The 55,141-nt window shown below is 71.2% G+C and carries 53 protein-coding genes; 30 read left to right on the top strand and 23 right to left on the bottom strand.

Annotated features, from left to right (window positions below; translation table 11 throughout):
- The first annotated feature begins 43 nt into the window (after positions 1–43).
- The 3 genes from pdxH to AB0D34_RS23405 all read left to right on the top strand — a co-directional run bounded on the left by pdxH (position 44) and on the right by AB0D34_RS23405 (position 3,048).
- Positions 44–715, top strand: coding sequence for a pyridoxamine 5'-phosphate oxidase (gene pdxH, locus AB0D34_RS23415; RefSeq protein WP_362664355.1), 672 nt, complete (start codon positions 44–46; stop codon positions 713–715).
- Between the two features lie 340 nt (positions 716–1,055).
- Positions 1,056–1,514, top strand: a complete 459-nt coding sequence (locus AB0D34_RS23410; RefSeq protein WP_362664353.1) for a GNAT family N-acetyltransferase — start codon at positions 1,056–1,058, stop codon at positions 1,512–1,514.
- A gap of 121 nt (positions 1,515–1,635) precedes the next feature.
- A complete protein-coding gene (locus tag AB0D34_RS23405) occupies positions 1,636–3,048 on the top strand; it encodes a PAS domain-containing protein (RefSeq protein WP_362664351.1) in 1,413 nt (470 codons plus the stop codon).
- Positions 3,049–3,059: 11 nt separating this feature from the next.
- On the opposite strand, the gene AB0D34_RS23400 is transcribed toward AB0D34_RS23405, so the two are convergent.
- Positions 3,060–3,836, bottom strand: coding sequence for an SIS domain-containing protein (locus AB0D34_RS23400; RefSeq protein ID WP_362664349.1), 777 nt, complete (start codon positions 3,834–3,836; stop codon positions 3,060–3,062).
- A gap of 206 nt (positions 3,837–4,042) precedes the next feature.
- Here AB0D34_RS23400 and AB0D34_RS23395 point away from each other — a divergent pair, with 206 nt between their 5' ends.
- Together AB0D34_RS23395 and AB0D34_RS23390 are read left to right on the top strand one after the other, a co-directional pair.
- Positions 4,043–4,735 carry a metal-dependent transcriptional regulator gene (locus tag AB0D34_RS23395; protein WP_057608532.1) on the top strand — a complete coding sequence of 231 codons (693 nt, stop codon included), beginning with the start codon at positions 4,043–4,045 and terminating at the stop codon, positions 4,733–4,735.
- A gap of 524 nt (positions 4,736–5,259) precedes the next feature.
- Positions 5,260–6,156, top strand: a complete 897-nt coding sequence (locus AB0D34_RS23390) for an alpha/beta hydrolase (RefSeq protein ID WP_362664347.1) — start codon at positions 5,260–5,262, stop codon at positions 6,154–6,156.
- A 51-nt stretch (positions 6,157–6,207) separates the two neighbouring features.
- Here AB0D34_RS23390 and AB0D34_RS23385 read toward each other — a convergent pair whose 3' ends face one another.
- From AB0D34_RS23385 to AB0D34_RS23370, 4 genes are all read right to left on the bottom strand, one after another.
- Positions 6,208–8,730: a hypothetical protein gene (locus AB0D34_RS23385; protein ID WP_362664346.1), complete on the bottom strand. Its 2,523-nt coding sequence runs from the start codon at positions 8,728–8,730 to the stop codon at positions 6,208–6,210.
- Positions 8,731–8,841: 111 nt separating this feature from the next.
- The gene (locus tag AB0D34_RS23380) at positions 8,842–10,431 is read right to left on the bottom strand and encodes a transporter (protein ID WP_362664344.1); all 1,590 of its coding nucleotides are present in this window, start codon (positions 10,429–10,431) and stop codon (positions 8,842–8,844) included.
- The gene (locus AB0D34_RS23375) at positions 10,428–11,198 is read right to left on the bottom strand and encodes an ABC transporter ATP-binding protein (RefSeq protein WP_362664342.1); all 771 of its coding nucleotides are present in this window, start codon (positions 11,196–11,198) and stop codon (positions 10,428–10,430) included. The genes AB0D34_RS23380 and AB0D34_RS23375 overlap by 4 nt, the downstream gene beginning before the upstream one ends.
- Positions 11,199–11,222: 24 nt before the next feature.
- Positions 11,223–11,885, bottom strand: coding sequence for a bifunctional DNA primase/polymerase (locus tag AB0D34_RS23370; RefSeq protein WP_362664340.1), 663 nt, complete (start codon positions 11,883–11,885; stop codon positions 11,223–11,225).
- 292 nt (positions 11,886–12,177) lie between these two features.
- On the opposite strand from AB0D34_RS23370, the gene AB0D34_RS23365 reads away from it, so the two are divergent.
- On the top strand, positions 12,178–13,563 hold the full coding sequence (locus AB0D34_RS23365; RefSeq protein ID WP_362664338.1) for a transcriptional regulator: 1,386 nt from the start codon (positions 12,178–12,180) through the stop codon (positions 13,561–13,563).
- A 170-nt stretch (positions 13,564–13,733) separates the two neighbouring features.
- On the top strand, positions 13,734–15,545 hold the full coding sequence (locus tag AB0D34_RS23360) for a hypothetical protein (RefSeq protein WP_362664336.1): 1,812 nt from the start codon (positions 13,734–13,736) through the stop codon (positions 15,543–15,545).
- A gap of 46 nt (positions 15,546–15,591) precedes the next feature.
- On the opposite strand, the gene AB0D34_RS23355 is transcribed toward AB0D34_RS23360, so the two are convergent.
- Positions 15,592–16,944, bottom strand: a complete 1,353-nt coding sequence (locus AB0D34_RS23355) for an ABC transporter substrate-binding protein (RefSeq protein ID WP_362664334.1) — start codon at positions 16,942–16,944, stop codon at positions 15,592–15,594.
- Positions 16,945–17,061: 117 nt separating this feature from the next.
- On the opposite strand from AB0D34_RS23355, the gene AB0D34_RS23350 reads away from it, so the two are divergent.
- Positions 17,062–17,562 carry a hypothetical protein gene (locus AB0D34_RS23350; protein WP_362664332.1) on the top strand — a complete coding sequence of 167 codons (501 nt, stop codon included), beginning with the start codon at positions 17,062–17,064 and terminating at the stop codon, positions 17,560–17,562.
- 46 nt (positions 17,563–17,608) lie between these two features.
- Entirely contained in the window at positions 17,609–18,478 is an 870-nt protein-coding gene (purU, locus tag AB0D34_RS23345) for a formyltetrahydrofolate deformylase (RefSeq protein WP_362664330.1), read from the top strand.
- Positions 18,479–18,643: 165 nt separating this feature from the next.
- Here purU and AB0D34_RS23340 read toward each other — a convergent pair whose 3' ends face one another.
- A complete protein-coding gene (locus tag AB0D34_RS23340) occupies positions 18,644–20,206 on the bottom strand; it encodes an MDMPI N domain containing protein (RefSeq protein WP_362664328.1) in 1,563 nt (520 codons plus the stop codon).
- Complete coding sequence (locus AB0D34_RS23335; RefSeq protein WP_362664326.1) at positions 20,203–20,784, bottom strand: sigma-70 family RNA polymerase sigma factor; 582 nt, start codon at positions 20,782–20,784, stop codon at positions 20,203–20,205. Before AB0D34_RS23335 ends, AB0D34_RS23340 begins: the two co-directional genes overlap by 4 nt.
- 324 nt (positions 20,785–21,108) lie before the next feature.
- On the opposite strand from AB0D34_RS23335, the gene AB0D34_RS23330 reads away from it, so the two are divergent.
- Entirely contained in the window at positions 21,109–21,489 is a 381-nt protein-coding gene (locus AB0D34_RS23330) for an STAS domain-containing protein (protein WP_362664324.1), read from the top strand.
- A 266-nt stretch (positions 21,490–21,755) separates the two neighbouring features.
- Positions 21,756–22,268 (top strand): EF-hand domain-containing protein, encoded by a 513-nt coding sequence (locus AB0D34_RS23325; protein WP_362664322.1) that lies wholly within the window; start codon positions 21,756–21,758, stop codon positions 22,266–22,268.
- Here AB0D34_RS23325 and AB0D34_RS23320 read toward each other — a convergent pair.
- The gene (locus tag AB0D34_RS23320) at positions 22,247–23,755 is read right to left on the bottom strand and encodes an AMP-binding protein (RefSeq protein ID WP_362664320.1); all 1,509 of its coding nucleotides are present in this window, start codon (positions 23,753–23,755) and stop codon (positions 22,247–22,249) included. The two genes, AB0D34_RS23325 and AB0D34_RS23320, sit on opposite strands and share 22 nt — an antisense overlap.
- Before the next feature lie 130 nt (positions 23,756–23,885).
- Here AB0D34_RS23320 and AB0D34_RS23315 point away from each other — a divergent pair, with 130 nt between their 5' ends.
- The 3 genes from AB0D34_RS23315 (at position 23,886) to AB0D34_RS23305 (ending at position 26,987) form a co-directional block, all read left to right on the top strand.
- Positions 23,886–25,019 (top strand): acyl-CoA dehydrogenase family protein, encoded by a 1,134-nt coding sequence (locus tag AB0D34_RS23315; protein ID WP_362664318.1) that lies wholly within the window; start codon positions 23,886–23,888, stop codon positions 25,017–25,019.
- A gap of 124 nt (positions 25,020–25,143) precedes the next feature.
- Positions 25,144–26,016, top strand: coding sequence for an acyl-CoA dehydrogenase family protein (locus AB0D34_RS23310; RefSeq protein WP_362664316.1), 873 nt, complete (start codon positions 25,144–25,146; stop codon positions 26,014–26,016).
- 509 nt (positions 26,017–26,525) lie between these two features.
- A complete protein-coding gene (locus AB0D34_RS23305) occupies positions 26,526–26,987 on the top strand; it encodes an ATP-binding protein (RefSeq protein ID WP_362664819.1) in 462 nt (153 codons plus the stop codon).
- 316 nt (positions 26,988–27,303) lie between these two features.
- Here the strand turns inward: AB0D34_RS23305 and AB0D34_RS23300 are convergent, their stop codons facing one another.
- On the bottom strand, positions 27,304–28,230 hold the full coding sequence (locus AB0D34_RS23300; RefSeq protein ID WP_362664314.1) for a cyclase family protein: 927 nt from the start codon (positions 28,228–28,230) through the stop codon (positions 27,304–27,306).
- Between the two features lie 85 nt (positions 28,231–28,315).
- Here AB0D34_RS23300 and AB0D34_RS23295 point away from each other — a divergent pair, with 85 nt between their 5' ends.
- From AB0D34_RS23295 to AB0D34_RS23285, 3 genes are all read left to right on the top strand, one after another.
- Complete coding sequence (locus AB0D34_RS23295; RefSeq protein WP_362664312.1) at positions 28,316–29,182, top strand: SDR family oxidoreductase; 867 nt, start codon at positions 28,316–28,318, stop codon at positions 29,180–29,182.
- A gap of 109 nt (positions 29,183–29,291) precedes the next feature.
- Positions 29,292–30,443: an acyl-CoA dehydrogenase family protein gene (locus AB0D34_RS23290; RefSeq protein WP_362664310.1), complete on the top strand. Its 1,152-nt coding sequence runs from the start codon at positions 29,292–29,294 to the stop codon at positions 30,441–30,443.
- Positions 30,443–31,492, top strand: coding sequence for a Zn-dependent alcohol dehydrogenase (locus AB0D34_RS23285; protein WP_362664308.1), 1,050 nt, complete (start codon positions 30,443–30,445; stop codon positions 31,490–31,492). Before AB0D34_RS23290 ends, AB0D34_RS23285 begins: the two co-directional genes overlap by 1 nt.
- Positions 31,493–31,672: 180 nt before the next feature.
- On the opposite strand, the gene AB0D34_RS23280 is transcribed toward AB0D34_RS23285, so the two are convergent.
- Positions 31,673–31,948, bottom strand: coding sequence for a hypothetical protein (locus AB0D34_RS23280; RefSeq protein WP_362664306.1), 276 nt, complete (start codon positions 31,946–31,948; stop codon positions 31,673–31,675).
- A 228-nt stretch (positions 31,949–32,176) separates the two neighbouring features.
- Between AB0D34_RS23280 and AB0D34_RS23275 the strand changes: the two genes are divergently transcribed.
- The 3 genes from AB0D34_RS23275 to AB0D34_RS23265 all read left to right on the top strand — a co-directional run bounded on the left by AB0D34_RS23275 (position 32,177) and on the right by AB0D34_RS23265 (position 34,838).
- The gene (locus AB0D34_RS23275; RefSeq protein ID WP_362664304.1) at positions 32,177–32,803 is read left to right on the top strand and encodes a superoxide dismutase family protein; all 627 of its coding nucleotides are present in this window, start codon (positions 32,177–32,179) and stop codon (positions 32,801–32,803) included.
- Between the two features lie 166 nt (positions 32,804–32,969).
- Positions 32,970–33,542, top strand: a complete 573-nt coding sequence (locus tag AB0D34_RS23270; protein ID WP_362664303.1) for a hypothetical protein — start codon at positions 32,970–32,972, stop codon at positions 33,540–33,542.
- 9 nt (positions 33,543–33,551) lie between these two features.
- Positions 33,552–34,838, top strand: coding sequence for an MFS transporter (locus tag AB0D34_RS23265; protein WP_362664301.1), 1,287 nt, complete (start codon positions 33,552–33,554; stop codon positions 34,836–34,838).
- Here AB0D34_RS23265 and AB0D34_RS23260 read toward each other — a convergent pair.
- Complete coding sequence (locus AB0D34_RS23260; RefSeq protein WP_362664299.1) at positions 34,731–35,774, bottom strand: helix-turn-helix domain-containing protein; 1,044 nt, start codon at positions 35,772–35,774, stop codon at positions 34,731–34,733. The genes AB0D34_RS23265 and AB0D34_RS23260 overlap by 108 nt on opposite strands.
- A 72-nt stretch (positions 35,775–35,846) precedes the next feature.
- Here AB0D34_RS23260 and AB0D34_RS23255 point away from each other — a divergent pair, with 72 nt between their 5' ends.
- Entirely contained in the window at positions 35,847–37,151 is a 1,305-nt protein-coding gene (locus tag AB0D34_RS23255) for an MFS transporter (protein WP_362664297.1), read from the top strand.
- A 238-nt stretch (positions 37,152–37,389) separates the two neighbouring features.
- On the opposite strand, the gene AB0D34_RS23250 is transcribed toward AB0D34_RS23255, so the two are convergent.
- The 6 genes from AB0D34_RS23250 to AB0D34_RS23225 form a co-directional block, all read right to left on the bottom strand.
- Positions 37,390–37,977: a flavin reductase family protein gene (locus AB0D34_RS23250; RefSeq protein WP_362664295.1), complete on the bottom strand. Its 588-nt coding sequence runs from the start codon at positions 37,975–37,977 to the stop codon at positions 37,390–37,392.
- A 57-nt stretch (positions 37,978–38,034) separates the two neighbouring features.
- Positions 38,035–38,826, bottom strand: coding sequence for an enoyl-CoA hydratase-related protein (locus AB0D34_RS23245; RefSeq protein ID WP_362664293.1), 792 nt, complete (start codon positions 38,824–38,826; stop codon positions 38,035–38,037).
- Positions 38,817–41,042: an acetate--CoA ligase family protein gene (locus AB0D34_RS23240; RefSeq protein WP_362664291.1), complete on the bottom strand. Its 2,226-nt coding sequence runs from the start codon at positions 41,040–41,042 to the stop codon at positions 38,817–38,819. Before AB0D34_RS23240 ends, AB0D34_RS23245 begins: the two co-directional genes overlap by 10 nt.
- Before the next feature lie 105 nt (positions 41,043–41,147).
- Positions 41,148–42,644: an FAD-dependent oxidoreductase gene (locus tag AB0D34_RS23235; protein WP_362664289.1), complete on the bottom strand. Its 1,497-nt coding sequence runs from the start codon at positions 42,642–42,644 to the stop codon at positions 41,148–41,150.
- Between the two features lie 148 nt (positions 42,645–42,792).
- Positions 42,793–43,995 (bottom strand): NAD(P)/FAD-dependent oxidoreductase, encoded by a 1,203-nt coding sequence (locus tag AB0D34_RS23230; protein ID WP_362664287.1) that lies wholly within the window; start codon positions 43,993–43,995, stop codon positions 42,793–42,795.
- Positions 43,996–44,185: 190 nt separating this feature from the next.
- Complete coding sequence (locus AB0D34_RS23225; protein ID WP_362664285.1) at positions 44,186–45,826, bottom strand: subtype B tannase; 1,641 nt, start codon at positions 45,824–45,826, stop codon at positions 44,186–44,188.
- A gap of 187 nt (positions 45,827–46,013) precedes the next feature.
- On the opposite strand from AB0D34_RS23225, the gene AB0D34_RS23220 reads away from it, so the two are divergent.
- From AB0D34_RS23220 to AB0D34_RS23210, 3 genes are all read left to right on the top strand, one after another.
- Positions 46,014–46,460, top strand: a complete 447-nt coding sequence (locus tag AB0D34_RS23220; RefSeq protein ID WP_362664283.1) for a DoxX family protein — start codon at positions 46,014–46,016, stop codon at positions 46,458–46,460.
- Positions 46,460–46,879 carry a Zn-ribbon domain-containing OB-fold protein gene (locus tag AB0D34_RS23215; RefSeq protein ID WP_362664281.1) on the top strand — a complete coding sequence of 140 codons (420 nt, stop codon included), beginning with the start codon at positions 46,460–46,462 and terminating at the stop codon, positions 46,877–46,879. The genes AB0D34_RS23220 and AB0D34_RS23215 overlap by 1 nt, the downstream gene beginning before the upstream one ends.
- Before the next feature lie 78 nt (positions 46,880–46,957).
- Complete coding sequence (locus tag AB0D34_RS23210; protein ID WP_362664279.1) at positions 46,958–47,572, top strand: GNAT family protein; 615 nt, start codon at positions 46,958–46,960, stop codon at positions 47,570–47,572.
- A 14-nt stretch (positions 47,573–47,586) separates the two neighbouring features.
- Here the strand turns inward: AB0D34_RS23210 and AB0D34_RS23205 are convergent, their stop codons facing one another.
- Both AB0D34_RS23205 and AB0D34_RS23200 read right to left on the bottom strand, forming a co-directional pair.
- Positions 47,587–47,979 (bottom strand): PIN domain-containing protein, encoded by a 393-nt coding sequence (locus AB0D34_RS23205; protein WP_362664278.1) that lies wholly within the window; start codon positions 47,977–47,979, stop codon positions 47,587–47,589.
- The gene (locus AB0D34_RS23200) at positions 47,976–48,248 is read right to left on the bottom strand and encodes a hypothetical protein (protein WP_362664276.1); all 273 of its coding nucleotides are present in this window, start codon (positions 48,246–48,248) and stop codon (positions 47,976–47,978) included. The genes AB0D34_RS23205 and AB0D34_RS23200 overlap by 4 nt, the downstream gene beginning before the upstream one ends.
- Positions 48,249–48,338: 90 nt before the next feature.
- Here AB0D34_RS23200 and AB0D34_RS23195 point away from each other — a divergent pair, with 90 nt between their 5' ends.
- Positions 48,339–49,247, top strand: coding sequence for a GNAT family N-acetyltransferase (locus AB0D34_RS23195; RefSeq protein ID WP_362664274.1), 909 nt, complete (start codon positions 48,339–48,341; stop codon positions 49,245–49,247).
- Here AB0D34_RS23195 and AB0D34_RS23190 read toward each other — a convergent pair.
- Entirely contained in the window at positions 49,226–49,891 is a 666-nt protein-coding gene (locus AB0D34_RS23190; RefSeq protein ID WP_362664272.1) for a pyridoxal 5'-phosphate synthase, read from the bottom strand. The genes AB0D34_RS23195 and AB0D34_RS23190 overlap by 22 nt on opposite strands.
- A gap of 110 nt (positions 49,892–50,001) precedes the next feature.
- Here AB0D34_RS23190 and AB0D34_RS23185 point away from each other — a divergent pair, with 110 nt between their 5' ends.
- Together AB0D34_RS23185 and AB0D34_RS23180 are read left to right on the top strand one after the other, a co-directional pair.
- Complete coding sequence (locus AB0D34_RS23185) at positions 50,002–50,244, top strand: type II toxin-antitoxin system Phd/YefM family antitoxin (protein ID WP_362664270.1); 243 nt, start codon at positions 50,002–50,004, stop codon at positions 50,242–50,244.
- Entirely contained in the window at positions 50,244–50,618 is a 375-nt protein-coding gene (locus AB0D34_RS23180; RefSeq protein WP_362664268.1) for a type II toxin-antitoxin system VapC family toxin, read from the top strand. Before AB0D34_RS23185 ends, AB0D34_RS23180 begins: the two co-directional genes overlap by 1 nt.
- Before the next feature lie 61 nt (positions 50,619–50,679).
- Here the strand turns inward: AB0D34_RS23180 and AB0D34_RS23175 are convergent, their stop codons facing one another.
- Positions 50,680–51,105 (bottom strand): pyridoxamine 5'-phosphate oxidase family protein, encoded by a 426-nt coding sequence (locus AB0D34_RS23175; protein WP_362664266.1) that lies wholly within the window; start codon positions 51,103–51,105, stop codon positions 50,680–50,682.
- 42 nt (positions 51,106–51,147) lie between these two features.
- Between AB0D34_RS23175 and AB0D34_RS23170 the strand changes: the two genes are divergently transcribed.
- Positions 51,148–52,470: a hypothetical protein gene (locus tag AB0D34_RS23170; protein ID WP_362664264.1), complete on the top strand. Its 1,323-nt coding sequence runs from the start codon at positions 51,148–51,150 to the stop codon at positions 52,468–52,470.
- Here the strand turns inward: AB0D34_RS23170 and AB0D34_RS23165 are convergent.
- The gene (locus AB0D34_RS23165; RefSeq protein WP_362664262.1) at positions 52,467–53,636 is read right to left on the bottom strand and encodes an acetyl-CoA acetyltransferase; all 1,170 of its coding nucleotides are present in this window, start codon (positions 53,634–53,636) and stop codon (positions 52,467–52,469) included. The genes AB0D34_RS23170 and AB0D34_RS23165 overlap by 4 nt on opposite strands.
- Before the next feature lie 77 nt (positions 53,637–53,713).
- Here AB0D34_RS23165 and AB0D34_RS23160 point away from each other — a divergent pair, with 77 nt between their 5' ends.
- Entirely contained in the window at positions 53,714–54,898 is a 1,185-nt protein-coding gene (locus AB0D34_RS23160) for an acyl-CoA dehydrogenase family protein (protein WP_362664260.1), read from the top strand.
- Positions 54,895–55,053 carry a hypothetical protein gene (locus tag AB0D34_RS23155; RefSeq protein WP_362664258.1) on the top strand — a complete coding sequence of 53 codons (159 nt, stop codon included), beginning with the start codon at positions 54,895–54,897 and terminating at the stop codon, positions 55,051–55,053. Before AB0D34_RS23160 ends, AB0D34_RS23155 begins: the two co-directional genes overlap by 4 nt.
- Positions 55,054–55,141: the final 88 nt, after the last annotated feature.

Raw genomic sequence — 55,141 nt, 5'->3', positions numbered from 1 at the left:
TGCCACCGTCCGTGGGGAAGGGTCCGTACGGCAAGATGACGGCGTGACCGACGCAGCAGACGCCGCCGCCCCGGACCCCGCCTCCATGCGCAAGCAGTACCGCGCGGAGGGCCTCGCCGAGACCGACCTGGCCGCCACGCCCGTCGAACAGTTCGCGCGCTGGTTCAAACAGGCCGCCACCGAGGCGCACCTCTTCGAGCCGAACGCCATGGTCGTCTCCACCGCGGACGCCGAGGGCCGCCCCAGCTCCCGCACGGTGCTCCTGAAGCAGTTCGACGAACAGGGCTTCGTCTTCTTCACGAACTACGACTCCCGCAAGGGCAGAGACCTCGCGCAGAACCCGTACATCTCGCTGCTCTTCCCCTGGCACCCCATGGCCCGCCAGGTCATCGTCACCGGCGTCGCCCGCCGCACCGGCCGCGACGAGACCGCCGCGTACTTCCGCACCCGGCCCCACGGCTCCCAGCTCGGCGCCTGGGCCAGCGCGCAGTCCTCGGTGATCGAGACCCGCGAGACCGTCGACACCGCCTACACCGACCTGGCCACCCGCTACCCCGAGGGCGAGCAGGTCCCGGTCCCCCCGAACTGGGGCGGCTTCCGGGTGGCCCCGCAGACCGTCGAGTTCTGGCAGGGCCGCGAGAACCGCCTCCACGACAGACTGCGCTATGTGGCGCAGCCGGACGGGAGCTGGCGGGTGGAGCGGCTGAGTCCCTGAAACGCAGGCGACCCGCGAGCTCTGGGTCCCTCCGCCTGACGGCGGGGGAGCCGGCCGGACGTTACCGGCGAGCTCGCGGGTCGGGTGACTGCGTTGGATTGGCCGGCTGCGTGCATCTCGTACACGCTGGTCCGGCACCGCACTCGGTGGGTGACGGGCCGCTAGCCCGCAGCCACCTCTTCCGTCCGGTATGAATACATCTGCCGAACCACCTCCTCTCCGAAGTACCCGCAGCCTAAAAAGACTGCCCCCTCCGGTTCAACCCCTTTTTCGGGGGAGGTGCATCGGCAGTCCCCGAAGTCGATGGACGCACCCGGAACGACCACCTAGCGTGCGGCCCATGACTGATCTGCGGATCGAACCCGTCGTAGGGGACGAGATGGCCGAGGAGTGGCGGTACGTGCACAACGTGATCGTTCCGCCCGCCGCCATGGGACTCGCGGACGTACGGGAGCGCGGTCGGCGGTACCGGCTGGAGAACGCGTATCTCGGGACCACGCTCGTGGGCTGCTCGACCGTCCGGCCGCCGGACGGGGAGGACGCCGTGGCGACCGTCATCGCGCGCGTGCTGCCCGATTACCGGGGACGGGGTTTCGGGACTGCTCTGTACGAGAAGGGTCTCGATCACGCGCGCGTGCTCGGCGCCCGGGTGATCGAGACATGTGTGCTGGCCGTCAATGGGGACGGGACGCGGTTCGCGCGGGCGCGCGGGTTCGTCGAGGTCGACCGCTATGTGCTGGACGGCGAGAGCGACGAGTGGATCGACCTGCGGCTGGAGCCGGACCGGGGAGCCGTTTAAGGGGATTCCGGGCGTTTCCGGCGTACAACGATTCTCTTAATCTTGCGGGAACGTGGTGTGTGCTGCGTCACGTTCGAGTTGAATGATTGTTAGTGAGCGAAGCAGCCGGCAGGGGGTCCAGGTGAGTGCTTCCCGGCGTAGTGGGACCACCGACGAGCTGGGTCCCGACGGGCCCGGGCCGGACGGCCCGGAGGGCTCGGGCGGTGGCTCGGACCTGCTCGCCGCGCTCCTCGACGGGATGGACGCGGCACTGTGCGCCTTCGATGCCGACGGGGTCGTCACGCACTGGAACCGTGAGGCCGAGCGCATCCTCGGCTGGACCGCGGCCGAGGCCGTGGGCCGGCACGGCTTCGCCGGGTGGGCCGTACGGCCGGCCGACGCCGAGGAGGTCGAGGGGCGGCTGATGTCCGCCATGCGGGCCCCCGGCCGGCAGGTGCACGAGTTCGCGCTGCTGACCAAGGACGGCGGCCGGGTCCTCGTGCGGACCCAGTCCGCGGCCGTACGAGGACCGGACGGCGAGCCCGCCGGGCTGTACTGCGCCTTCAGCGAGGTGCACACCCAGATCGACCTGGAGCGGTCGATCGCGCTGAGCGAGGCCCTGTTCGAGGACGCCTCGTGGGGTGTCGTGCTGGTCGACGCGGATCTGCGGCCCGCCGTGGTGAACGCGCACGCGGCCCGGTCGCTGGGCGTCGGGCGTACGTCCGTGCTGGGGCGGCCGCTCGGGGAGTTGCTCGCGCAGGGCGTGGAGGAGCTGGAGAGCGCGCTCACGCATGTGCTGGCCGAGGGAGCGCCGCCGGCCCCGGCCGAGATCTGGGTCGGGGTGCGGACGCCGGACGGTGAGAAGCGGCGCTGCTGGCGCTCCGGCTTCGTACGGCTGGCCTCGCCGCTCACGGAGGAGCCGGTGCCGTTGGGCGTCGGCTGGCTGTTCCACGACGTGACCGAGGCCAAGCAGAGCGAGCAGGAGGCCTCGCTGCTGCGCTTCCGCTCCAACCAGCTGCACCGGGCGGCCCGGGCAGCGGCGGAGTGCGAGGACCCGACCGAGGCGGCGGTCGTCCACCTGGACTTCGCACTCGCCGGATTCGCCGACCACGCGCTGATCGACCGGGTGGCCGGGGGTGCGGTGGCCGACGGGGAGGAGTCCGGTCCGGTCAGGCTGGTACGGGTCGCGGCGACACCCTCCGGGGCACCCGGGCCGAGCCTGCAGGCGTCGGGCGCGGCCGGACTGCCCGTGCGGTACGGGGAGGGCCATCCGGCACTGCAGTGCGTGGACCGGGTGGGCTCGGTGCGGGCGAGTGTGGGGACGGTGCCGGCGGACCGGGCCCGGGAGTGGGCCCTGGCCCGGCAGTGGCCCGGGGACGTGGTGCACGCCCTGTGCGCGGTGCTGCGGAGCCGGGGCCGGACGCTGGGTGTCGTGACGTTCCTGCGGGGCTCCGGGAGGGGGCAGTTCGAGCGGGGCGATGCGGTGTACGCGGAGGATGTGGCGGTTCGGATCGCGTCGGCGTTGGATCTGGGCGGAGTGGTGGGGCGGGTGTAGGGCTTGCAGGGCTACTGCCGGTAGAAGATCCGCTCCCCGTACTCCTCGAACACCCGCTCGTTCCACTCCAGCCCGCCGTCCACGTTCCCCGACCGCAGCAACGGCGGCTCGATCCCCCGCTCCGCCAGCGCGCCCGCCGCCGTGGCCATCACCGCCTGCAACAGGGCCGACGTCACCACCGTGGACGCGGGCGCGAACGGTGCCGGGACGGTGTCCAGGGAGAGCACCGCGTCTCCCACGGCGATCTTGGAGTCGAGGACGACGTCGCAGTGGTCCTTCAGGAAGGTGCCCGAGGAGTGGCGCGGTTTCGTCGACGTCGTGTACGCGACCGACGTGACGCCGATGACCTTCACGCCCATGGAGCGCGCGGTCAGGGCCATCTCCACGGGGAGCGTGTTGCGGCCCGAGAGGGAGATGATCACCAGCGCGTCGCCCGCGCGGAGTGGTGAGCAGCCGAGGACCGTGCTCGCGAGGCCGTCCACGCGTTCCAGGGCGGAGCCCAGCGTGGCGGGCATGACGTCGACGCCCACGACTCCGGGCACGGTCAGCAGGTTCATGAGGGCGAGTCCGCCGGCCCGGTAGACGAGGTCCTGCGCGGCGAGCGAGGAGTGTCCGGCGCCGAAGGCGAAGAGGCGGCCACCGGAGGCGACGGTGTCGGCGAGGAGCGCCCCGGCCGCCGTGATCGCCTCGCCCTCCTCGTCGCGGAGCCGTTGCAGCAGCCCGATCGCGGCGTCGAGGAACTGTCCGGACAACTTGTCGTTTCTGGTCGCGGAGCCCGTCTCGCCCATGCGTCGCCCAACCCTTCGTCGCCGTGTCGCGGATCACCGTGCGGTCTGGACCAGTGGGATGTCAATACGGCCGCGGGCCCGGTCGTAACCGCTTGGTTTCAACGGCGCGGCACGCTTGTCAGTGGTATCCGGCAGAATTGACGTCAGGGCCAGCGCACGCGCCGGGAAGCTGTCGTGCTTCCGGCAGATCTCATCAAGGGGCACGTATGTCCGGACTGATCGACACCACGGAGATGTATCTCCGCACCATCCTCGAGCTGGAGGAGGAAGGTGTGGTCCCCATGCGCGCCCGGATCGCCGAGCGGCTGGACCAGAGCGGGCCGACGGTCAGCCAGACCGTGGCGCGGATGGAGCGGGACGGGCTGGTGTCCGTCGCCAGCGACCGGCACCTGGAGCTGACGGACGAGGGCCGACGGCTGGCCACGCGCGTGATGCGCAAGCACCGGCTCGCGGAGTGTCTGCTGGTCGATGTGATCGGCCTGGAGTGGGAGCAGGTCCACGCGGAGGCGTGTCGCTGGGAGCATGTGATGAGCGAGGCGGTGGAGCGCCGGGTGCTGGAGCTGCTGCGGCACCCGACCGAGTCGCCGTACGGCAACCCGATCCCGGGGCTTGAGGAGCTGGGTGAGAAGGACGGCGCCGATCCCTTCCTGGACGAGGGCATGGTGTCGCTGGCCGAGCTGGACCCGGGTCTCGACGGCAAGACGGTCGTCGTACGCCGTATCGGCGAGCCGATCCAGACGGACGCGCAGCTGATGTACACGCTGCGTCGGGCGGGTGTGCAGCCCGGTTCGGTGGTGAGCGTGACGGAGTCGGCCGGCGGGGTGCTGGTGGGCAGCGGCGGTGAGGCGGCCGAGCTGGAGTCGGACGTCGCGTCGCACGTGTTCGTCGCCAAGCGCTGAGCGGTGCCGCGAAGGGCTGGCGCGAAGGGGTGGCGCCGGTTCTCAATTGCCGGAACCTGTGAGGCGGTTGGGGCGGTTCCGGTCTCGTCGAATCCGAGATTCACGGTGCGGAATCGCAGCGCTTCGACGCTTCCCGTGCAAGGCTGTCGCGTGGGGCATATGACCTGAGGGGGCGGGCGGATGTGCCGTAGACGTGTGGATGGCCCCGGCACCTTACAGTGCCGGGGCCTGTCCTCCCCGGTGCTGACCCGGAGCCCCGAGCTCCCAGGGTCATTCCCCTCGGACCGATTTCCCCGAGCGGTCCGCCTCCCGATGAAGATCTCCCCTCGGCTGCGGCGATCATTCCTTGCGCGTGGTCACTCGAACGAGGGGTGTTGTCGCGCAAGACCGCATTTTCGAATATGCATTCGATAACCTGAGGGTGACGTGGCGCGGGGGACATGCGCTGCAGAGATGGGCGACGAGAAAGCGGCAGGCAGGGCAAGCACAGCAGGCACATCAGTCAGAGGGCCAGGGGGGTGCCAATGGCGCAGCGCATCGACGTGACCGGAGCGGGCGGCGTACGTCTTGCGGCCTGGGAGTTCGGTGACCCTCCCAAGACCGACCCGGAGAAACGATCACCCGGGGTGCTGTTACTCCACGGCCTGATGGGCCGTGCCTCGCACTGGGCGTCCACCGCCCGCTGGCTCTCCGAGCGGTACCGGGCCGTCGCGCTCGACCAGCGTGGTCACGGCCAGAGCGACAAGCCCCCTCGGGCCTCCTTCACCCGTGACGCGTACGTCGAGGACGCCGAGACGGCCCTCGAACAGCTCGGCCTCGCCCCGACCGTTCTCATCGGCCATGCGATGGGCGCCCTGACCGCCTGGCAGCTCGCGGCCCGACGTCCCGACCTGGTCCGCGGACTGATCATCTGCGACATGCGGGCCTCCGCCCTCGGCGCCGCCTCGCAGCGGGAGTGGGGCGAGTGGTTCAGGGCCTGGCCCGTCCCCTTCGCCACCCTCTCCGACGTCCGCAAGTGGTTCGGCGAGGACGACCCCTGGGTGGAGCGGCCCAACCCCGCGCGCGGTGAGTTCTACGCCGAGGTGATGGCCGAGTCCCCCGACGGCTGGCGCCCCGTCTTCGAGCCCGAGCAGATGCTCCAGTCCCGCGAGACCTGGGTCCACGACGCCCACTGGGAGGAACTCGCCCAGGTCAGGTGCCCCACCCTGGTCGTCCGTGGCCTCGACGGTGAGCTGGGCCGAGCCGAGGCCCAGGAGATGGTCCGCGTCCTGCCCCGCGGCGAGTACGCCGAGGTCGCCGACGCCGGCCACCTGGTCCACTACGACCAGCCGGAGGCGTGGCGGGCCGTCACAGAGCCGTTCCTGGACGGCTTGGACGGCTTGGGCAGTCCGGACGGCCTGGGCGGCGGGGACACCGGCTGACCCCCGGCCTCCGGCGAACCACGCTCGCCGGAGGCCGGGGGCCGTAACGGATCAGCGCACGTCGACGTAGTCGCCGCCCGCCGTGGCGGTCGCGGTCGTGGCGCTGCCCGCGAAGGTGTAGCGCCAGAAGCCGTCGGTGGTCGCCTTGACCGTGGTCTTCAGGTTCCCGGTGCTGTTCGTCGTGACCGTCTTCACGGTCGTGTACGTGCTCGCGCCCTTCTTGCGGAACTGCAGCTGGACCTTCTGTCCCACATACCCGTGGAAGCCGCCGAGGGTCTCCCAGTCGGCCCGGGAGAGCTTCCCGGTGACGGTGAGGGTCTTGTTCCTGGCGACGGGCTCCGGCGAGGCGTTGACCGTGAGGGCCGCGTCCCGCAGCACCGGCACCGCCTTCACCGCGTGTCGGTCGGCGAACCCGACACCGTCGCCGGACTCGGCCCAGGCGGCCGTGTTCCAGGTGCCGGCGAAGGCGTTGCGCCCGAAGTTCCAGCGGGGCTGGATGTAGGCGAACTGGGCCGTGCAGGTCGACGTCGTCGCGCCGACCCTGGTGCAGGAGGCGGGCGAGGTGCCGTAGAGGACCGCGCTCGGGGCGTCGTAGGACCCCTTGTAGAGGTACATGTCGCCGCTCGCGATGCCCGACGGGTCGGTGGCGGTGAACTTCGCCGTGAACTGCTGGAGCGGCTGGTCGCTGAGACGGACCGGCTTGCCGCCGTTGACGACGACGTTGGAGATCCGGGTCGAGCCGGCCGTCTCGTCGCCCTGCCGGGCCGGGCCCCCGAAGGCCCGCACGAGCGTGCGGCTGAGGCTGCCGCCCTGGTCGTCCACGGCGGTGACACGCAGGGTGACGTAGGCGGCGCCGGCCGGGACGGCGTACTGCGCCGAACCGTCCTCCGCGAGCGGCAGGTCGGTCCAGGTGGTGCCGCCGTCGGTCGAGGCGGCGAGGCCGGTGACGCGGGTGTGCGCGGTGTCCGCGTCGGCGTTGCGGGTGGACGCGGTCGCGGCGACCCGCACTGTCCCGGCACCGGCCCGGCCCGAGGCGTCGAGGCCAAAGACCTTCACCTGGGCGTCGATCAGCGGGAGCTGTTGCCCGGCGGCACCCGCGGAGGTGCTGCCGGAACGGAACGTCCACGTGTTGTGCACGTCGGTGGCCAGCCGCGCGTACGGCACCCGGCGGTGCACGCTCTGCTGCAGGGTGTACGACTGCTCCCGCACCGGCAGCGCCGAGGACATCAGCGAGTGGTACGCGTCGATGCCGGAACCGTCGGCGTAGACCACGCCGTCCGCGCCCGTCAGCCGGTACGACGAGCGCGCGCGGTCGTCGGTCCCCTGGTGCCCGTCGGCGTCGCCGAACGCGCTTCCCTCGTCGAGATAGAACCTGTGGTTGTAGAGCTCCGAGCCGGTGCCCTCTCCGAGCACGGGCTGGAGCGGGGCCGCGCCCAGTGTCTCGCCCGCACCGGTGCCCGCGGGCAGGGTGCGGGCGGGCAGGTTCAGGTACTGGTCGAAGGTGCCGTAGTCCAGGATCCGGCCGTACTCGACGCCCGGGGTGACGTACTCGGTGACGGAACCGGCCACCGGTACCGCGTTGCCTATGTAGACGCCGGTCCAATCGCCGAGGTACGGCACCGACTGGAGGACGGCGGTGGTGCGGGTGCCCGGGGCGCCGATCCGGGTGACGGTCCTGGCCAGGGAGGCCCGGGTGACCTTCTTGACCGGCGAGGCCGGCACGGTGTTGGTGAAGCTGTGGGTGAGGTCGTAGCGGTAGGGGCTCGGGACGTTCGCCGAGGAGCCCTTCTTCGCCAGGACGTCGTGGATGCGCAGCGAGACGCCCGGCAGGGCGAACGGCGTGACGTACACCTTGGCGTCGTCGGCGCCCGCGAAGCCCGCCACGTCACCGCCCGGCACGCTCAGCCAGACCGCGGCGGACTGCCGGGTGGCGCTGGTGTCGTCGGTGCGGATGCCGGTCTCCTTGGCCGCCCGCTGGTCGAAGGTCACCGTCCTGGCGGCCGAGCCGACCGTGAAGGACTGCGTGAGCAGATAGCTCGGCTGGAGGAAGTCGGAGTGCAGCGCCACCGCGAAGTAGTCGCCGGGCGGCAGCTTGACGCTGGACGTCGGCCCGTACGCGTCGCTGTCGACCGGGTACGACGTCCAGGTCTTGCGGTCCCAGACGGTGAACAGCTTGCTCGCCACGTCCGCGTGCGTGATCGTCAGCTTGACGGAGTACGTCGAGGCGGCGGCCGTCGTCGCGGCCGCGGGGGCCGACTTCAGCGCGAGGCTCGCCGGCTCCCGCTCCGCCGCGCGCTCGGCGCTCGGCCGCACCGACACCGTGCCGCCGAGGGACGCGACGGTGTAGCGGGTCCGCTCCGCGCTGTCCGCCGCGGTGACCCGGAGGTTCCGGCCGCCGACGAGGTCCACGCGGTCGCCGTTGCCCAACTCGACGCCGGGCGCGCCCGGCCGAGAGGTGATCCTCCCTGTGCCCTCCGGTGTCGGAGCCGCCGTGGCCGGGGGCGCGAGAAGTACGGACGCGGCGATGACCGCCCCGCACAGCCCCGCCCCGACGGATCTTCGAACACCGTGCATGAATGAGCCCCCTTGCCCCTGATCCCCTTCGCGACCCACCTGGTTGACACCTCACAGGAGTCGCTCGGTTCACTCTAAGGGCCGACTCTGACACTCGAACACCTGCTTGTGTCAGCCCTTGCTGACCGCCACCAGGATCTCCGGCAGTTGGCGAGCCGTCCGCGGCGCCGCCAGCCGCAGCCCCCCGAACGTGATCACCGCCCCGTACACCGCGCCCACCGGCAGCAGCACCCAGCTCCACTCGTCGCCGTCCGCGCTGACGTTGGCCCAGATCGTCAGGGCGATCACGGGCGCGCACAGCAGGGCGGCCGAGACCATCCCGCCCACGACGGCGGCGGCGGCGAGCCCCGACTGCCCCGGGGCCACGTTCTTGTGGCCCTCCTGCGGAATGGAGTACGGGAAGCGGGCCGACGTCCACGCCCCGGTCGCCAGCATTGCCCCGAGCAGCGCGAAGGACATCCCGAGCACCTCGGGCAGTTTCGGCCAGTCGTCGGTCAGCGCGGTCGTCAGAACGGTGACGAGCGTGGCGTACGGCAGTGTGATGACCAGCAACGCCAGTGCACGCGCGCGGAGTTCGACGTAGGCGTCCCGCGTCGAGGAGATGGTCATCGCGACCATCCAGAACGCGGAGGTGTCCTGCCCGAACTGGTTGTACATCTGCACACCGAGCATCCCCGCGGCGAAGCACGAGAAGTAGATGGACCCCGTGCCCTGCACCGCGTTGAACACCGGCACGATCAGCCCGATGGCCAGCGAAGTCACCCACGCGGCCTTGGTCTTGGGGTCGCGCCACACATAGCGCAGGCTGCGTTCCATGACGGTGCCGGTACGCCCGGCCGGCAGCAACCGGGCCGGCCCGCTCGAACTCCGCTCCCGCGCGGCCCCTTCGGCGGAGGGGAGCGTGGAGCCGTCGGGCGAGGTCATCAGCCGGGTCAGATGACGCGACCAGAGGGCGAGCAGTCCCGCCAGCGCACCGGCGGACAGGGCGAGTTGGAGGACGGCGACACCGTACGACCCCTCGCTCGCCGAGTCGACCGCGCCGATCGCCGAGGCGGGCGGGACCCACTTCAGCACCTCGGCGGGCCCGTCCAGCTGCCCCAGGCCGCCCGAACCGAGGCGCTGCGCGCCGAAGTTGACGACCTGGGCGCCGACGGCGATCAGCAGTCCGCTGAGTACCGCGAGATCACGGCCCTTGCGGCTGGTCAGCAGCCGGACGTTGGCCACGGCGACGGCCCGCGCGAGCGCCACGCAGACCAGCAGCGCGAGCCCGACGCCGAGCACGGCGAAGACGTATGCCGTCCCGCCGTGCGCGACCGCGACGACGGACCCGACGAGCATGCAGAGCGTGAACACCGGCCCGATGCCGAGCAGCGAGGCCACCAGCAGTGCCCGCACCAGTGGCCGCGGCCGCAGCGGCAGCATCACCAGCCGGGTCGGGTCGAGGGTCTCGTCGCCGCCGGGGAAGAACAGCGGCATCACGGCCCAGCCGACGGCCAGCACCGCGACCAGCGGGACGACGACGGAGCTGGCGTGCTCGTTGCCGCGCAGGACGATGAGACCGAGCAGTTGCAGGACGGAGAAGAGCAGTACGGCGACGGCCGAGGCGATGTAGGCGGCCCGTCGCCCGCCGGACTGCCGCAGTCCGTTCCTGAGCAGCGACAGTTTCAGCCGTACGACGACCGGTGTGATGTCTCCCGTCATCGGGCCCCGCCGCCCAGCCAGTCGAGGTCGGCACCGGCGTTCTGCCCCTGCGCGCCCACGAGTTCCAGGAACGCCCGCTGCAGCGAGGGCGCGGCCCCGCGCACCTCGTCGAGCGGTCCGTGGGCGCGGATACGGCCGGCGGCCATGACGGCCACCCAGTCGCACAGGGACTCCACGAGCTCCATCACATGCGAGGAGAAGACGACGGTGGCGCCGGAGGCGGTGTACCGCTCCAGCACTCCTCGGATGGTCTGTGCGGAGACCGGGTCGACGCCCTCGAACGGCTCGTCGAGGAACAGCACTTCGGGATTGTGGAGCAGGGCGGCCGCGAGCCCGATCTTCTTCCGCATCCCGGTCGAGTAGTCGACGACCAGCTTGTGCCGGGCCCCGGCGAGATCCAGCACATCGAGCAGCTGAGCGGCCCGCCGGTCGACCTCGGCACCGGGCAACCCGCGCAACCGCCCGCTGTACGCCAGCAGTTCCCGCCCGGACAGCCGCTCGAACAGCCGCAGCCCCTCGGGCAGAACGCCGATCCGGGCCTTGACGGCCACCGGGTCCTGCCACACGTCGTGCCCGACGACCGTGACGGTTCCCTGATCGGGGCGGAGCAGCCCGGTGACCATGGAGAGAGTGGTGGTCTTCCCTGCCCCGTTGGGCCCGACGAGCCCGATGAACTTCCCGGCAGGCAGTTCGAGATCAATTCCCCCTACGGCAACCTGCTCCCCGAACCGCTTCCAGAGCCCACGCACACTCACAGCCGACGTCATGAACGCCAACTTTAGGGGTGCACGTCACCTGTCCCTACCGCACGCATAAGCAAGCGGCGAGATCAACTCCTCGGCATCCGGCAGCCAACGGTTCGCAGGGGTAGGACGGCAAGCCCACTGCACAGCCCCGGACGACCCGAAGCGAGTGGGAGGCGCAGCGACATACGCCCCCTCCCCAGGCGCGACCAGATCAAGGGACGAGGGAGCCCACCCGAGCTTCCCCACCAGCTCCGGCACTTTCACCGACGCCCCCGGCAACACGAAGAACTGCATCCGACGATCGGGCGTCAACGTCACCGGCCCCAGCGTCAACTCCATCCGCTCCATACGGGCCAGCGCCAGGAACCCCGCGGTCTCCGGGACGGAAATCGCGTCGAAGGTCCGGCCCGTCGGCAACAAAATGGACGCCGTCGGCTGCTTCTGCCACATCCGGCGCGCGACCGTCGCACTGCCGGTGGCCTGCGTCGCCCAGTCCTCCCGCGCGGGATGCGCCCCGGGTGCGGCGCACGCGGTGTCACCGCAGGAGCACCGCTGCACCCCGTCGACGGCTTCCAGCCAGGTCCCGGGAAAGACGTCCCAGTGGCGCTCCTCGGCGTAACGTACGGCTGTCTCCAGCAGCGATTCCCCGCGCTGCTTCGGAATCTGAGCGGCTTCGGTACCCGCGATCGTCTCTTCCACGCTGAACACAACTCCCGCACCCACCTCGGGTTACGGCCGTACCGCGCGCGGGGGAAGCGCATCGATTCCGCATCCGGGGCGCATGGATGCATGTGTGGGGGCGCAGAGGAGGAACCTCCGCGTGAGCTGGGTAACCACGTGTGGGGTCGGTACGAGTCTCTACCCCGGCAATCCTGGCATGCCTCGCATTTTCGACACGTTGGCGGGGCATTGATCTTCAAGGCCGGATCTTTTCGGTGGTCCGGTGGAAGACACGTCAACTCGGTGCGTGGGCAGGCACCGCAGCCACAGGGGGTACGCCATGGCCGCAAGGCCTCTCGTCGCGCGGCAGCCGAACGAACGGCTGCAGGCGCTCATCCAGGAGGCGGGGTGCTCGAACGCCGGGCTCGCCCGCCGGGTCAACATGTGCGGCGCCGAGCACGGCCTCGACCTGCGCTACGACAAGACGTCCGTGGCCCGTTGGCTGCGCGGACAGCAACCGAGGGGGCGGGCCCCCGCGATCATCGCGGAGGCTCTCGGGCGCAAACTCGGCCGTACGGTCACGATCGACGAGATCGGCATGGCCAACGGCAAGAACCTCGCCTCCGGGGTGGGTCTCCAGTTCTCGCCGACGGTACTGGGCGCCATCGAGCAGGTGTGTGAGCTGTGGCGCAGTGACGTGGGCCGCCGGGACTTCCTGTCCGGCTCCTCGGTCGCCGCGTCCGCGCTGGTCGAGCCGAGCCGGGACTGGCTGATCTCCTCGCCCGACTCGCAGGTGGCACGCCAGGCGGGCCCGCGCGTGGGGCAGTCCGACGTGGCGGCGGTGCGGGCGATGACCCAGGCGCTCGTGGACCTCGACCACCAGTACGGCAGCGGGCATGTGCGCCCGGTCGTCGTGCACTACCTCAACAGCGTGGTCTCCGGGCTGCTCGCGGGGTCGTACCGGGAGGCGGTCGGGCGTGAACTGTTCGCCTCCGTCGCACGGTTGACCGAACTCGCCGGGTACATGGCGATCGACACCGGGCAACCGGGCCTGGCCCAGCGGTACTACATCCAGGCGCTCCGGCTCGCACAGGCGGCCGGCGACCGCGGATACGGCGGCTATGTGCTCGCCGCGTCCATGAGCCACCTCGCCGCGCAGCTCGGGAACCCGCGCGAGATCGCCCAGTTGGCGCGGGCGGCCCAGGAAGGGGCGCGGGGCCGGGTGACACCGCGTGCGGAGGCGATGTTCCACGCGGCGGAGGCCCGCGGACACGCGCTCATGGGCGATGTGCGGGCCACCCAGGCGGCGTCCGGGCGGGCCGTGCACGCGCTGGAGGCGGCGGACCCGGCCGGCGGCGACGACCCGGCGTGGATCGCGCACTTCGACGAGGCCTACCTCGCCGACGAGTTGGCCCACTGCCACCGCGACCTCGGTCAGGCCGACGCGGCCGCGCGATGCGCCCAGGAGTCCCTGGACGGGCTTCCCGAGAACAAGGCGCGCCGCCGGGCCATCGGCTACGTCCTGCTGGCCAGCGCGCAGGTGCAGCAGCGCGAGATCGAGCAGGCCTGCAACACCGGTCTGAAGGCGGTGGAGTTGCTGGAGACGGTCCGCTCCAACCGGGGCGCGGAGTACCTCGACGACTTCCAGCAGCGCCTCGATCCGTTCCGGGACGAGCCGGTCGTCAGGGAGTTCGGGGCCCGCCTCGACCTCCAGGCGGCCGCATAGAGGAGGACAGGTACAGCGGATACGGGCCCGGAACCGTCACGTGATCACCAGGGAATTGTTACTGCGGTCACAGGGACGCAGGTCACGTCCTGTGCTACGTGGCACCGGGCTCGGAGGACCCGGTAGCGTGAGCCGACGATTCCGAAGTTCCCCCATAAGTAGGAGTCCCGGTGACGCAGAGTGGACAGGGCGAGCAGCCCTCGGCGCGCGAAGCGCGCGAAGGCATCGTGCTGCCCTCCGACGGCGGGGAACCCCTGCTGCCGGGACAGACGGGCGGATACGGCGGCCCGCAGTCCGGATACGGCGGTGCGCAGCCGCAGGGCGGTTACGGCAGCCCTCCGCAGGCGGCCCCGTCCGGCCCGGCGCCCGACGGGGCGTACGGCCAGCCGCCCGGCGGCCAGGCCTGGGGCACCCCGTGGGGCCCCGACCAGCACCAGGACTCGGCCCAGCCGCAGGCCCAGGACTGGTCGCAGCCGCCCGCCCAGACCTGGGGCACTCCGCAACAGCCCGGCGGCATACCGCCCGAGGCCCCCTCGCAGTCCCAGCCGCTGCCTCCGCAGGAGGGCCAGGTGGCGCCGTACGCCGCCGCGCAGCAGCCGTCCGCGCCGGGCTACGACACCAACGAGCCGACCTCCTACTACCTGCCGCCGGTCGGCCGGCCCCTCCCGCCGGCCTCCGCCCCGCAGTCCCAGCCGCTGCCTCCGCAGGAGGGCCAGGTGGCGCCGTACGCCGCCGCGCAGCAGCCGTCCGCGCCGGGCTATGACACCAACGAGCCGACCTCCTACTACCTGCCCCCGGTAGGCCAACCCCTCCCGTCGGCCCCTGGCACGCCCGCCTCCGCGCCCCTGCCGCCCGCCGACGAGGGCGCCACCCAGTTCATCCCGCCGGTCGCGGCCGCGCCCGGCGCCCCCGAGGGAGCCACCCAGTACCTCCCGCCCGTCCGCCCCGGCGCGCTCCCGCCCGAGGCCTCCGCGGGAGCCCAGTTCCAGGGGCAGTCCCCGTACGCCCCGCAGCCCCCGCAGAACGCCGGCCCCGACGCCGAGGCCACGCAGTTCATCGCGCCCGTGCCGGGACAGGCCCCCGGCGCGTCCTACGGCGGGGAACGGCAGCCGCCCTCCGAGTTCGACAACCTCTTCAGGGGCGGACCGGGCACCGACGGCGGGGCCGGGGCCACCCAGCAACTGCCGCGCTTCGCCCAGCCCGAGGCCGTACCGCACGGGTACGCGGCCCACCAGCAGCCGTACGGCGCCCAGCAGCAGCCGTACGCCGCGCAGCAGCAGCCGTACGCCGCGCAGCAGCCGCCGTACGTCCCGCCGGGCGGTGACGGCTACGACGACGGCGACCGGGGCGGCCGTGGACGCTCGCGGGTGCCGGTCATCGCCGCCGTCGGCATCGGCATCGTCGTGCTCGGCATCGGCGCGGGCGCGCTGCTCGCCGGGGGCGGCGGTGACGACCAGGGGAACAAGAACCAGACCGTCTCGGCCACGGCCCCCGCGACCGACGGGTCCGCCTCGCCGGCGGCCGACGCGGCGCAGGCGCAGGCCGTGGAGCTGGACAAGCTGCTCGCCGACAGCGGCAACAGCCGTTCCTCGGTGATCAACGCGGTGGCGAACGTGAAGTCCTGCAAGAACCTCGCCGCGGCCGCCAAGGACCTGAGGGCGGCGGCGAGCCAGCGCACCGGCCTGGTGACCCGGCTCGGGGCGCTCTCGGTCGACCAGCTGCCGAGTCACACCGAGCTGACCGCCGCCCTCACCAAGGCCTGGCAGGCGTCCGCGTCCGCGGACAACCACTACGCGGCCTGGGCCGACCAGGCGGCCGGCAAGAAGGGCTGCAAGAAGGGCCAGGCCCGCCCCACGGGCCAGACCGCGGCCGGCAACCGGGACAGCGGCACCGCCAGCACCGAGAAGGCCAAGGCGGCCCGGCTGTGGAACGTGATCGCGAAGAAGTACAGCCTGACCGAGCGCTCGGCGACCCAGCTGTAGGTGCCAGGCCGGGTGGGGTGCCGTACGCGGCCCCCCGCCCGTCCGGTTAGTCGATGTCGGCGTTCTGGAGCGTCTTCGTCGCGTCGGTGAAGCCCTTGCGGGCCGCCACGAGTTGGCCCTGGCGTACGACCTGGAGCGTCACGTTGGCGTTGACCATGCGCGGGAACCCGACCGTGGCGAGGTCGTCCGCGGCGCTCCAGGTGTGTCGGGTGGCCCACTGGAGCGTCGGCGTGAGACCGCCGGTCGTGATCTTGAGCCCGTCGTTGAGGGCGCCGCGCACGCTGCCCGAGGAGACCTCGCCGCCACCGAGCGACTCGACGACCCTCTTCAACACCGTGTAGGCGATCCAGGTGGTCTGCACCCCCGCGTCCGCCGAGTCGATGCGGTTGTCGCCGAAGGCCTGCTCGCTGATGACCTTCTTCATCGCGGCCCAGCGGGCGTCGCTCTCCACCGGGTACCAGCCGGTGATGTACGACCCCTCGTACGGCCCGGACGCCCCGCCGGACGCGTCGATCACCGTCTGGTCGACGCTGCCCATCGTCACAGCCGTGCGCACCTTCGGGTAGTCCTCGCGGGCACGCCGGAAGGAGTCCATGAAGGTGCTGGTCCGGTCGCCGAGCGCGGGCACCACGCACCCCTCCTTCGCCGAGCCGGAGGCCGATGCGGTCGAGGCCGAGGTGGCGGAGGCCGAGCCGTCGAGCACCTTCGTCGACTCCGCCGAGTACTCGGTGGCGTCGTCCGCCGCCCGCACGTCGCTCGCGGCCCGGTGCCCACCGGTGGTCAGCCCGGAGTCCAGCAGGACAGGCAGCTCGTCGCCCGCGATGGTGTCCGGCCGTACGAGGGTGACGTTGCCGCAGACCGCGGCGAGCTCCTTGCCGAGCCCGGCCAGCAGGGTGGGCTGGCCGCCGTTGACGGGGTAGGACAGCGGACTGGTGAACTCGGCGTTGGTGACGCCGTAGCCGCCGATGTAGGGGATGCCCGCGTTCTCCAGGGGCGGGAAGAAGGAGTCGCCGTACTGGCTGTAGGAGCCGACGACCGCGACCACGTTCTCCTTGACCGCGCGCCGGGCGCACTTCGCCGCGGCCACCCCGTCGTTGTGGTCGTTGCAGGTCAGGACGGTGAGTTTACGGCCGTTGATGCCGCCCTTGGAGTTGATCCAGCGGGCGTAGGCCTGCGCGAAGGCGGGCATGCCGGGCTTGTTGGTCGCGTTGGTGTCCGACGGGGCCCAGGTCATGACCTTGATCGGGGTGTCCCCGGAACCCCCCGTGGTACCGGGGACGACCCCGCAGCCGGCGGCGAGCGAGGCACACGCCAGCAGCGCCCCCGCCGCGCGGAGGGCTCTGACGGGCCGGTGGTGCCTGGGGAGGAAGGTGCTGCGGATGCGTCGCCTACCGGTCATGGGCACACACGCTTCCGCCACATCGCCAACTCGGAAGTGACCCTAGGTCAACGAAGGGTGACGTAAAGGTGAACACCGGGGTCCTGTGAGGCACGAAAGGGGAAGAACGTACGATCGGTGACCGTGCAAGGTTCGGAGAACTCTTCCCGTCGCGGCCGTCGCTCCTCCACCATGGGCGACATGCCACTGAACGACATGCCGTGGTGGCGCTGGCGCAGCAATGTGCGCTCCGCGCTGCACATGCTCTCCGACCCCGGCTTCCAGCAGAACGTCTGGCTGGCCGGCGTCGAAGGGTACGGGGACGTCACCGACGCCGTGTACCGCCTCGTCGAGGACACCTGGCTGGACAACTGGTCCGCCGAGAAGTACGTCGGCACGATCTTCCGGGACTCCCAGGAGGCGGCCCTCGTCGACACCGCCGTTCTGCGGGTGCTCAGGATCATGCACCAGGTCGGTCCCGACGCCCCCGTCTCCGTGTACATGGAGAACGCGGGGTGGCCGGACGCGGTGCGGGCGGCGCGGGACGCGCACGTACGCATGGCGACGGCCGACGGGGAGGACCCCGAGGCACCGCCGCGCACGCTCCAGGTGCTGCAGATCATGACCCGGTCCGCGTGACGGACGCGGTGTCTGCCCAACCGATGGATATGCGACCCTGTCCTGCATGAACGAGCAGTCCACCCCCGCCGAGCAGTACGTCCTGACCCTGTCCTGCCCCGACAAGCAGGGCATCGTGCACGCCGTGTCGAGCTACCTCTTCATGACCGGCTGCAACATCGAGGACAGCCAGCAGTTCGGCGACCACGACACGGGTCTGTTCTTCATGCGCGTCCATTTCTCGGCGGAGGAGCCGGTGACCGTGGACAAGCTGCGGGCGTCCTTCGCGGCGATCGGTGACGCCTTCCACATGGACTGGCAGATCAACCGGGCCGAGGACAAGATGCGGGTCGTGCTCATGGTCAGCAAGTTCGGGCACTGCCTGAACGACCTGCTGTTCCGGGCGCGTATAGGAGCTCTCCCGGTGGAGATCGCCGCGGTGGTCTCCAACCACATGGACTTCGCCGAGCTCGTGGGGTCGTACGACATTCCCTTCCACCACATTCCGGTGACGCGGGAGAACAAGGCCGAGGCGGAGGCGCGACTCCTCGAGCTGGTGCGCGAGCAGAACGTCGAGCTCGTGGTGCTGGCCCGGTACATGCAGGTGCTGTCCGACGATCTGTGCAAGCAGCTGAGCGGCCGGATCATCAACATCCACCACTCGTTCCTGCCGAGCTTCAAGGGCGCGAAGCCGTACCACCAGGCTCACGCGCGCGGGGTCAAGCTGATCGGGGCGACGGCGCACTATGTGACCGCCGACCTCGATGAGGGGCCGATCATCGAGCAGGAGGTCGAGCGGGTGGGGCATGACGTCACGCCGGACCAGCTGGTCGCGATCGGGCGGGATGTGGAGTGCCAGGCGCTGGCGCGGGCCGTGAAGTGGCATGCGGAGCGCAGGATTCTGCTGAACGGGCGGCGGACGGTGGTGTTCGCCTAGGGGCTCGGGGGGTTCTGGTTGTAGGGCGGCTGCGGGTGGTTCGTGGTTGCTCGCGCAGTTCCCCGCGCCCCTTGAGTAGGCGCAGTGGACGTGCTTTCAGGGGCGCGGGGAACTGCGCGACCAGCCCCCACTCACCCGCGCCGCCGACGAAACCGCAACCCGCCCCTACATCCGGCTCAAGCTCGCCGCCGCGTACAGGACGTCCCTGATCGCCTCACGGTCACCCCGTTGTCCCACCGCCGCCTCCGGCGGAGGCACATGCCCCGCAGCCAGCCGGCAGAACTCCACGCCGTCCAGCGCCACATGCGCCACCTCGTGCTCCGCGGACCCCACCGCCGCCGGGGAGTCGAGAGGGATCAGCCACTCTCCGCCCCCGTGGCCCTCGATCTCCAGGCGGAGGGTGCGGCCGAGGCCTCCCGCGCTCACGAGGTGCCGTCCCGGGACCGGTGACGCGAGCCCCTTCTGCCGCCGGTGCGCCAACACCGCCGGCAACATCCGCGCGGCCAGGTCGATCATGCGGTTGAGGTGGCGGGGGGACGGGGGCTCGTAGGGGTAGTCGACCGCTTCCGCGATGTCCTCCGCGTGGACCCAGCACTCGAAGGCGCGGTCCAGCATCGCGTCGTGGAGGGGGAGGTCGAAGTCGCCGTAGGCCACCGCGAGTTTCCCTGAGGTGCTGCCGGTGAAGGACACCGTGCGCACGAGGTCGTGGCTCTGCTCGCGCCACGGCGTCCGTACGGAGCGGGTCGGCGGGAAGTGCGACGCGCGCCAGTACGCCTCGGTGCGGCCGGCCGGCGTGGGCGCGTCCGGCGGGATCTCGCCCATCGGGTCGTCCAGGCCCAGGGCCACCGCGACGAGGCCGTCGACCGACAGCAGGTGGGCCATGACCCCGGCGACCGTCGTACGGCGGCTCGTGGCCTCGTCCGCGTCGAACCAGCGCAGCCGTACGGGCGCGTGCCACTCGGCGTCGCCGAAGTCCTGCAGCAGGGCGTCGAGGCGGGCGGTCTCGGCGTCGTACGGCGTGGCCCACACCGGGATCGGGATGCGCGGCGGGCGCCGGTCCAGGCAGCTGTCGAGGACGCGGGTGCGCAGGCCGGGGTCCAGGTCGAGGCTCTCCGGTCGCTGCAGCAGGCCCACCGCCTCGCGCAGCCGCAGCGCCTCGTCGGCACAGGAGCCGCAGACACCGAGGTGGTCCTCCACGGCGGCCGTCTCCGCCACGGAACACGCGGCGATCGCCCACGCCCCGAGCAGCGCCTTCAGCACCTGGTGCTCCAGAACGAGCGGAGCGGACGGCTCGGCCGGCACGGGCAACGGCAGGCCGGTGTCCTCGACGGAGGCGCGTGGGAGGGGTATGCGGGGCGGCCGGTCGGGGGCGGGGCCGTTGCCGCCGGCAGGGCTGCCGGGGTCGCGGGGGTCCCCGGGGCCGCCAGGCGCATCAGGCTCGCTCGGGCTGCCGGGGCCACCCGACGTATGTGGGCCACCGGGCTCGCTCGGGCCGCCCGCGCCCGCGTCGCCCGTGCCGGAGCCCTGCGGTCCGGTGTCACCACGGCCGACCGCGCTCGGGCCGCCGCTCAGTCCGTCCCGGCCGTCGTCGCCCGTACCGTCGATGCCGTCGCCATGGCCGCCGATCCCAGGGGCGCCCGTGTTCCCGGCAGCTCCGGCTCCCCCGGCATCCTCGGAGAACACCCCGTCCCCGTCATGGTCGTCGTACGCCTCGAAGCGGTCGCTCACGCCGCGCCTCCGTATCCCGGCGGAGCTCCCGCGTCGTGGGCCGTGGACAGGAGTTGTAGGCCCAGGCGGAGGCGGCGGCGGGCCTCGTCCTCGGTGACGCCGAGGTCGGCGGCGGTCTGGCGGTAGTCGCGGCGCTGGAAGTAGGCCAGCTCCAGCGCGGCCCGCAGCGGGGTGGGCATGGCCTGGACGATGTAGTCGGCGCGGGCGGCGACCGAGGCGCGGTGCACCTTGCGCTCCAGCTCCTCGGAGTCGGCGACCGCCCCCTCGCTGCCCCGGGTGAGCGCGGCGGTCTCGGTGGCGCGCAGCCGCTGCACGGCCAGGCGGTGGGTCAGACCGGCGACCCAGGAGCGCAGCGGGCCCTGTTTGGGGTCGTAGGCCTCGGGGTGTTCCCAGACGTGGGCGAAGACGTCCCGGGTGATGCCGTCGGCCGCGCGCTCATCTCCGAGCACGCGGTGGGCGAGTCCGTGCACGAGTGAAGCGAAACGGTCGTAGAGCTCGCCGAGGGCGGCCGCCTCACCGCGTGCGAGCCGCTGCTGCATCTTGCGGTCCCAGCGGGGCGGTGCGTCCTTCTTCGCCATGCGGCCCCCTCACCCCTGGAAGTCTCCGGGGCAAGCCTGCGCCCACCGTCTCCTCGAATGTAGTCGGCACCCCCGACAGCGCACGCCCCTTTGTTTCAATGCACGCCCCCTGAGGGGCCTCAGGTGGTAGTGGACCTTGTGGACCATCCCCTACCCGGCCACTCACCGACCAGACCTGATCGAACAGGATCGAAGCCGACTAAAACAAGCCTCTTTCGAACGATTTCCGTTTCTCGGCCTGAGTTTCAGGGAACGGCCGCTGGGCAGCCGCGCTGCAAGGAAGCGTAGGAAAGGCTTCCGTTTGCTTTCCGGCGAGCGAAGGGCATGGTGGTGGCGTTCAATGTGACCGGCGACGAGCAGGGCGACTGGGCCGTGCTCAGTGTGTCGGGCGAGCTGGATCTGGTGACCTCACCAGTGCTCCGCCAGCGCGTCCACGACGTGGTGGCCGAGGGCCGCCACAGTCTTGTGCTCGACCTCTCCCAGGTGTACTTCTGCGACTCCAGCGGTGTGGGCGTACTCATAGCGTCCCGTCGCCTCATCCGCTCCTGCCGGGGCGATCTGCGCCTGATCCTCCCGGACCGGGGCGCCGCAGAGGGCTCCCACGTCAACCGCGTCCTCGGCGCCCTGGGCGTCCGCCGCCTGTTCGAGGTCCACCCGGACCTGGACTCGGCGACCGACGAGGAGGCGGGGCCACTGTCCGCGTAGGGTCCGTTCGGCGGACCGTCAGCCCGGAGAAGTGTCACCTGTGGCTGCCCGGAGGGGTGTCACCTGCGACGTATGCCCTCGACCGCCGCCTCTCTCCCGGGACGGACCCGCACGGCTGTGACCTGGGGCACCCCGACTGCCACACCGTTGTCCCAAAATTTCCCCGGTCTTGGCACAAGCGCCCCCTTACGGCCCCCGGGGCCCCGCTCGCGTCGTACGCTCCGTGCGAGAAGCACCCGATGTGATGTGAGGCGGCCCGAAGAGACATGGTCAGCAGCGAGTACGAGCGCAGGATCGCCGGCCGGTTCGCCACCTTCGACCAGGACGGCAACGGCTACATCGACCGCGAGGACTTCAACGTGGCGGCCAAGGCGCTGCTCACGGAGTTCGGCATGGCGGCACGCTCCGACAAGGGACAGGCGCTGTACATCGGCGCCGAGGCGTTCTGGCAGGGCATGGCGGGGATCGCCGACCGGGACGGCGACCAGCGGATCAACCGCGACGAGTTCGTGAACGGCGCGCTCAAGCGGCTGCGCGACAACCCGGACCGGTTCGCCGAGATCGCCCGCCCCTTCCTGCACGCGGCGATCGACGTCGCCGACCAGGACGGCGACGGACGCGCCACTGTCGAGGACACCGCGCGCGTGCTCAGGATCCTCGGCGTGAGCGAGGACATCGCGCGGGCCGCCGCGGCCACCCTGGACACCGACGGCGACGGCAAGGTCGGCGAGGCCGAGATCGTGGCCGCCTTCGCCCGTTACTTCACGGTCCCCGAGTAGCGCTCCCTGAGCTTGTACTTCAGGACCTTGCGCAGGGTCTCGTTGCGCGGAAGGGCGTCCACCACCTCCAGCTGCTCCGGCAGCTTGTGCGTCGACAGCCCTTCCGCGCGCAGATACGCGGACACGTCCTCCAGGGTCAACTTCCGGGCCCCCTCGGGCTGTTCCACCACGGCACACACGCGTTCCCCGCGTTCGGCGTCCGGCAGCCCGATCACCGCCACGTCCCCGACGGCCGGATGCGCGGCCAGCAGGTCCTCGATCTCCTTCGCCGAGATGTTCTCGCCCTTGCGGATGATCACGTCCTTGAGTCGTCCGGTGAGCACCAGATGGCCGGTGTCCGTCACGAATCCCAGGTCACCGGTGCGCAGGAACCCCTCCTCGTCGAAGGCCTCCGCCGTCTGCGCCGGATCCAGGTACCCCTGACACACCGCCTCCCCCTTCAGCCGCACCTCCCCGTCCACGATCCGCACGGACATGCCCTCCGGCGGCCGCCCCTCGGTCGTGGCAAGGTTCTCCACCGTGTCGTCGGGCGCCCCCATGGTGATCATCGGCACCTCGGTCATGCCGTACCCGTGCGTGAGCTGCACCCCCAACTCCCGTACGACGGCGTGGTAGACCTCCGGCGGCTTGGGCGCCCCGCCCCCGGCGAGCAGCCGTAGTGAGGGAATCACGGGAACACCGGGCTGCTTGCGCTGCTCGGTGAGGAACATGGAGTAGAACGCCGTCGAACCGCCCGCCACCGTCACCCCGTGCCGCCGACAGCCCTCCAGCGCGTCCGGCAGTGCGAACTGCTCGAACATCACCGCCGGGAAGCCGTACAGCAGCAGCATCACGGTGTAGTCCGGGCCCGCGATGTGCGCGTACGGGAAGGCCATCGACCCCACGTCGTCCGCCGTCAGCTTCAGCGCGTGCGCGAGGCAGGAGCCGCCCGCGATGAGCGAACGGTCCGTGTGGAGAACGCCCTTGGGGTCGGAGGTGGTTCCCGAGGTCCAGTAGATCCAGCGGACGGAGGTGCCGTCGGCGGGCGGGGCGGGCAGCACGGCCGGGTCGCCGTCCGGGAGGTCGTCGTACGCCTCGAAGACGCCCTTCGCGCCGAGCCGCCGGGCCATCTCCGTGTGGTCGAAACCGCGCCAGACGCCCGGCACCGCGAAGAACTCCGCCTTCGACTCCCTGAGGGCGAAGCCGACTTCGCGGTCCCGGTAGAAGGGGATGACCGGCGACTGCACGGCGCCCAGGCGGGCCAGCGCGAAGGAGAGCAGGGCCGTCTCGATCCGGGTCGGCAGCTGCCAGGCGACGACGGTGCCGGGGCGTACGCCCATGTCGTACAGGCCGGCCGCGACCCGCTCGGCACGCGCGCGCAGGTCGCCGAAGGTGAGCGTGCGGTCGTCCTGGAGGAGGACCGGGCGGTCGGGGGTGAGGTCGGCGCGGCGGGCGACCAGCTCCCAGAGGGTGCGGGACGCGCTGAGCGCGTGGGCGGTGTCGGTCACGGCGGCCCCCTTGGTAGAACTGACGGACAGTCAGATCGTGCGCAGAGCGTAGGGCGGGACGCCTTGTCGGTCCAGGGGTGCGGGACTTAGCCTTCCAGGAACTGACGGTTCATCAGATGGGGCGGCTGTCATGGACCTCGCGTACACACCGGAAGAGGAGGAGTTCCGGGCGCGGCTACGGGAGTGGCTCGCCAAGGTGCTCCCCACGCTGCCGCCGAAGCCCTCCCCGCAGGACTGGCCCGGGCGCCGGGCGTACGACCTCGGCTGGCAGCGGACGCTGTACGACGCGGGGTACGCGCAGGTGCACTGGGACGCATCGCCGACGACCCGGCTCATCTTCCTGGAGGAGACGGAGCTCGCGGGCGCGCCCTACGTGGGTGCCGGGTTCGTGGGACTGCTGCACGCGGGGCCCACGATCGCCGCCGAGGGGACACCGGGGCAGCGGGAACGCTGGCTGCCGCCGATCCTGCGGGGCGAGGAGGTGTGGTGCCAGGGGTTCAGCGAACCGGATGCCGGGAGCGACCTCGCGGCGCTGCGCACGCGCGCGCGTAGGGACGGCGACGACTATGTGGTGAGCGGGTCGAAGATCTGGACCTCGCACGCCGAAGCGGCCGACTGGTGCGAGCTGCTGGTGCGGACGGATCCGGCTGCGCCCAAGCATCGCGGGATCAGCTGGCTGGCGATGCCGATGTCTGCGGCCGGTGTCGAGGTGCGGCCCCTGCGGACGCTGGCCGGGTCCGCCGAGTTCGCCGAGATGTTTCTCGACGAGGTGCGGGTGCCGGTGGGGAATCGGGTGGGGGAGGAGAACGACGGGTGGCGCGTGACCATGGTGACGCTGTCCTTCGAGCGCGGGACCGCCTTTGTGGGCGAGGTCGTCGCCTGTCGGCGGGTGCTGGGTGAACTTGCCGTCACGGCGCGGGAGAACGGGTGTTGGGACGATCCTGTGCTTCGGCGTCGGTTGGGGCGGTTGAACGCCGAGTTCCGGGCGTTGTGGCGGCTTACGCAGTGGAACGTGAGTGAGGCGGAGGCGGGGGGTGGGGTGCCGGGGGTGGGGGGTTCGGTTTTCAAACTCCGGTACTCGCATGCTCGGCAGGAGTTGTACGACGTTGCGGGCGAAGTGCTGGGTGTCGAGTCGCTGGATCTTGAACGTCCCTGGGTGATCGACCGGTTGTCGTCGTTGTCGTACACCATCGCGGCCGGGACCTCGCAGATTCAGCAGAACATCGTGGCCGAGCGGATTCTTGGGTTGCCCAAGGGGCGGTAGCGGTTGAGTGCCGGGTGCGGGTTCGTTGTGGCTGGTCGCGCCCGCGCGGCGGTAGCCGCAAATCGAGCACAGCCCCCCGCCCCTGGGGTGGCCACCGCGGCCTGAGTTGAGAAGAGGGCGTGGCATGCGGTTTCAACTGACCGATGATCAGGTGGCCTTGCAGGCCGGTGTGCGGGAGTTGCTTGCTCGGCGCTTTGGCGGGGAAGCATTGCGCGCTGCCGTGGACGCTCCGGAACTGGACCGTGCCCTGTGGCGGGAGTTGGGGGCCGCCGGGTTCTTCTCGCTGCGGGTGCCCGAGGCGGACGGTGGGGTTGGACTGGGGTTGCCGGAAGCCGTGTTGGTCTTCGAGGAGGCCGGGCGGGTGTTGTTGCCGGGGCCGCTCGTGGCCGGCCACCTCGCGGCCGGTGTCGTGGACGGGGCCGCCGAAGGGGAGGTCGTCGTGACCGGCGTCGACCCGGACGGACTCGTGGAGTGGCTGGACGCGGCTGACGTCGTGCGCGGGGAGGCCGCCGGCGCCGTACCCCTGAGGTCGGTGGATCCGCTGACGCCGTTGCATCGGGTGCCCGGGGTGTCGGGGGGCGCCGTCGATCCCGTCGCCGTGCTCCTGACCGCCGCCGAGCAGCTCGGCACCGCCACGCGCGTGTGTGAGCTCGCCGTGCAACACGCGCGGACGCGAAAGCAGTTCGGGCAGCCGATCGGGGCCTTCCAGGCGGTCAAGCATCTGTGCGCGCAGATGCTGGTGCGGGCCGAGACGGCCCGGGCCGCGGTCTACGCGGCCGCCGTGACCGCGGACCCCGTGGACATCGCCGCGGCCCGGCTGCTGGCCGACGAGGCCGCCGAGCGGGGTGCACGGGACTGTCTTCAGGTGCACGGCGGGATGGGGTTCACCTGGGAGTGTGAGGTGCATCTGCATCTGAAGCGGGCCTGGGTGCGGGGCCGGCGGGCCGGTGGCGGTGCGGAGAGTGAGGAGTCGCTCGCCGTCGATCTGCTGGCCTGAGGTGCCCGCGGCCTGCCCGGTCCCGGAGGTGCCCGGAGCGGATGTCGCGGATTGTGGCATACCGGAATCACGGAGCGTTGATATCTGGTTGTGTCCTATGTGTGACTCGTCACGTCCTGGAGTCGGCGGCCCGCTCCGGTACCTTGTGTGAGATGCGAGTGGTTCGGAGCATGAGCCATGCCGGTGTTGCCGATGGGGCGGCCCCGGACCCGGCGATGCGCGCCGCTGCTCGCAGGGCGGAAGGGCCTGCGTCCTGCGCCTGTTCGACTTCCCGCGGCGAGCGTCGCACAGTATCCCGCACGGGTACTCCTTCGCGCTGGAATATGCCCGAAGCGCTTGTTGGCGTGACTGTACGTCAACCATGCTGTCCTGTAAGGGATTCACGTTCCGTGACCCCGGCTTCGGTCCTTGTTCCGGTCATGCAAAAAATGGCTACGATCGTGGCCCTCGTGAGGCGCGAGCCCATGTGCCCGCCGGTTCGGATGGTGTGAGCGGTGCAGGTGCTTCAAGTGCAGCTGGAGATCCGGCCCGACCCCGCAGAGGTGGGGCGAGCCCGGAGGTGGGCCCGCTCGCGGCTCGCCGGGTCCGGGATAGGGGCCGACGAGTCGCTCGCCGAGATCCTCATCCTGCTCGTGTCCGAACTGGTCACCAACGCCGTGGTGCACACCGGCCGTCCGGCCGTTCTGAGGCTGTCCCTGCCGGGCTGCGAGGCGGAGTCGGCCACCGTCCGCCTGGAGGTCGCCGACCGCAGTGGCCGGGCCCCGGTGCCGCGCTGCGTGGACGGCGACGCGACCGGCGGCCGCGGCCTCGCCCTCGTCGACGGTCTCGCGGACCGCTGGGGCTGGAGCCCCGAGGGCGCCGGCAAGAGCATCTGGTGCGAACTGGACCGCTGCGAGCGGCCCCGGAAGAGCACGGAGGTCTACGCCATCGAGGCCTCGGCCTACGAGGGGCTGGCGTTCGAGGCGGTGTGACCGGCGCATGGTCGCAGAAACCGCTGTCTCCCCTGCACTGCGGTGTGCCGGTGCGCCGGGAGGTGCTTCGGTGCGCGGCTGCGACAAAAAGGTCGTAAGCAATAAATCCTCATGCGGGTGTTGACGCACTGTGTTCGATTGATCACGCTGGTGTCAGCGATTCGCCGTGAGGGGACGCCGAGGGCTTCGGTGACGGAAGGCCTCGACGAGTGCGGATCGTGACGCGGTGTCGATTTCCCCGGGGCGGAGGGGAGTCGATGACGGCGGCGCGCGATGCCGTGCTCGGGGCGGGCCCGCGCGCCGCCGGCCGACCTCCCTACAGAACGGCCACCGGGGCCACGGGCGTGCCGGTGCCGCCGACGAACGGCTCGGGCATGGCCGACAGCAGGAACGCGTGGCGGCCCGCTTCTCCACAGGCTGTGGACAACTCCTCCAGGTTCCAGTTCTGGCCCTGCAGCATCCCCATCTCCACCAGATCCAGCGCGTGCACCGGCAGCCACAGGTCCTCGATCTCGGGTGGGAAGATCTCGAACGTGAGGGTGTCGTTGGCGACCGCGGCGACATCGCGCGCGTGGAACCACTCCGGAGTGCGCACCGACAGACCCGGCGACGGGTAGGCGTACGCCTCCTTGTCCCCGGCGAGATACACCTGGATCTGCCCCGTCCGTACGAGCACGATGTCACCGGCACGCACGCGCGTGCCCGCGAGTTCCTCGGCGGCCTCCAGGTCCTCGGGGGTCACGGCGTGCGCCCCGTCGAGCCGGTCCACGCCCCGCGCGCGTGCCACGTCGAGCAGTACCCCGCGCGAGACGACGTGCCGTGCCTTGTCGATGCCGCTGAACCCGGCGCCGCCGTGCGGGGTGATGGTGTCGGCCGGGCGGCCGTTGTAGAGCATGCCCGAGTGCGAGACATGGGTGAGCGCGTCCCAGTGGGTGGCCGCCTGGAGCCCCATGGTCACGGCGTCGTCGCTGCAGGCCACCGTCCCCGGTCCGAAGATCTCCTGGTTGATCTGCACCATCGCGTGCAGCGGGTTGACCCGGCCCGGCATCATCCCGGTCTGCACGCCGTCCTGCCTGAGGGGCAGCGCGAGAGGGACGCGACGGCCCGTGCGGACGGTCGCCGCCGCCCCGCGGACGACCTCGTCGGTGATCAGGTTCAGGGTGCCGATCTCGTCGTCGGCACCCCAACGGCCCCAGTTGTTCACGCGCTTGGCGATGTCGTGGAACGCGGCCGGAAGTGACATCGGGCCCTCCCCGGGGCTTGTGTCCGCACATCTGACGGGTCATAAAATCTAACGGTCCGTCAGAAACCGCGGGAAGGGGCCGGGCATGGGGAACTTCTTGGCAGGCAGGGTCGTCGCCGTGACGGGCGCGGGGCGGGGGATCGGACGGGCGGTCGCGATCGCGGCTGCCGCCGAGGGGGCGCGGGTCGTCGTCAACGACTACGGCGTCTCCGTGGACGGGGCGTCTCCGACGAGCGATGTCGCCACGGGTGTCGTGAAGGAGATCGAGGCGGCCGGGGGTGAGGCCGTCGCCGTCGCCGACGACATCTCGACCATGGCGGGTGGGCAGCGGGTCGTCGATGTGGCGCTGTCTTCGTACGGGCGGCTGGACGGTGTCGTCTGTGTCGCCGGGATTCTGCGCGAGCGCATGTTGTTCAACATGTCCGAGGAGGAGTGGGATCCGGTTCTCGCGACCCATTTGAAGGGGACGTTCACTGTTTTCCGGGCGGCTTCCGCGGTGATGCGGCAGCAGCGGGCGGGGACGTTGATCGGGTTCACCAGCGGGAATCATCAGGGCTCGGTTTCGCAGGCGAATTACAGTGCCGCGAAGGGCGGGATCATTTCGCTGGTGCGGAGCGCGGCGCTGGGGTTGCACAAATACGGGGTGACCGCCAACGCGGTGGCGCCCGTCGCCCGTACGCGGATGTCGGCGAACGTTCCCTTCGAGCTGACTGAGATCGGGGAGCCGGAGGATGTGGCCGCCATGGTGGTCTATCTGCTCTCGGAGCGGGCTCGGGAGATCACCGGGCAGGTGTACACCGTGGCGGGGGCGAAGATCGCGGTGTGGGCTCAGCCTCGGGAGTTGCGTGCGGCGTATGCCTCCGGCGGTTGGACGCCGGATCGGATCGCGGAGTTCTTGCCCGGGAGCGTGGGGGTGGATCCGATGCCGTTGCTTTCGGGGCCGGGTGCCTAGTGGGTCGGGGGTGATGGGTGTGGGGCGGCTGCGGGTTGTGTGTGGCTGGTCGCGCAGTTCCCCGCGCCCCTAGGTGGGACACCGGGTCCGGGGTGGAGAGGAGACGTTCGTGGAATTTGGGTTCACCGATGAGGATGAGGCGTTCCGAATCGAGGTCCGGGAATGGCTCTCCAGTCACGCTGATGGTTCTCAGGACCGTCGTGGTTGGGAACGAACCCTTGGGAAGTCCGGGTGGATCGGGCTTGGTTGGGGTGAGTCCGGATACGGGAACCGGACTGCCACGCTTACCCAACAAGTCGCCTGGGCCGAGGAATATGTGCGGTCGGGGGCGCCGGCTCGGTCGGGGCATATTGGGGAGAAGCTTCTGGCTCCCACCCTTCTTGCGCACGGTACCGAGGAGCAGAAGGCTCGCTTTCTTCCTGCCGTCGCCGCCGGGGACGAGTTGTGGTGTCAGGGATACAGCGAACCCGGGGCGGGGTCCGATCTTGCCGGAGTGCGGACCAAGGCGTCGCTCGCGTCGGACGGGACGTATCGGATCAGTGGGCAGAAGATCTGGACGTCGCTCGCGCATGAGGCCGACTGGTGTTTCGTTCTCGCCCGTACCGATCCGGAGTCGACCCGGCACCACGGGCTGTCCTTTCTCCTCGTCTCCATGGACCAGCCAGGGCGCATCGACGTGCGGCCCATTCGGCAGATGACCGGCACCAGCGAGTTCAACGAGGTGTTCTTCGACGGGGCGCACGCGCGCGTGGAGCATGTCGTCGGGGGTGCGGGGAACGGCTGGCGGGTGGCGATGAGTCTGCTGGGGTTCGAGCGTGGGGTGTCCACGCTGGCCCAACAGGCCGGTTTTGCTCAGGAGTTGACCCGCGTGGTCCAGGTTGCCGTACGTACCGGCGCGGTCGACGATCCCGTCGTACGTTCGCTGCTTGTGCGGCTGTGGGCCGAGTTGCGGACCATGCGGTGGAACGCCCTGCGGACGCTGGGGGGTTCGAGGGATGCCGGGGCCTCCAGTGTGGCGAAGTTGCTGTGGGCCGGGTGGCATCAGCGGCTCGGGGAGCTGGCGATGCTCGTGCGGGGGGCGGAGGCCGCGGTCGGGTCCGGGGACTGGTCCGCTTCCGCGCCGTACGAACTCGACGACCTGCAGCAGCTGTTCCTGTTCTCGCGGGCCGACACCATCTACGGCGGTTCGGACCAGGTGCAGCGCACCATCATCGCCGAGCGGGTGCTCGGTCTGCCCAGGGAACCCAAGGGGGTCGTCTGATGCGCGGCGTGCTGTTCGACGGGAGGCAGGTCCAGGTCGTCGACGATCTGGAGGTGCGGGATCCGGGGCCCGGTGAGGTGCTGGTCGCGATCTCGGCAGCCGGGCTGTGCCACAGCGATCTGTCCGTGGTGGACGGGACCATTCCGTTCCCGGTGCCGGTGGTGCTGGGGCATGAGGGCGCGGGCGTGGTGGAGGCGGTGGGGGAGGGGGTCAGGCATGTCGGGCCCGGTGACCATGTGGCCCTGTCCACGCTGGCGAACTGCGGTGCCTGCGCCGACTGCGACCGGGGGCGGCCGACCATGTGCCGCAAGGCGATCGGGCGGCCCCAGAAGCCCTTCTCGCGGGACGGGGAGGGGGTGTTCCAGTTCGCGTGCAACTCCGCCTTCGCGGAACGGACGGTGGTGAAGGCCGTGCAGGCGGTACGGATTCCCAAGGACATTCCCCTGCCGTCCGCCGCGCTCATCGGGTGCGGGGTGCTGACCGGGGTGGGAGCCGTGCTCAACCGGGCCCGGGTGGACCGCGGGGACAGTGTGCTGGTGATCGGGACCGGGGGGATCGGGCTCAACGTCATCCAGGGCGCGCGGATCGCGGGCGCGTTGCGGATCGTGGCGGTGGACGCCAATCCGGCGAAGGAGGCGGTGGCCCGGCAGTTCGGGGCGACCGACTTCCTGACGTCGGTGGAGGGTGTGCGGGAGCTGCTGCCGTACGGCGTGGACCACGCCTTCGAGTGCGTCGGGCGCGTCGAACTCGTGCGCGCAGCCGTCGACTTGCTGGACCGGCACGGGCAGGCGGTGCTGCTGGGGGTTCCGGCGGCGAAGGCGGAGGCGTCCTTCGTCGTCTCGTCGATGTTCCTCGACAAGGCGATCCTCGGCTGCCGGTACGGGTCGTCGCGGCCGCAACGGGACATCCCGCTGTACGCCGAGCTCTACCGGCAGGGCCGGCTGTTCCTCGACGAGCTGGTCACGGCGACGTATCCGATCGAGGACTTCGAGAAGGCCGTCGGGGACGCGGAGGCGGGGCGGGTGGCTCGGGGGGTGCTCACGTTCTAGGTGATCGATTCCAAGGGGTCAGTGGTCATAGGCGGTCAGTGAGCACAGGAGGCTGTCCGGGTGTGGTCGTTGTGCCGGATCGCTGCGGTCAGCGCGAGGACGCCCTGCGTGGCGCGAATGGCGACACCGCCGGGCGTGCGGCCTCGGTGCTGTTCGAGATTGAGTTGGCCCTTGAAGGTGTCATTCGGGCCGGCCGAGGCAGCCGGATGTCCTGTTCGGCGAGCTCGTCTTCGAAGCCCCGGCCGCATAGTTCTTGTCGCCGATCAGTGTCTGGGCAGGACGCGCGGCGACGAGACCGGCTTCGGCGGCCAGGAGGTCCAGCAGGGTCTCGCGCTCGTCGGCCTCGGCCCCGGTCGGGGCGAAGGCGACGGGCAGGCCCTGGAGGGTGCACACCAGGCGCAGCGGCAGGACCCAGAAGAAGCGGGTGTGCCGGCGCGGTAGCCGTATTGGGCCCATCCGGCCAGGTTGGAACGCCAGGTGCCCGGATGTTTGGCTGGTGTGAATAGATCTTGAACTTTCATGCAAACTTCGCGCTACTCATCGGTAAGCCTTGGAGGAGGCTTTGCTTCCGTTATACGGTCCCGGAGATCTTGAGAGGCAGGCCCGTCCAGGGAAACCCACCGGCCCCCGGTGACTCCCAGCGCATGCACCTGCCCACATCCCAACCCCCCACGGAGCTTCGCCATGTCCAAGCACAGGTTCGTCACCCAGCACAGAGGCCTCCTGGCCGCCGGAGCCGCTGTCGCCGCCATCGGTATCGCGGCCGGCGTGGTGGCTACAGCGGGCGCCGCTACGCCGCACGACACCTCCAAGGCCCCCGTGCGCAAGGTCGTCGTCGCGACGACGTTCTCGCCGGTGAGCGATGTGGCCGGGGCCAAGGCGGTGACCTACAACCCGGATCTGGTGCCGGCGGGCGCGAGGGTCCAGGTGAAGGAGGAGCTGCGCCGCGGAGGCGGGACGCGCATAGAGCTGCGCCTGCGGGGCCTGGTTCCGAACCGCGTCTACGGCGCCCACGTCCACACCAAGCCGTGCGGGGCGCTGCCCGCTGATGCCGGGCCGCACTACCAGGACCGGGTGGACCCGACGCAGCCCTCGGTCGACCCGGTGTACGCCAACCCGCTCAACGAGGTCTGGCTGGACCTGGCCACGAACAAGGACGGGTCGGACCGCTCCGTCTCCATCGTCGGCTGGCAGTTCCGTGAGGGCGGGGCGCGTTCCGTGGTCCTGCACGAGATGGGCACCGCCATGCACCCGGGCCACGCCGGAACGGCCGGTGCGCGCCTCGCCTGCGTCAACGTGCCGTTCGAGTAGGACATCCCGGCCCGGGGGACCCTCCCGGGCCGCCGTTCCGTCATCGCAACCGGAACCTCCGACGACCGACGACCTGCTGAAGGAGCGTCCGGACCTGGCGCCTTGGCGGCCGGCCGTGGGAATCACCCCGCAGCTCACCCGCGCCGAGCTGGTCACCCTGGCGATGATGCAGGCCATGCGCGGCCGCTCGCGGGAGACCGTCGAAAGCTCCGATCTGGCCGGATGGGCCCCGTACGGCTACCGCGCCGGCCACACCTGCTTATTCTGGGGCCTGCGAGTCGGCTGCGCCTGGTGTGCACGCTCCAGGGCCTGCCCATCGCCCTTCGCCCTGACCGGGGCCGAGGCCGACGAGCGCGAGACCGTACTGGACTTGTTCGCAGCCGAACCGCACCTCCTCACCGCCCGGCCCGGCCAGACACTGATCGGGGACACGAATCACTTCGGCCGCGGCTTCCCACGCGCACTGGCCGAGTACGGCCTCCAGTTGCTGAGGCCGACCTGCGAGGGCGAACGGCGGCGGCCCGGCGGATCCCTGTTGAAGCCGTTGCGGCAGGTCATCGAGTCGATCAACGAAATCTTCAAGGGACAGCTCGATCTCGAACAGCACCGAGGTCGCACACGCGGCGGTCTCATCGCCGGCGGCGGGGCGGCTGGTCCCGGGCTTCAGGTGCTCCCGGGCGTTCAGAGTTTTCCACAGGGGCTGGAAAACCAGTGGGGCGATGTCAGTGCCGGGCCCTAGCTTCGGCTCATGACCTACCGCGACGTCGCCACCCCCAGGGTCCTGGTGTGGGCCTGCACGTCCGTCGGCGCCCGTATGCCGGTGGCGATGGCTCCGCTCGCCCTTGTCTTCCTGGTGCGCGAGAGACCGGGAGGGTATGCGCTGGGAGCGGTCCTCGCGGCGGTGTACGTCATCGGGGAGATCGTCGGTGCCCCGCTGCTCGGGTTGCGGCTCCGCCCCGAGCGTCCCCGGCCCCACCTGGCCACGGGGCTCGCGGTCGGCGCGGTCGGGTTCGCGGGGCTCGGGCTGCTTCCCGACGCGGGCTCCCTGGTCCTGGGCGCGTTCGCGATCCTCGCCGGGGCCGCGCCGGCCGCGGTGACCGGCGGGCTGCGTGCGCTGCTCACCGAGCTCGTTCCGGAGCGGGCCGTGGCGCAGGCGCTGTCCACCGAGTCGATGCTCAACTCCGTCATCTGGGCCGTTTCCCCGGCGGCCGTCACCGGGCTCGCGCTCGGGGTGGCGCCGCGGGTCCCGCTGTTGCTGGCCGCTGGGTTGATGGCGGCTTCGGTGGCGGGGCTGTGGCTGCTGCCGGCCGGCTGGAAGGTGGACGAGCCCACCGACGGGACCGGCGGTGCGTGGAAGGGCGGCTCGCTGCCCCGGCTGCTGCTCCGCGCCTGGCCGGTGTACGTCACGGGTGCGGCCAGTCTCAGCCTGCTGGGCCTCGCCGAACTCGCGTTGCCCGCCCTGCTCGAACAGCGGGGCATCCCCGTCGGCTGGTCCGGGCCGCTGCTGACCGGGCTGGCGGTGGGCGGGGGACTCGGGGCGTTCCTCTACGGCCTGCGCACCTGGCCCGGCCTGCTGCGCACCCGAAGTGCCGTGCTGATGTGCGGCACCTCGGTCTGCGTGACCCTCGTCGCGCTGATACCGGTCACCGCCGGGATAGCGGCCGCGCTGGCCGTGGGCGGCCTGCTCCAGTCGGGCGCGCTGCTCACCCGCAACCTCGCCCTGCGTGACGCGCTTCCCCCCGGTGCCCTGGCCGCCGGTTACTCCGTGATGTACGCGGCGGCGGGCGCGGGCTACGCGGCCTCGGGTTCGCTCGCCGGAGCCCTGCTCAAGGTGACGGTGCCGTCCACCGCGATCCTGGCCGGGGTGGTGCTGACCCTCGCGCTGACCGGGGTGGGGTGGTGGGGCGAGGTGCGTCGGGTGGGTGGGTCAGTGCAGGGTGCCGATGTCGCCGTAAGTCCTGGGAGGGCTGTCGAAGCCGCCGGACCGGAAGGTGCGGCGATAGGCGGTCGGCGTGACTCCGAGGGCCGTCTGTAGGTGCTGGCGCATTGACTGGGCGGTGCCGAAGCCGGCGTCGTGGGCGACCTGGTCGACGGAGAGGTCGGTGGACTCCAGGAGGTGGCGGGCGCGTTCCACGCGTTGCTGGGTGAGCCACTGGCCGGGGCTGACGCCGACCTCCTCGCGGAAGCGGCGGGTGAAGGTGCGCACCGACATGGCCTCCTGCTCGGCCATGTCCCGCAGCTGGATCGGCTCGTGGAGGCGGCCCAGCGCCCAGGCGCGGGCGGAGGTGGTGGTCGACTGCTGGGGGTCGGGCACGGGGCGGTGGATGTACTGTGCCTGGCCGCCGTCGCGGTGCGGCGGTACGACGGTGCGGCGGGCCACCTCGTTGGCGACCGCCGTGCCGTGGTCGCGGCGGACCATGTGCAGGCACAGGTCGACGCCGGCGGCGACGCCCGCGGAGGTGAGGACATCGCCGTCGTCGATGAACAGGACGTCCGGGTCGACCCTGACCTGCGGGAAGAGCTCCTGGAGACGGTCGGAGTCGGCCCAGTGCGTGGTCGCGGGGCGGCCGTCGAGGAGACCGGCGGCGGCGAGGACGTAGACGCCGGTGCAGATGGAGGCCAGGCGGGTGCCGGGGCGGATGTGGGCGAGGGCGGCGGCCAGTTGGCCGGTCAGTACGCCCTGTTCGAAGACCGGGCCGAGTTCGTACGACGCCGGGACGATCACGGTGTCGGCGGTGGCCAGGGCCTCGGGGCCGTGCTCGACCTGGATGGCGAAGTCGGCGTCGGTCTGCACCGGGCCCGGCGGGCGGATCGAGCAGGTGATGACGTCGTACAGAAGACGTCCCTCGGCGTCCCTGGGGCGGCCGAAGATCCGGTGCGGGATGCCCAGCTCGAAGGGGAGGACACCGTCCATGGCGAGGACGACCACGCGGTGCGGGCGGAACTCCGGGTCGCTACGGTCATGGCTCATGGCCCGATCCTAACGAATGCTGTCCTTCGGGCCAATGGATCGGGGGGAGCCGCAGGCCGCAAGCTCTATGTCGTGACCCAGACAACCGAAGCCGCCGTGCAGGCGGCCCCGACGGAAAAGCAGCCCGGCCGCATCCACCGCGCCTGGTTCGTCGCCGCCGTCACCTTCGTGACGATCATCGGCGCGGCCGCCTTCCGCTCCCTGCCGGGCCTCCTCATCGACCCCCTGCACCAGGACTTCGGCTGGTCGCGCGGCACGATCAGTGCGGCCGTCTCCGTCAACCTCGCGCTCTACGGCCTGACCGCGCCCTTCGCCGCCGCGCTGATGGACCGCTTCGGCATCCGGCGGGTGGTCGCCGTCGCGCTGACCGTGATCGCGGTCGGTTCGGGCCTGACCGTGTGGATGACGGCGGCCTGGCAGCTGATGCTGTACTGGGGCCTGCTCGTCGGCCTCGGCAGCGGCTCGATGGCGCTGGCGTTCGCGGCGACCGTCACCAACCGCTGGTTCACCGATCGGCGCGGCCTGGTCACCGGCATCCTCACCGCCGCCTCCGCCTCAGGGCAGCTGATCTTCCTGCCGGTGCTGTCCTGGATGGTCGAGAAGCACGACTGGCGCCCGGCGGCGATCACGGTCGCGCTCGCCGCCCTCGCGGTGGTCCCCTTCGTGTGGCTGCTGCTGCGTGACCACCCGGCCGACGTGGGGCTACGGCCGTACGGCGCCAAGGAGTTCGTGCCGAAGCCCGCTCCTGTGACAGGTGCCGCCCGCCGCGCGGTCACGGTCCTGTTCAAGGCCGCCCGCACCGGCCCCTTCTGGCTGCTCGCCGGCACCTTCGCGATCTGCGGGGCCTCCACCAACGGCCTGATCCAGACCCACTTCGTGCCCGCCGCCCACGACCACGGCATGCCCGTCACGGCCGCCGCCTCGCTGCTCGCGGTCATCGGCGTCTTCGACGTCGTCGGCACGGTCGCCTCCGGCTGGTTCACCGACCGCTTCGAACCGCGCCGCCTGCTCGCCGTGTACTACGCCCTGCGCGGCATCTCGCTGCTCTTCCTGCCCATGCTGCTGGCCCCCTCCGTCCACCCGCCGATGCTCTTCTTCATCGTCTTCTACGGCCTCGACTGGGTCGCCACCGTCCCGCCCACCGTCGCACTGTGCCGCGAGCAGTACGGCGACGACAGCGCGATCGTCTTCGGCTGGGTCCTCGCCTCCCACCAGGTCGGCGCGGCCCTGATCGCCTTCCTCGGCGGACTCGCCCGGGACGTCTTCGGGTCGTACGACATGGTCTGGTACGCCTCGGGCGCGCTGTGCGCGGCGGCGGCGCTGATGGCGCTGGTGATCCGGCGTCGACCGGCGGCGCCTGTGCCCGCGGCGGCCTAGAGGGGCCTAGAGGCCGTTCTCCAGGGTCGTCCAAGTGATCCGAGGACGGTCCCACAGCGCGAGGAGTTTGCCGGCGAGCAGGCCGCGGGACCGCGTCGGCGTCGAGCAGGACACGGCAGTCCTCCGGGCCGAGCATGGATCGAGGGCAACGGGGCCTCCCGCTGTGCCCGTGATCGGGACCGAGGTGCTGATCACGGAGGCCACTTGCATCGGCCGCCGAGCCCTGTGCCGGGACGCCTCAGAGGAACCGTCCCCTGTGGAACAGCAGCGGTGCCTCGCCCTCGCCCGGCCCCAAGGCGTCCACCCGCCCCACCACGATCAGATGGTCCCCGCCCGTGTGCACCGCGTGGATCGTGCAGTCGATCCACGCGAGTGTGCCCGTGAGGCGCGGTGAGCCGGAGACCGGGGCCGGTTCGTGGGGCACGCCCGCGAACTTGTCGGCGCCGGTCACCGCGAACGCCCTGCACAGCTCGCCCTGGTCGGCGCTCAGGACGTTCACGCAGAAGACGCCCGCCTGGGCGATGCGCGGCCAGGTCGTGGACGTACGGCCCACCATGAAAGCGACGAGCGGCGGGTCGAGGGAGAGGGAGGAGAAGGACTGGCAGGCGAAGCCGGCGGGTGCCTCGCCGGGCGCCCCGGGGGCCGTCACCACCGTCACGCCGGTCGCGAAGTTCCCCAGCACGCGCCGGAACTCGGCCTGGTCGACCGGCGCCCGCTCGTCCTCGCGGACGCACCGCAGCTCCGGCCGGGGCAACGCCTCCACGGAGAGGGCCTTGCCGGACCTGAGGTAGCGGACGGCCGCTTCCGCCATCCCTGCTTGTCCCATCACGCCCACCATTGAAGCTGACGGTGCGTCAGATAGGAAGGGGTCCGATCCGACCCCTTAACGGCCCCTGTATCCCGGGCTTCTGCGCTCCACGAAGCTCGCCACGCCCTCCTTCGCGTCCGCCGTCGTCATGTTGATCTCCTGGGCGGCGGCCTCGGCGGCGAAGGCGGTGGTGCGGTCGGTGTCCAGGGAGGCGTTGACGAGCTGTTTGGTCAGGGCGAGGGCGCGGGTGGGACCGGTGGCGAGGCGGGTCGCCCACTCGCGGGCCGTCTTGTCCAACTCCCCGTCCGGCACGACCCGGTTCACCAGGCCGAGGCGCTCGGCGTCCGGGGCGGAGAGGGCGTCGCCGAAGAACATCAGCTCCTTGGCGCGCCGGGGGCCCAGGAGGCGGGTCAGGAGATACGCGCCACCGCCGTCGGGGACCAGGCCTCGACGGACGAACACCTCGATGAACCTCGCCGATTCGGCGGCCAGGACCAGGTCGCAGGCGAAGGCGAGATGCGCGCCGATACCGGCCGCCGTGCCGTTCACCGCCGCGATCACCGGCTTCTCGCAGTCGAGGACGGCGGCGATCAGGCGTTGTGCGCCGAGGCGGATCACGCGGGCGACGTCGCCGGGGACCGGGTCCGAAGCGGTCGCCCCGCCTCGCAGATCCGCCCCGGCGCAGAAGCCGCGCCCGGTCCCGGTGAGGACGACCGCCCGCACCTCGGGGTCGGCTGACGCCTGCGCCAACAGCTCGATGATCAGGTCCCGTTGGTCCGGGGTGAGCGCGTTGAGGGCCTCCGGCCGGTTGAGGGTGACGTACAAGACCTGGCCGTCGACGGTGTGCCGCACCTCGCTCACCGGCACACCACCAACGCGTCCAGGGCCACCGCGCCCTGCCCCCGGGGCAGCACCATCAGCGGGTTGATGTCGAGCTCCGCGACCTCGTCCCCGAGCTCAAGCACCATGCGCTGCACGCGCAGAACCACTTCCACGAGGGCGTCGAGATCCGCCGGGGGCCGCCCCCGCACCCCGTCCAGCAGGGCCCGTCCGCGCAGGTCCGCCAGCATGTCCCGGGCCTGCTCCTCACCGAACGGCGGCACGCGTACGGCCGTGTCGCGCAGCACCTCGACCAGGACCCCGCCGAGCCCGACCGTCACCGTCGGCCCGAACAGCTCGTCGTGCGCGGCCCCGACGACCATCTCGACGCCCCGCTCGACCATCTGGCAGACCAGGACCCCGTCGAGGGAGACGTCCTCGTAGCGGGCGATGTCGGTCAACTCGCGGTAGGTGTCCCTGACTTGGCTGGCGGATGTCAGACCGATCCTCACCAGGCCCAGCTCGGTCTTGTGGGCGATCCTGGCGCCGGACGCCTTCATCACCACCGGGTAGCCCACCAGGCCCGCCGCGCGTACGGCGGCCGCCGCGCTGGTCACCAGCTGCTCGCGCGGCACCCGGATCCCGTACGCCCGCAGCAGCTGCTTGGCCGCGTGCTCGCTGAGCTGCTGGCCCGGGCGCATCAGAGCCTGCGCCTTGCGGAAGGACGGCGAGGGGGTGCGCGGGGCCTCGTCGAAGGGGGAGCGGTAGCCGGTGACGAAGCGGTGGTGGTCGAGGTACGCGCGGACCGCGGTGATGCAGTTGCCGACCGTGCGGAAGGTGGCCACCCGGGAGGAGCCCAGCAGCACCTCGCGGTAGGCCGGCTCGGTGCCGACGGGCGAGCCCCACACCACGCAGACCAGCTTGTCGGTCTGCTCGGCCGCGTCCACCAGGTCCTGCACCAGCCGGTCGCTGAGAGGAGGGAACGGCCCGGTGACCGGGCAGATCAGGACCCCGACCGACGGATCGGCGAGGATCGCGTCGATGATCTTCCGGCCGCGCTCGTCACCGACCGGGTGCCCGCCGTTGTCGACGGGGTTCGCGACGCTCAGGAACTCCGGTATCCACTGGTGCAGTTCGGTCTGCTTGGCCTCCGAGAGGGCGGGCAGCGCAAGCCCCGCCTCCGTCGCCAGGTCGGCGAAGTGGGCGCCGGTGCCGCCCGAGATCGAGTAGACGACGACCCCTTCGGCGCGCGGCGGCCTCGCGCGGGCCAACAGGGTCGCGGTGTCCTGTAGTTCGTCGAGTCCGTCGACGCGGATCACGCCGTACTGCCGCATCGCCGCGTCCACCACTGTGTCCGCGCCGGTCAGCTTGCCGGTGTGGGAGGCGGCCGTGCGGGCGCCGGTCTCGGTGCGGCCCACCTTGACCGCGACCACGGGCACCTTGCGGCGGGCGGCCCGGTCGGCGGCGAGCAGGAAGGAGCGGCCGTCCTTGAGGCCCTCCAGGTAGCAGGCGATGGCGCCCACCTCGGGCCGCTCGGCGAAGTAGGAGAGGAAGTCGGAGCTCTCCAGATCGGCCTCGTTGCCGGTGGGCGCCCAGTGGGTGAGGCGGATGCCGAGTTCCTGGAGGGCGTGGACCGGGCGGCCCTGGTGGCCGGACTGGGTGATCAGGGCGATGCCCGGGCCGTCGAGGTCCTCGCGGAAGGAGGAGAAGGCGTTCAGGTTGGTGTTGGGGCCCAGCAGCCGCATCCCGGACTCCGCCACCGCGGCGGCGAGCCGCTCCTGTGCCGCGGCTCCCTGCGCGCCGGTCTCCGCGAACCCGGAGGCGAAGACGACCGCGAACTTCGCCTTGGCCTCCGCCAGTTGCTCGACCACCGGAAGAGGCTCCGCCACCAGCAGGACGGCCAGGTCGACCTGCTCGGGCAGTTCGGCGACGGACGGCACGCAGGGGATGCCGAAGACGGACTCGCGGGTGGGGTGCACCGGGTGCAGCCGGGCGCCCACCCGGCCCGCCCAGTCGGTCAACTGCCGGGTGATACCGGTGTTCGGGCGGCCTTCGGCGTCCGAGGCGCCGATCACGGCGACCGACTCCGGCCGGAAGAAACGGTCCAGATCGGGGACGTCCGCATACAACGGCCGACCGCCGACGTCGAGATCGTCGACCTCGGCCGGCCTGCCGTGGACGGCGGGCCCGGGCTGCTCGCCGCATGCGATGACCCGGGCCCGGCGGGAGTCGGTGGTGAGGGTGCCGTGGGTTGATCCAAGCATCGGTCCGCCCGCTCCTGTGTGACAGCGTGAATAACTGACGCAGTGTCAGATTACAGAACTGACGCAGTGTCAGGAACGGGCGTGCACGCAAAGTTGCGGCGCCGACTACAGCACCGCGAGCACCTCCTTGGCCACCCGCTCACCGGAGCGGACGGCTCCGTCCATGAAGCCCATCCAGTGGACGGACGTCTCCGTCCCCGCCCAGTGGATGCCGCCGACCGGAGCGCGCAGGGCGGGCCCGTACTGGGTGAGCACGCCGGGGGCGCCGATGGAGACGGGGCCGCCGCGGGTGTAGGCCTCGTTGTTCCAGCGTTGCAGGACGAAGGAGGTGGGGGAGGCCGCTTTCGAGCCGAAGTACGTCACGTAGTCCTTGAGGACGGCCGCCTTGACCTCCGCCTCGCTCGCCGCGTCGAACTTGCGGGCCTCGTCGGCCTCGATGAAGCCCATCAGGGCGCCGTAGGAGGCGTCGGGCGGTGAGTTGTCGAAGGTCGAGCTGACCACACCGGTGTCGCTGACGACCTGGCCGTTGAGGCCGTCGGCCCGCCAGAACGGGGTGTCGTAGATCGCGATCGCCTTGCCGACCGAGGCCATCGGCAGCCGCTGGGTGAGCTGGTCGCGGGCGGCGGGCAGCAGCGGGTCGTAGGTGATGCGGGCCGCGAGCGGCGGGGGTACGGCGACGACGACCCGCTTGGCGGTGACGGTGACCCCGTCGGCCGTGACGACGTACTTCGAGCCGGACTTGGCGATCGTGCGCACCGGGGCGTTCAGCACCACCCGGTCGCCCAGCGTTGCGGCGAGCTTGATCGGCACCAGCTGCGAGCCGCCGACGAAGCGCAGTTCCTGGGCGCCGCCCGCGGTCTCGGTGAGGCGTTCCAGGGTGCCGACGTTGGTCTCGTTGCCGGCGGCGGCGATGTAGAAGAGGACGAACAGCAGGGAGAGTTCGCGCGGTTCGGCCGAGAAGATCGAGGTGCAGGCCACGTCGAAGAGGAACTTGGCCGAGGGGACCACGGCGTTGGCGCGCAGCCAGGTCTCGAAGGTCTGCCGGTCCCACTCGTCGGCCTTCGCGGCGGTCCAGGGCGCGTCGACCGGGATGGTCTTGGCCATGTCGTCGAGGGAGGCCTGCACGATGGCCGCGTTGGCGAGCCCCGCCGCGTCGATCGGCGGGACCGAGCCGAGGATGCCGTCAGTGGCGTAGGGGGTCTTCTTGCCGTCCTTGTAGAGGAGGTTGTTGCCGGTGTTGTAGGTGGCGAAGGTCCCCACCCCGAGGGAGTCGGCGAGCGCCTTGATGCGGTCCTGGGTGGGGCCGATGAACTCGCCGCCGCCCTCGGTGACACCGCCGCCCGCGAGGGGCAGGTTCAGGACCCGGCCGCCGACGCGGTCACGGGCCTCCAGGACGGCGACCGTCCGGCCGCCCGCGACCAGGTCACGGGCCGCGGTGAGCCCGGCGAGACCGGCGCCGACGATCGCGACGTCCACGTCACGGGTCGCGGCCAAGGCGGGAGCGGCGGCGGTGCCGGTGAGGGTCACGGCACCGGCCGCCGCGGCGGCCCCGCCGAGCAGGGAGCGCCGGGAGAGCGGGGGGAGTCGTCTTTCGCGTGCCACGTGCGTCCTCCGTAGTGGAGAGAGTGTGGAGCTAGAACATGAGGGATGTTCACATTCTGGCCCCGAGCGGGGGCACACGACAACGCTCCCGTCACATCTGACACATGAGTAACGGGAGCCGTACTGAAGAGAGTTGAGCTTTCCTACGTCAGACAGGCAGCCGGGAGAGCCGGTCCGCGCCGTCCTTCGCGATGGCCTTCGCGATCTTCTCCGCGTCGATCGCGACCTCGCGGAAGGTGCCGCTGATGGGAGTGACGTAGCCGGTGAAGAAGAGGCCGGGGGCACTCTTCGGAGCGCGGGCGCCGTTGGCGACCGGGCCCCCGCGCCCGTCGAGGACGTCCAGGTGGCCGACCAGCCCGTCAAGGGCGCGGGTGTACCCCGTGGCCGCGATCACCGCGTCCGGGGCGATGCGGCTGCCGTCGGCCAGCAGGACCTCGCCGTCCTCGAAGCTTTCGACGGCTGCCACTACCTCGACCCGGCCCTTGCGGATCGCGTCGATGAGGCCGACGTCCTGGACCGGGATGGCGCCCTCCTTGACCCGGCTGTAGAGGCCGGTGTCGGGGCGGGGCAGGCCGTGCCGGGACAGGTCGGGCACGCTGAGCTTCGCCATGGGCCGGGCCAGCCGGTCCACGAGGCCGACCGGAAGGCGCCGTACGAGTACGCCCGTGTACTGGGCGGCCCAGCCGGCCGTGGAGCGGCGGACGATGTGCGGGGCGGTGCGCACGGACAGCCGTACCCGACTCGCCCCGCCCTCCACCAGGTCGACGGCGATCTCGGCGCCGGTGTTTCCGACGCCCACGACGAGGACGTCACGGCCGGTGTAGGGCTCGGGGTTGCGGTACTCGCCGGCGTGCCGGAGCTCGCCCTTGAACCCCTCGCGGCCCGGCCAGTCCGGCAGCAGCGGGGTGTGGTTGTAGCCGGTGGCGACGACGACCGCGGCGCCGGTCAGTTCGCGGCCGCCGGTGGCGTGCAGCAGCCAGCCGGTGCCGTCGGGGGTGCGCTCGACGCGGGAGACCTCGACGCCGGTCACGGTCTCCAGCTCGTGGAACTCGGCGTACTTCTCCAGGTAGCGCACCACGTCGTCGCGGGAGACCCAGCGGCCGAAGCGGCGGGGCATCGGCAGGCCGGGCAGGGCCGAGAGACGGCGGGTGGTGTGCAGGTGGAGGCGGTCGTAGTGGCGCCGCCAGGAGGCGCCGATGCGGTCGGACTTCTCCAGGACGACCGCGCGGATGCCCCGGGTGCGCAGCGCGTACGCGACGGAGAGCCCGGCCGGGCCGCCGCCGATGACGTACACGGGGCGATCGGGCTGACCGGGCTGGTCGGGGCGGTCTGCGGGCGTGGAGTCGGCCATGAGCGCGAGCGTAATCAGGCAGCGCGTTGATGGGTCTCGGTCAAGCCGGGAATTGGTTGCGGATCGATCACGCCTGTAGGAGGGGTGGGTGGGATCTGTGGCGTAGGTCACCTGGTTGTGCGGGTACGGAAAAGGTCACGGCGCCCGGTCCGCGGGTGCGGAGCCCGGTGCCGTGGCCGGTCGCGGCGGACTACTTCTTCCTGGCCTTCTTGTAACCCGTGACCTTGGCGATCCAGGTGATGAAGTCGCCGGGGTCGGTGTTGGCGCCGTGGCCCTGGTCCCAGTAGTAGAGGTGGTTGACGTTGTCGCCGAGGTTGCCCGCCCCGGCAGCCAGGTTGGCGGCGATCGTCAGCGAGGTGTCGGAGTCCTTGGTGCCGAGGCGGATCCACCAGTGCTTGGAGCGCTTGCTGTTGGCCTTCTCCACCAGGTGGTACATCGGGTTCATCAGGTTGAGCTTCTCGGGGATGTCGCTCGCGACGCGCTTGGTGGACAGGCCGGTGGTGTCGTTCTTGGCGCCGTACGCGGTGAAGTGGCGCGCCTCGGTCGTACCGGCACCGAACTCGTTGTTCTCGCCGGATGACAGGTCGAAGGGGTCGAAGGCCGGGGCGGTCTTCTTGCGGGCGCCTACGTGGGTGAGGAAGTCGGCCCAGGTGAAGGTGGCCCTGCCGTTCTTCCAGGTGATGAAGGTGTTGGCAGCCAGGTAGGTCGCGCGGTCGGAGTCCGGGAGCGCGGCGAGGTAGGTGGTCGCCGAGGGCTCCAGGTACTGCTTGACCAGGTAGTCGTCGTAGTTGCGGGCGGTCAGGGTGCCGAAGCCGGAGCCCTTGAGGCCGCGCAGCTTCAGCTTCGCCTGGTACTCGGCGAACTGGGACTGGAACTCCTTCGACAGGGTCTGGTCGACGACCTTGCCGGTGGAGGCGGTGACGTTGGTGCCCCAGTTCCACTCGTAGGCGGCGTCGGCGTGCTCCAGGTCGATGATCGGGCACCAGGCTCCGGTGGCGAAGATCGCGTCGGAGGCATCGGCCGCGCCGATCTCCTCGAGGTACTTGTCGTAGAGCGGGCTGTCGCCGGAGGCACCGAGCAGGGAGGACAGGGCGCCGCCCGCGCTTGTGCCGGCGGAGACGATCCGCTCGACGTCGCCGGGGATGCGGCCCTTGTTGGACTTCACGTAGCGCACGGCCGCCTTGAGGTCGACGATCGCGGCGGGGGCGGTGCCGTAGTACTCGCCGGCGGAGTTCTTGAGGGTACGGCCGCGGGCGCCGGGCTCGACGACGACGTACCCGGCGGCCAGGGCCAGCATCTGGTTGGTGTTCATGGCGCCGCCGGTGGCGTTGGTGTTGCCGTTGGCGCCGGGCGCGGTGGCGCTGGCCGACGGGCTCGCGGTGGGGGCGCCGCTCGGAGCGCCGCCGCCTGCCCCGCCGCTCATGCCGCCGCCACCGATGCCGGTGGCGTCCGCCACGGAGGACGGCATGTAGCCGCCGACGGAGTTCGCGAACAGGATCGGGGCGTCGCTCGCGTCCACGGCGGTGCCGTCGATCTCGACCGGCACGCTGACGTTCAGCGACTGGTAGGTCTCGTCGACCGGCTTGGAGACGTAGGTGATCGCCTTCCAGAAGTGGTAGGTGACCGAGTGCTCGGTGCCCTCCGTGTCGGTGACCGTCGTCGTCAGCTTGGTGAAGGCGTCGGGGTCGAAGACGAGACTGCTGTCGCTGCTCGTGGTGGAGCCGGCGGTCGAGGCGCTGGCGTTCAGGGCGACACCTCCGACGGCTGCGGTCCCCGCCGTCGCACCGATGCCGATGACGACGTTCCTGCGCTTGATTGCCCTGTGCTTCACGGTTGGCTCCCTCGGCGTTTTCGCTGGCGGGAACGAACGTAGCCAGAGCTCCGACAAAATTGCCAACAATCCGGGGGTATTCACGGGGGACCCACAGCTTCTCAGGGAGCGCACAGTCTTCTCTCATGGATTCTCACCGGGGACGCGGTCTTCCCGGGTCCCACGATCTGACGTACCGTCAGATTTTATGGACACGATCTGGCTCACCGGGGCCGAGTGGCTGGCCGTCCTGCGCATAGGTCTCGGGCTGTGGTGGCTGGAGAGCTGGCGGCACAAGGACAAGCGGACGTGGTTCGAGGGCGGCGGCATCACCTGGGCCGCGGACATCGCCGCCAAGCACCGCTGGGCGCCGGTCCGCAGCGGTTTCCACGTGGTGGTCGCACCCCGCCCGAAGACGATGGCGTACGTCGTTGCGTACGCCGAACTCGCCCTGGGCGCAGGCCTGATACTCGGCCTCCTGACCCCTTTGGCCCTGGTCGGCGGCCTCCTCCTGAACGTCCTCTACTTCACCCTGATGATCCACGACTGGGCCGAGCAGGGGCAGAACTCGATGATGGCCCTGATCTCCCTGGTCGCCCTGTTCGGGATGTCCTGGCAGGCGTGGTCGCTCGACGCCGCGGTGGGCTGGTTCTGATGAACACGCGATGGGACACGCGATACGACCTGCCGGAGGCGGACGCCTTCACACGGACCTACTGGGACGCGGCGGCGCGAGGCGTCCTGCTGCTCAGGCACTGCCGGGCCTGCGGCCAAGTCCACCACTATCCACGGGAGTTCTGCCCGCGCTGCTGGAGCGAGGACGTCTCCTGGTCCGAGGCGACCGGCCGCGCCACGCTCCACACCTGGTCCGTCGTCCACCGCAACGACCTGCCCCCCTTCAACGACCGCACCCCGTACGTCGCCGCCGTGGTCGACTTGGCCGAGGGGCCGCGGATGATGACGGAGATCGTGGACTGCGCGCACGGGGATCTGCGGGCGGGGCTGGAGCTGGAGGCGGTGTTCCCGGAGGGGGTGCCGAAATTCAGGCCGCGCGGGACGAGTGCGGCGGTTTGAGTGGACGGCTGACCGAACTCGACGATCGGCACGTCGTACCGGCCGACGGGCCGTGGATGCGGACGGTTGAATGGGGGGATGACCGATGTCGACGATCAGCACCTCATACGCCCCTTCACCTCGCTGCACGGCCATGGCCTGCTCCTGTGCGCCTGGGACGCGGACTCCGACGCCCAGGTCCAGGACTGGCTGCGCGCCACCCTCGACCCCGAGTTCGGGCGCTGGAACACTCCCCTCACCCTGATCCACGACCTCGACGGCGCCCGTGACGCCATCCGCCGCAGGGCCGACCGGGCGGCGCAGGGCACGAGCGCGTCGTACCGGATCACGGAGGAGTCGAGCGGTACGACCCTCGGGCACCTCGGCGTCGACATGATCGACCACGTCTTCCGCACCGCCCGCGTGGGCTACTGGGTGCTCCCCGAGGCCCGCGGCCGGGGCGTGGCCACCCGCGCCCTGCGTCTCGCCGCCCACTGGGCCCTCACCGACCTCGGCCTGCACCGCCTGGAACTGGGCCACGCCCTCGGCCACGAAGCCTCCTGCACCGTCGCCGAACGCTGCGGCTTCCGCTACGAGGGCACGCTGCGGGGCGCGATGTTCGAGGCGGGGCGGCACGACGCGTTCCGCGACGTCCACCTGCACGCGCGGCTGGCGACGGATCCGGAGCCGGCATGGACCAAGGCTCCCTCGTGACCCCTGTGTCCGGATCAGATCTTGATGACGAGGGGTCCTGGTCCGCACAGCACGGTGAGATCTTCGGGGTCCGAGGTCAGGACGGTCGCCGGGGCGGGTGACGAAAGTGCCGTGGCGGCGACGATTGCGTCGAGGGCGTACTTGTGTCCGTGAAGACCGGCGGCGGCGAGGAGCTTACTCGCGTGGCGAGCAATGGCCTCCGTGGGCGGGACGATGTTCACGCGGGAGACGGCGTAGTCGAATCGTGCCTGATTGATCTTCGGGTCACGCGCCTCGACGAGCGTCACAGAGCTCGTGACGACTCGAATGTCCTCGGCCTCTGCCGCAGCCAGCCACTCGGTGAGCTCGGGGGATCGCTGGACGAGTGCGGACAGGCCCTCGCAGTCGAGGACGAGCGTGCCCGTCACGCGGCGTCCACCGAACCGGCCGCGTCGCCGCGCAGGACGGCTCGCTTGGCCTCCACTGCCGCCGGGTCGGCCGGACCGTGCTCGGCCTCGGCGTCCTCGATGAGTTCGCGCAGGCGATCGCGTTCCAACTGGCGCTGGATGAGGGCCTCGACGTAGGCCGACATGCCTCGCTTGCCGGTTCGTTCCCTCAGGGCGGCGATGGTGCCCTCATGGAGGGATACGGAGACCGGACGGACGGGGCCTTCACCGGGGGCGGGAGACGTGACCATGGACCCAGTTTAACAAATCTTTTGTTATTCGTTGGTGCGGGGAAGCTTGATTCACGGGCGCCGGCCCCTGCCTCCGCAGGACCATGGAGCATGCACCCCGACACCTCGCGTCCCAGTCCTGCCCCTGCCGCCGTCCCCGTCGGCCACTGGCACACCACCGAGGACCTCGACGAGTTCCTCTCCCGCGCCGGAGACTTCCTGCGGTCCCGCCCGGACCTGCACACCGTCATGCTCACCGTGACGGAGGCGCTGCGCACCCGCGGGCTTCAGGCCTACGGCAGTGAGGCGCCCTGGTTCGGGCTGCTGGAGGAGGCCGGGGAGGTCAGGGCGGCCTACTTCCGGACACCTCCGCACCGGCCCTTCCTCACGCGCCTCACCGACGCGCAGGCCGACTCCCTTGCCGCGCATCTGGCCGGTCGCCCGCTCCCCGGGGTCAGCGCGGAGGCCGAGACCGCAGCTGTCCTGGCCCGGGCCTGGGAGCGGCGCACCGGGGTCACGGCCGTGCTCCACCAGCGCCAGCGGTTGTACCGGCTGGACACGCTGACCGTGCCGGAGCCGGTGCCCCAGGGGCGGCCGAGGACCGCCGGGGAGGGCGACCGGCAGCTGCTGGTGCGCTGGTTCGGGGAGTTCGCCCGGGACATCGGCGAGCCGAACCCCGGGTCCGCCGAGTCCTGGGCCGACGCCCGCCTCGCCCACGACGGCGTCACCCTCTGGGAAGCACCCGACGGCGCCCCCGTCTCCATGGCCGGCCTCACCCCGCTGGTGGCAGGGCAGATCCGGGTGGCGCCCGTCTACACCCCGGCCCGGCTCCGTGGCCGCGGGTACGCCGGTGCCGCCACCGCCGAGGCCAGCCGGCTCGCGCGGGAGCGGGGCGCCGAGGAGGTGCTGCTCTTCACCGACCTGGCCAACCCGACCAGCAACGGCCTGTACCAGCGCATCGGTTACCGGCCGGTGGCCGACTTCGCGGTGTACGACTTTCAGGGCCAGAGCAGTTCCTGACCCCAACCACTGTCGGTACGGCGGTAGTTGAGCCGAACGTGCCGCCTCCGCTCGTCCCCCTGGAAGAACTCCACCTCATCCGGAAGCAGCCGGTACAACGTCCAGGACGGGACGGGCGCGCCGGGCTCCCGCTGCGCCCGCTCCCAGGACTCCTCGGAGACCCTTGCCAACTCCCCGAGCGAGCCCAGCACTTCGCTCTGCCGCCCGGTGAGCGCGGCGGCCAGCGCGCCGGTCGAGCGGGCGTGCAGATCGGCCTGGCCCTCCTCGGAGGGGGCCGCGCTCACCGGTCCCCGCACCCGCACCTGCCGCCCGAGCGCCGGCCAGTAGAACCCGAGGGCGGCGTACGGCCGCGCCGCCAGGTGACCGCCCTTGCGGCTGTGGGAGTGGCTGGCGAAGGCCCAGCCGTCGGTGTCGGCGCCGTGCAGCATGACGGTCCGCACGTCGGGCCGGCCCTCCGCGTCCGCCGTCGCGAGGGACATGGTGTGCGGCTCGGTCTGCCCGGCCGTCACCGCCTCCGCGAACCAGGTGGTGAACAGCTCCAGCGGGGTCGCGGGCGCGGTGTCGGGGTCGAAGGCGGGCAGCGAGGTGACCTCCGGGTCCCACACCCGCAGTGACCTCAGCAGTTCGTGAAGATCTGTTGCCATGCCTCAGACGGTACCGAGCTCACGCGGCCGCAATGAGTGCGCCGCGCCTCTGGGAGGGCTAGGCTTAGTCCAGCGCTTAGTCCACCCGTTGACCTTTTCGTGAGGCAGTCATGGAAGCAGCCCGTCAGTACAACGTCCATGAGGCCAAGACGCACTTCTCACGGATTCTGGAGCAGGTTGCGACCGGTGAGGAAGTCGTGATCAGCAAGGCGGGGGAGCCGGTGGCCAAGGTGGTGCCGCTGCGCCCCAAGGTGAAGCGGACCGGCCGGGGCTCACTCCGGGGGCAGATCCACATCCCGGACGACTTCGATGAACTGCCCGACGACATCGCCGACGTGTTCGGGATGCGTTGATGCGACTGCTGCTCGACACCCATGTCGTCCTGTGGTGGCTGGACGACTCCGCTGAGCTGTCCGGTGAGATCAAGGATCTGCTCGATACCGAGCCCGCCGTGTACGTCAGTGCCGTATCACCGTGGGAGATCGCCATCAAACAGTCCGTCGGGAAACTGGAAGGCCCGGAGGACCTGGCCGAGCGGGTGCGCGACAGCCAGTTCACCGGCCTGCCCATGACGGCCGGGCACGGGGTGCGGGCAGGCCGGCTTCCGGCACATCACCGGGACCCCTTCGACCGGATACTGGTCGCCCAGGCGCAGATCGAAGGGATGACCCTGGTGACGCGGGACAAGTGGATCCCGCAGTATGACGTGCGGGTCATGCCCGTGTGAGAAGGCGACTTCCTTGGGCTCACAGAGGTATCGGCGGTCGGTGAGAACCCGTTGCCATGCCTCAGACGGTACCGAGGTCGGACGTCAGCCACCGTTCGGGCCGCATCACGATGATCACCGCCTCGCCGTGGTTCTTGAGGGCGAACTCGACATAGCCGTCCACCTTGTCGGCCGGCAGATAGCGGGCGGAGATCTCCCGGAGGTGTTCGAGAGTGGCCGGGTAGCTGTCCACGACCGGTCCCTCGACCGAGACGTACCTGATGGTGGGCTCGACGCGTTCGGCCAGCAGGGAGAAGCGGCCGGCGGCGCGGATCAGTTCGTGCTTACGGGAGTCCCTGCCGGTCAGGATCCAGAGGTCGCCGCCCGGCGCGTACTGGTACCAGATCGGCACGGTCAGCGGCGCCCGCCCCTCCTCCGCGTCGACCGCAAGCGCGGCGACATGGGGCTCGGCCAGGAACTGTTCACGTTGCTCGCGAGTCAGGGCCATACAGTGCAGGGTACGTCGACCCGCAGGGAGAGTGGAGCGAGCGTGAATCGCCTGTCCCGTACGGCAGTTGGCGCGGCCGGCGTCCTCCTCGCGTCCCTCGGCGCCTGTGACTCCTCCGCCGAGGGGAAGTCCACGCTCACCGTCCCCGAGCTCTACTACCTGCGCCCCTACGGCGACAAGGCAGGCCCGAAGGACAAGACGCCCTTCCACGTGGTGGCCGAGGACGGGGGCAAGCCCGGGGCCCGCCGGCTCACGGTGGACGTGGCTCCCGACGGGCGGGACGTGGTCCGGCTGAAGAAGGGCGGCCGCTGCGAGGGCGATTCCGCCCATCTGACCTGTGACGTCGACCGCGACTACAGCAATTGGGCGGACAACGCCCGCGCCGAGCCGCACGCCGTCAAGGGCGCGAAACCCGGTGCCACGGCCGTCGTCCGCTTCACGTACACCACGAACGACGGCAGAAAGCTCACCGCACGGACCCGGTTCGTGGTGGGCGAGCCGGTCGTCGAGGCGGTGGCCCCCGAGTACCGCAAGGGCCTCCTGCGGCCCGGCACCGACCTGGTCTCCCCGCTCGTGGTGCGCAACACCGGCGAGGTGCCGGTCAAGGGGCTCGGCCTCGCGATGAGCCCCGACGGGGTGGAGTTCGCGCAGCGCTACGACGACTGCCGCTACCCCGAGCCGCAGAAGGGGTCCTCAGCCGTGTGCGAGCTGCCGGACGTGACGATCGAGCCGGGGGAGACCGTCGTTGTCCGTCCCGCCCTGAGACTGCGCGTCCCCGAGACGGACATCTACGCCTCCTACGGCCGGGACGTCTGGGCCCTCGACATGGGCCCGGGGCATTACCGCAGCTACAGCGAGGGCGGCGGCGTCGGCGACGGCCCGGCCCTGGAGGCCGAGCCCACCACCGACGCCGAGGGCGCCTTCGTCGGCGGCGGCGGAGAGACCTACCTCGTCGTCGACACCCACGCCGACTACCAGGTCTCCGACGTCGAGCTGAAGGGTGCTCCCGGCACCCGGCGCACCTTCCGCATCCAGGTCCGCAACAACGGCCCTGCCGACGCCGGCGCCACGACCGAGCTGGTCTTCGAGCCGCCCTTCGAGCTCCAGGTCGTCAAGCAGCCCATGGAGGAGTACGACGACGGCGTCTACCAGCCGTACTGCGACAACAACGGCTTCACCTACACGTGCGAGGTCCCCGACCTGAAGCCGGGTGCGAGCCGGTCCTTCGAGTTCACCGCCGAACTCGGCGCACCGGGCGAGGGCGTGCTGAGCCTCCAGGAGAAGGACCCTTCCAGCCCCTGGGACGTGGGCCGCCGGGACCCGGACACGTCGAACGACCAGGCGGTCATCCGGGTCGTGTCCTAGCGGCCCAGGACCACTGTCCCGGAGGAGCAGAACCAGCCCCCCGTCCCCGACGCCACCGCGAGTCCCGGCGCGGATCCGTCCCGGCGCCGCACCTGCCGGGCCCCCGCCTCGCCGCGCAGCTGCCGTACGGCCTCCACGAGCAGGAACAGCCCCCGCATTCCCGGGTGTTGGGCGGACAGGCCGCCCCCATCGGTGTTGACCGGCAGCTCCCCGCCCTCGACCTTCAGCCTGCCCTTCTCCACGAAGGAACCGCCCTCGCCCTTCGCGCAGAACCCGAGGTCCTCCAGGGTCACCAGCGTCATGTAGGTGAACGCGTCGTAGATCTGGGCTAGTTCGATCTCTCCGGGGCGAACTCCCGCCCGCCCGAAGGCCAGCCGTCCGCTCACCGCCGCCGGGGACACCGTGAAGTCGGGCCACTCGGACATGCTGACGTGCGAGACGTACTCGCCGGTGCCGAGCACCCAGACCGGAGCGGTACGGCAGTCCCGTACGTACTCCTCGGCCGCGAGCAGCACCGCCGCGCCGCCGTCGGAGCGCAGGCAGCAGTGCAGCTTGGTGAAGGGGTCCGCGATCATCGGGCCGGAGAGGACGTCGTCGACCGTGATCGGGTCGCGGAACATCGCCTCGGGGTTGAGTGCCGCGTTGGCGCGCGCCTGGACCGCGACCTCCGCCAACTGCTCGATCGTCGTGCCGTGTTCGATCATGTGGCGGCGGGCCGCCATCGCGTACTTGGCGATCAGGGTGTGGCCGTACGGCACCTCGAACTGGAGCGGGCCGCGGGCACCGAAGGAGAGGGTGCCGGTGCGGCGGCCCGCTTTGATGTCGGCGCGGGCCGTGGAGCCGTAGACCAGCAGCACCGCGTTCGCGTGTCCCGCGGCGATGGCGTCGGCCGCGTGGGCCGCCATGACCTCCCAGGTGGAGCCGCCGACCGAGGTCGAGTCGACCCACGTGGGGCGCAGGCCCAGGTACTCGGCGACCTCGGCGGGGGCGAGGGTGCCGGTGCCGGCCGAGGCGAGACCGTCGACCAGAGAGCGGTCCAGGCCGGCGTCGGTGAGGGCGCGGCGGGCGGCCTGGGCGTGGAGCGTGTAGGGCGTCGCGTCGTCCACGCGGCCGCAGTCGGACAGAGCCACGCCCACCACGGCGACCTTACGGCTGCGCGGAGTCATGAGTGGCTGCCTCCCTCTGTGCATCTCGGTGCCGGGCTACTAATATGACGGACCGTCAGATAGGGAGGGAAGGGTCCATGGAGGCCAGCTTCACGCCCGAGCAGGACGAGATCCGCCGCACCCTCCGGGAGTTGCTGCGAGTGCGGTGCGGCGCCGCCGAGGTGCGGGCCGCGGTCGACACCCCGGCCGGGTACGACCCTGGTCTGTGGACCGCCCTCGCCGGGGACCTCGGGCTCCCCGGCCTGGCGATCCCCGAGGTCTACGGCGGTGTCGGCTGCTCGGTGACCGAACTGGCCCTGGCCTGCGAGGAGACGGGCGCCGCGCTGGCCCCGTCACCGCTGCTGGCCACGGCGGTACTGACCGCCCCGCTGGTACTGGCACTCGGTACCCAGACCCAGTGCGCCGAGCTGCTGCCCCGACTGGCCTCCGGGGCGCTCACCGCCACGCTCGCGGTACCGCCGGGAGCGGCCTTCGGCCTGGCCGGGGACAATGCGGGCGACTGGGCCGGGGGAGGGCGGGCGGGAGGGGTGCAGGCGAGCCGACCCCGGGGTGACGGCTGGCGGCTCTACGGTCAGGTCGACCAGGTCCTCGACGGCCACACCGCCGGTCTCCTCCTCGTCGCCGCCCACGCCGGAGGCTTCGCCCGCTCCCGCACCCTGCTCTTCCTCGTCCCCGCCGACGCCCCCGGACTCGTCCGCGCCCGGCAGACCGCCCTCGACGCCACCCGGCCCCGGGCCCGCGTCGAACTCCGTGACGTGGAAGCGGAGTTGCTCGGAGCGGACGATGAGGCCGACGTCCCCGGCGCTCTCGCCCGCCTCGGTGACACCGTTGCCGCCGTGCTCGCCTGTGAGGCCGTCGGGGCGGCCGACCGCGTGCTGGAGCGGACCGTGGAGTACGTGAAGCAGCGGGAGCAGTTCGGGCGGGTGATCGGGTCGTTCCAGGCGGTGAAGCACCGGCTCGCCGATGTGTACGTCCAGCTCCAGGCGGCGCGGTCGGCCGCGTACTACGCCGCGTGGGCCACCGCCCGCCAGGAACAGCGGGTCGGCGGGCTCGCTCTCGCCCAGGCCCTCGAAGCCCTGCGGACCGCCGCCGGCGAGGGCATCCAGCTGCACGGGGGCATCGGCTTCACCTGGGAGCACGAGGCCCAGCTGTACTTCAAGCGCGCCACCGGCGACGAGTTGCTCTTCGGCCCCGCGCACCGGCTGCGGGCGCAAGCCGCTGACGCTGCGCGGCTGTTCGAGCGGGCGGAGGTGTCGGTGTGATCGGTGAGCGGATGGTGCAGAGGGTGTCGTCGACGCGCCGTTTCGCCGAGGTGGCGTCGCATGTGGTTCTGGTCCCTCGCCGGGTCGTGCACCGGCTGCGGGCGCAAGCCGCGGACGCTGCGCGGCTGTTCGAGCGGGCGGAGGTGCCGGTGTGATCGGTGAGCGGATGGTGCAGAGGGTGTCGTCGACGCGCCGTTTCGCCGAGGTGGCGTCGCATGTGGTTCTGGTCCCTCGCCGGGTCGT

Source organism: Streptomyces sp. NPDC048420, from assembly GCF_040651535.1.
GTDB lineage: Bacteria > Actinomycetota > Actinomycetes > Streptomycetales > Streptomycetaceae > Streptomyces.
The sequence above is the reverse complement of the archived record's forward strand: the minus strand, read 5'-3'. Positions and strand labels throughout refer to the sequence as shown.

Coding starts and splice junctions, on each gene's coding strand:
- AB0D34_RS23355 (WP_362664334.1), bottom strand. CDS start 16,944: ATGACCGGTAGGCGACGCATCCGCAGCACCTTCCTCCCCAGGCACCAC.
- AB0D34_RS23280 (WP_362664306.1), bottom strand. CDS start 31,948: ATGGGCCCAATACGGCTACCGCGCCGGCACACCCGCTTCTTCTGGGTC.
- AB0D34_RS23365 (WP_362664338.1), top strand. CDS start 12,178: ATGGCCGCAAGGCCTCTCGTCGCGCGGCAGCCGAACGAACGGCTGCAG.
- AB0D34_RS23380 (WP_362664344.1), bottom strand. CDS start 10,431: ATGACGGGAGACATCACACCGGTCGTCGTACGGCTGAAACTGTCGCTG.
- AB0D34_RS23335 (WP_362664326.1), bottom strand. CDS start 20,784: ATGGCGAAGAAGGACGCACCGCCCCGCTGGGACCGCAAGATGCAGCAG.
- AB0D34_RS23185 (WP_362664270.1), top strand. CDS start 50,002: ATGGAAGCAGCCCGTCAGTACAACGTCCATGAGGCCAAGACGCACTTC.
- AB0D34_RS23395 (WP_057608532.1), top strand. CDS start 4,043: ATGTCCGGACTGATCGACACCACGGAGATGTATCTCCGCACCATCCTC.
- AB0D34_RS23315 (WP_362664318.1), top strand. CDS start 23,886: ATGGACCTCGCGTACACACCGGAAGAGGAGGAGTTCCGGGCGCGGCTA.
- AB0D34_RS23310 (WP_362664316.1), top strand. CDS start 25,144: ATGCGGTTTCAACTGACCGATGATCAGGTGGCCTTGCAGGCCGGTGTG.
- AB0D34_RS23285 (WP_362664308.1), top strand. CDS start 30,443: ATGCGCGGCGTGCTGTTCGACGGGAGGCAGGTCCAGGTCGTCGACGAT.
- AB0D34_RS23295 (WP_362664312.1), top strand. CDS start 28,316: ATGGGGAACTTCTTGGCAGGCAGGGTCGTCGCCGTGACGGGCGCGGGG.
- AB0D34_RS23195 (WP_362664274.1), top strand. CDS start 48,339: ATGCACCCCGACACCTCGCGTCCCAGTCCTGCCCCTGCCGCCGTCCCC.
- AB0D34_RS23165 (WP_362664262.1), bottom strand. CDS start 53,636: ATGACTCCGCGCAGCCGTAAGGTCGCCGTGGTGGGCGTGGCTCTGTCC.
- AB0D34_RS23220 (WP_362664283.1), top strand. CDS start 46,014: ATGGACACGATCTGGCTCACCGGGGCCGAGTGGCTGGCCGTCCTGCGC.
- AB0D34_RS23180 (WP_362664268.1), top strand. CDS start 50,244: ATGCGACTGCTGCTCGACACCCATGTCGTCCTGTGGTGGCTGGACGAC.
- AB0D34_RS23410 (WP_362664353.1), top strand. CDS start 1,056: ATGACTGATCTGCGGATCGAACCCGTCGTAGGGGACGAGATGGCCGAG.
- purU (WP_362664330.1), top strand. CDS start 17,609: ATGAACGAGCAGTCCACCCCCGCCGAGCAGTACGTCCTGACCCTGTCC.
- AB0D34_RS23390 (WP_362664347.1), top strand. CDS start 5,260: ATGGCGCAGCGCATCGACGTGACCGGAGCGGGCGGCGTACGTCTTGCG.
- AB0D34_RS23400 (WP_362664349.1), bottom strand. CDS start 3,836: ATGGGCGAGACGGGCTCCGCGACCAGAAACGACAAGTTGTCCGGACAG.
- AB0D34_RS23330 (WP_362664324.1), top strand. CDS start 21,109: ATGGTGGTGGCGTTCAATGTGACCGGCGACGAGCAGGGCGACTGGGCC.
- AB0D34_RS23200 (WP_362664276.1), bottom strand. CDS start 48,248: ATGGTCACGTCTCCCGCCCCCGGTGAAGGCCCCGTCCGTCCGGTCTCC.
- AB0D34_RS23250 (WP_362664295.1), bottom strand. CDS start 37,977: ATGGGACAAGCAGGGATGGCGGAAGCGGCCGTCCGCTACCTCAGGTCC.
- AB0D34_RS23240 (WP_362664291.1), bottom strand. CDS start 41,042: ATGCTTGGATCAACCCACGGCACCCTCACCACCGACTCCCGCCGGGCC.
- AB0D34_RS23375 (WP_362664342.1), bottom strand. CDS start 11,198: ATGACGTCGGCTGTGAGTGTGCGTGGGCTCTGGAAGCGGTTCGGGGAG.
- AB0D34_RS23325 (WP_362664322.1), top strand. CDS start 21,756: ATGGTCAGCAGCGAGTACGAGCGCAGGATCGCCGGCCGGTTCGCCACC.
- AB0D34_RS23160 (WP_362664260.1), top strand. CDS start 53,714: ATGGAGGCCAGCTTCACGCCCGAGCAGGACGAGATCCGCCGCACCCTC.
- AB0D34_RS23270 (WP_362664303.1), top strand. CDS start 32,970: ATGCAGGCCATGCGCGGCCGCTCGCGGGAGACCGTCGAAAGCTCCGAT.
- AB0D34_RS23260 (WP_362664299.1), bottom strand. CDS start 35,774: ATGAGCCATGACCGTAGCGACCCGGAGTTCCGCCCGCACCGCGTGGTC.
- AB0D34_RS23300 (WP_362664314.1), bottom strand. CDS start 28,230: ATGTCACTTCCGGCCGCGTTCCACGACATCGCCAAGCGCGTGAACAAC.
- AB0D34_RS23275 (WP_362664304.1), top strand. CDS start 32,177: ATGTCCAAGCACAGGTTCGTCACCCAGCACAGAGGCCTCCTGGCCGCC.
- AB0D34_RS23210 (WP_362664279.1), top strand. CDS start 46,958: ATGACCGATGTCGACGATCAGCACCTCATACGCCCCTTCACCTCGCTG.
- AB0D34_RS23215 (WP_362664281.1), top strand. CDS start 46,460: ATGAACACGCGATGGGACACGCGATACGACCTGCCGGAGGCGGACGCC.
- AB0D34_RS23230 (WP_362664287.1), bottom strand. CDS start 43,995: ATGGCCGACTCCACGCCCGCAGACCGCCCCGACCAGCCCGGTCAGCCC.
- AB0D34_RS23385 (WP_362664346.1), bottom strand. CDS start 8,730: ATGCACGGTGTTCGAAGATCCGTCGGGGCGGGGCTGTGCGGGGCGGTC.
- AB0D34_RS23190 (WP_362664272.1), bottom strand. CDS start 49,891: ATGGCAACAGATCTTCACGAACTGCTGAGGTCACTGCGGGTGTGGGAC.
- AB0D34_RS23265 (WP_362664301.1), top strand. CDS start 33,552: ATGACCTACCGCGACGTCGCCACCCCCAGGGTCCTGGTGTGGGCCTGC.
- AB0D34_RS23175 (WP_362664266.1), bottom strand. CDS start 51,105: ATGGCCCTGACTCGCGAGCAACGTGAACAGTTCCTGGCCGAGCCCCAT.